We start from the raw sequence: 57,671 nt of genomic DNA, 5'->3' as shown, positions 1-57,671 counted from the left end.
TTACAGTCCTTTCCGTTACAACAGCTTATTTACATCATTTTGAACCTTTTATTAGAGAAACATTTTTGGTTACAATTTTTGGTGGTGCAATTATTGGTTTAGGTGTTGGATTAGTAATTAGGTACGGCGGATCATTAGATGGTTCTGAAATCAGTGCCATTCTTATTAGTAGTAAAGCGCCATTTTCATTTGGAGAAATTGTTATGCTAATCAATTTTTTCATATTCGCTGCAGCAGGATTTGTTTTTAATTGGGAATCAGCGATGTTTTCAGTAGTAGCTTATTTTATTGCCTCTAAAATGATAGACGTTACTGTACAAGGTTTTGACGAATCAAAAGCCGTATGGATCATCAGTGATACATATCGAGACATAGGAGAAGCTATAAACGACCGTTTAGGCAGAGGCGTTACATATTTAAACGGTGAAGGAGCTTATACAGGAGAAGATAAAAAAGTATTATTCTGTGTAATAACGAGATTAGAAGAATCTAAGCTAAAAGATATCGTAACAGAAATAGATAATACAGCCTTCTTATCAATCGGGGATGTAAGTGAAGTAAAAGGTGGACGCTTTAAAAAACGTGAAATACACTAATTAATAATGAAAGACAATCCGATATTGATTGTCGTTATTAGAAAAAGAAGCCATACAGCAGGTGTTGTATGGCTCCTTTTTTTAAGGGTTCTCAGTTTTAGGTTGTAACGGGCAAGTTATTGTCTTTTCTTACTAAACGTGTCAATAACGGTAGCCTTATTGTCTTTTCTCGCCAAACGTGTCAATAACGGTAGCCTTATTGCCTTTTCTCGATAGTCTTGTCAATAAGGAAGCAATATGTTGCACGTGGACCTCGTCTTGCAACATTCACTCTCTTATTTACTCAAACAAAAACGCTGAGACAATTAATTTGTCTCAGCGTTTTCGATTTAAAAATTTATTAGTCCCATAAGTTTTCTAATAGGTTTGTTTGGTTTCTATCTGGTCCTACTGAGAAGATAGAGATTTTAACGTTACATAATTCAGAAATACGCTCTAAATAACGACGAGCATTTTTTGGTAATTCTTCTAATGAACGACATCCTGTAATATCTTCTTCCCAACCTGGTAGTTCTTCAAAGATTGGTTTACAACGTTCTAATTCATTTAAGTTTGCTGGGTATTCTGTGATTTCTACACCATCAATTTCGTATGCTGTACAGATCTTAACTGTTTTAAGGCCTGTTAATACGTCGATTGAGTTGATTGATAAATCTGTAATACCACTTACACGACGTGAATGACGTAATACAACTGAGTCAAACCAACCAACACGACGTGGACGTCCTGTAGTTGTTCCGTATTCACGACCTACTTCACGGATATGATGACCATCTTCATCAAATAATTCTGTTGGGAATGGGCCATCTCCTACACGTGATGTGTATGCTTTACATACACCGATTACTTTAGATACGTAAGTTGGTCCAACACCGCCACCAACTGTAACGTTACCTGCAATCGGGTTGCTTGATGTAACAAATGGGTATGTGCCGTGGTCAATGTCTAACATTACACCTTGAGCACCTTCGAATAATACTTTTTCATCATTAACGAAAGCATCGTCTAATAATTTAGCTGTGTCTGTAACATATTGTTTCAAGCGTTGACCTGCTTGGTAATATGTTTCAAAGATTTCATCAAACGTGAAACCTTCAGCGTTAAACATTTTTTCAAATAATTCATTTTTATATTCAAGATTTTGTTTTAAAAGTTTTTCAAATGTTTCTTTATCTAATAAATCAGCCATACGGATACCGATACGTTGTGCTTTATCTACATACGCTGGACCAATACCTTTTTTCGTTGTACCAATTTTATTATCTCCACGTTTTTCTTCTTCTAATTCATCTTGTTTCAAATGATACGGTAAGATAACTTGAGCACGGTTAGAAATTCTTAAATTGTTTGTTGCTACGCCGCGTTCATTTAATGCGTCTAATTCTTTCAATAAAGCTACTGGATCTACTACTACACCGTTACCAATAACACTTGATTTTTCTTCATAAAAAATACCTGATGGTACTAAGTGTAATTTATAAGTTTCTCCGTCAAATTTAATTGTGTGACCTGCATTATTACCACCTGAAAAACGCGCAATAACATTTGCATCTTCAGCTAAGAAATCTGTAATTTTACCTTTACCTTCGTCTCCCCATTGCGTCCCAACTACTACGATTGATGACATGTGAGCACCTCCGCTTTTTCTCATTAACCATTAAGTATTCTATCAGTCCTATACTTAAAATGCAAACTAAAAACGAACATTAATTTATGGTGTTAATTTACATTTTGATATTCTAAAAATTTGCATTAAGAAAGCTTTAACCATGGTAGTTACAAGGTTTTATCCCGAAAATTATATGCTTCAAAACACAAACGAAACAATAATTAACTGTCATTTCACGAAACAAAAGACGTACATTTATTATGACTTTGTAATAAATGTACGTCTTTTGGGTTAAAAACTTTTTTTATCCGAATTCCATACCGGCATGTTGATAATCTATATCTGTAAATTTGTTATATTGTTTCATGAAGTGCAATTTAACGGTTCCTGTCGGGCCGTTACGTTGTTTTGCGATAATAATTTCTATTTCACCGTTTTCATCTTGTGCGCCTGCATCTACCGCTTCGCCATCTTCATCTTCTCCACCACGAGAATAATAGTCATCACGGTATAAGAAAGCCACAATATCCGCATCTTGCTCGATAGAACCTGATTCACGAATGTCACTCATCATCGGTCTTTTATCTTGTCGTTGTTCAACACCACGAGATAACTGACTCAATGCGATAACAGGACATTCTAATTCTCTCGCAATAGCTTTAAGCATACGTGAAATCTCTGATACTTCTTGTTGTCTATTATCAGAACTACGTGAACCACTACCTTGAATCAACTGTAAATAGTCGATTACAATCATGTCTAATCCATGTTCTTGTTTTAATCTTCTACACTTAGCTCTTATGTCAGTGATACGGATACCTGGTGTATCATCGATGAATATTTTAGTACGTGATAATTTACCAACAGCTACTGTAAACCTACTCCAGTCTTCTTCAGTCATAGAACCAGTACGTAATCTATTAGAATCTACGTTACCTGTACTACAAATCATACGTGTCGCTAGCTGGTCTGCACCCATCTCTAATGAGAATATACCGACTGAGAATAAGTTCTCGTGAGTAGCAACTTGTTGGGCAATATTTAATGCGAAGGCAGTCTTACCTACAGAAGGTCTCGCAGCAATAATAATTAAATCGTTGCGGTTAAAACCTGCTGTCATCTGATCTAAATCACGATATCCAGTTGGTATCCCCGGGGTTTGACCACTATTTTGATCTAACTGTTCAGCATTATCGAACACAATACCTAAAACATCTTTAATATCTTTGAAACCTTCTGTCCCTCTAGTAGCAGATATCTCTAAAATTCTCTTCTCTGCATCACCTAATAGTGACTCTAAATCAAGCTCTGGATTATACCCATCTTCAGCAATACTATCTGCTACACGAATTAACTGACGCTTAACAGCATGTTTAAACACAATATCTATATAGAAATGAACGTTTCTAGTTGTTGGTACATTGTTTGCTAATTCAGCTAAATAAGCTGGTCCACCAGCTTCTTCTAGCAAAGACTCAGCTGCTAATTCATCCATCAGGGTAACTGAATCAATTTCCTTATTCTGTTCATTTAACATCAACATAGCTCTAAATATATGTTGATGATTAGCTCGATAGAAAGCTTCAGGTATTAATGTTTCACCTGTTGAGTTAATCAGTTCAGGATCAATTAAGATTGCACCGATAACAGATTGTTCAGCCTCTATATTATGAGGCATTTGTCGTGGATTCATCATATTATCCATACCATCCATACTGATTACTCCTTTCCATTTTTAATATTATTTATTATAACGCATTAAAATAGGTCGGTAAATCAAATACCGACCTATTTTATATAATCTATTATTCTTCTACAACGTGTACCTTTAATGTACCTGAAACTTTATTATGAAGTTTAATTGGTACGTTTGTGTAACCTAAACTGTGAATACCGTTCGGTAAATCCATTTTACGTTTATCAACTTTAATGTCGTGTTGTTTTTGTAAAGCTTGTGTGATTTGTTTTGTACTAACAGAACCGAACAACTTACCGCCTTCACCAGTTTTAGCAGAAATTTCAACTTCTAATGATTTTAACTTATCTGCTAATGCTTTAGCATCATCGATTTCTTGTTGTTTGATTTCTTCTTGTCGTTTGTTTTGTTGTTCTAATTGTTTCATATTTCCTGCTGTCGCTTCTACAGCATAATTATGTTTAATTAAAAAGTTTTGAGCGTAACCTACTGGCACGTCTTTAACTTCTCCTTTTTTACCTTTTCCTTTAACATCTTGTGTGAAAATAACTTTCATTATTCTTCCACTCCTTCTTCATCTGTTTCAACAACCTCAATAAGTTTTTCGATTGCTTCTTCTACTGTTGAATCTTTAATTTGTGTAGCAGCGTTTGATAAATGGCCGCCTCCACCTAGAGCTTCCATTGTTAGTTGTACATTTACTTCTCCTAAAGAACGAGCTGAAATACCAACTGTGTCTTCTGAGCGTTTAGCTACAACATATGAAGCTTCTACACCTTCTAATCCTAATAGTTCATCTGCAGCTTGTGCAACTGTAACAGGATGATAAATTTGTTCTTCATCACCATGTGCAATTGCTACGCCACCTCGGAATAGTTTAACTGTCTTAATTAAATCTGAACGCTTAATATAAGTATCTATATCATCTTTCAAGAAGTGCTGGCAAAGAATTGTATCTGCACCATGACTTCTTAAGAAACTCGCAGCATCGAATGTTCTTGAACCGGTTCTTAACGTAAAGTTACGTGTATCTACAATGATACCTGCCAACATAATTGTCGATTCAATTCTTGTTAAACGATGTTCTGTCGGTTGATATTCTAGCAACTCTGTTACAAGTTCTGCTGTAGAACTTGCATAAGGTTCCATATAGACAAGCAGTGGACTTGAAATAATACTTTCCCCACGTCTATGGTGATCTATGACTACTTTTCTATTTGCTTTATTTAATAAGTTCTCATCTATTACAAGTTCTGGTTTGTGCGTATCAACGACAACCAATGTCGTACGAGATGTCATCTCATGCCATGCTTCTTCTGATGTGATAAACCTTTCTTTCAAGTCTGGTTTCTCATCAATTTCTCTCATAACACGTTGTAATGTATCATCAATATCTGAATCATTTAATACGATATAAGACTCTAAATTATTCATTTTAGCAATACGAGAAACACCAATAGCTGCACCTATCGCATCCATATCTGGTGATTTATGACCCATGATAATGACTTTGTCACCTTCGATTAAGATATCTCTTAACGCATGAGAAATAACACGAGCACGTACTCTTGTGCGTTTTTCCATTGGGTCAGTCTTACCACCATAGAATCTTACGTTACCGTTAAAGTTCTTGATGGCAACTTGGTCTCCACCTCGACCAAGAGCTAAATCTAAACTTGATTGAGATAGTTCACCAAGTTCTATTAGGTTCTCACTGCCTTCACCAATACCTATACTTAAAGTAAGCGGATGCCCAATTTCTCTTGTCTTATCTCTCAAATCATCTAACAGATTGAATTTAGATGCTTCAATATCTTCTAAAATACTATTGTTTAACAATCCAATAAATTGATCCGAACTATAACGTTTAACATACAATTCATAACGAGTTGACCAATCATTAATTACATTAGTAATAAGACTATTCACTTCTGAACGTTGTGAGTCATTCATGTTTTGTGTAATTTCATCATAGTTATCTAAAAATATCGTAGCGATGATAGGTTTTTCATTTTCATATAATTCATATACACGTGAAGTTTCTGTTATATCAAATAAATAAATTGATTTTTCATTTTCAGTGTAAGTGACTTTATATTTGTATGATCCTTCTTCAATTTCTACTTCTTGTGTATTTTCTAATCTTTTTAATATATTTGGAAATATTTCATTTATTGGTTCGTTTAATACATCTCTTTCTAAACGTCTACTAATAAAATTATTAATCCATTCAATATTATAGTTTTTATCGAGTAATATTACGCCAATTGGCAAATCACTCACAGCACTCGTTTTACTTTTGGTAATACGACCCGCTAGACTCCCGATGTATAAATCTAATTTTGCAAAGCTGGTTCTAATAAAGTAAACACTCGCTGCAAATAGGACTACAGTAATAACCGTCGCAATAATCGCCCAAAATATTGAATTTAAAAAACTTAAAACGAGCAGTGCTAAAGCCAAGACCATCATAATAATATAAGGAAATATTAGGGCTTTTTTAACTGATTGACGGTTCATAAACTCACCTCAATTTACTTTTTTATGCGTTGTTTTAAATTAAACCATATGTCCATTAAGCCAAATAAGTATGCAATTGGTTTAAATATAAAAGCAAGAACGAAAATAATTACAGCTACAATTACAGGTAATTTTTTTACTTTTATAAATAAATGGAATAGGGATAATGCTTGGATAAATATAACCCATTCTAACACAAACTGTAAGTTAGTGACTATGCCATACATCACAACATTGTCTTTCGTTACGAATAAACTAACGAGTACTGTGATTACAAAAATGAAAGCGACACTACTTTTAATTTGCCACATAAATAATGGTCTGAATACCGGTGTTGCGATTTTGTACTTTCTCAATATAGGGAAAGTCACGAGTAAATTAACAAGTACTAATAAAAATACCCATAATATAATATACCCAGGAATACTAGCTTGTAATATATCAATTGAAGCTTGAAGAGATTCTTGAATTTCTGTACTGAAATTACCACTCATTTCAAAATAAGACACGATTACATCATAATATTCATTAAAAACATTACTTGTTAGTGGTAGTTTTCCCGTTAATTGCATGATTAACACACCAGCAATTGTTAATACACTCATAAATGCTGTTACTAAATATAATATACGTTCTTTAGATGTACGTTCTATTAATAATTGTCCAATAAATACACTCATAAAAATCATCAGTGTCATGACAGTTAATAAATATACGTTACTAAGTAATACGGTTGCGCATAATGCCACTACAACTGTCACAAAAAACGACGGTTTTGATCGATACCAAAGTATTGTTCCAGGTATTGTAATGAACGGTAGTATTACAAATGCTAAAGGTGGTAAAAAGTTAATAATAACCATACTTAACATTAGTAAAACTATTGAAATAATTGTCGCTTTTATATCGACTTTAAAAGACAAAATTTTCACTTCCCAATCTATTTTAAACATCTTTCTCTATTTTACAGATTTTTATACTTTAAAACAATGTAGGTGACTTTTTTTAACGACTTAACGTGCTTTAAATTTATGTAATTTTAAGAAATGATAAACATATGGTGCCCAATCTCCAAAGTTTAATAAAAATCCGTCATGGCCAACATTATCTGGTACGAAGAAATGTCTATGATACTTGAAGAATCGACCGAGTGATTTTACTTGGTCATCTGGATATAATAAGTCATCAGTGAACCCTAGTGTTAATACTTTTGTATCTATTTGTTTTAAGCGTTCTTCAACATCATTTCGTCCTCTAAATATATCGTGGCTATCTAATACATCTAATAAAGTGAGATAACAATCTTTATTGAAGCTATTTTTAAACTTATTACCTTGATATTTTTGATAACTGACAACATCATCTGCTGAGAATCTTGCTTCATAATCTTTACTTGAACGATAAGTTAAAAAGCCTAATTGTCTTGCAATACTTAATCCGTCTTGACCATTCATTTGAATAACTTGTCTTGCAATTTCATTGAAAGCTCTGCTATAAGATGATGTCTTTTCAGTTGCCGCTAAAATAACAGCTTTCTTAACTTCAATTGACCCGTCATATAAAATTTCGAGAGACTGCATGCCACCTAATGAACCACCAATTAGAACATCAATTTTTTCATAACCAAAATGTTTCAAAGCCAATATATTAGCTTTAGTTACATCTCTCATAGTTAATGTATCTGGAAAATGGGGTGTATTTAATTTTGAACTCGACCCAAATGGGCTACCTATAACGTTAAAAGTTATAAATTGATAATCATTTATAGACAGATAACCACCATCGATAATTTCTCTCCACCAACCTGGATGCTCATCATCTCCATACGTTAAATGGTTACCTGTTAATGCATGACAGATAACAACAAGCGGTTGCCCCTTATAACCGACATGCTCATATTGAAGCTTTAAGTTGTCAATCACTTCTCCTGATTCTGTTTCAAATCGACCTAATTCTACTGAACCTGTTTCACGAGAAATCATCTTATCTAACCCCCTCTTATATAATAGAAAAACTTCTTACTCGTTAAAGAAGTAAGAAGTTCTCATCATTCTTATTATGCGAGTAGACTCGTTGGTCGTAGCACCGTATCTAAGGTGACCGGTTGCTGAAGTTTCATCGGGCCAAATCCCTCAACTTCTCTGAATAAGCTTTACTATGTAATTAATATTAAGAATACTAGAAAAGCAATGCTCTTTCAATAACTTATACTTTGTTATTAAAAGACAAATCTTACAATAGCCATAATCAACATCCCTGCTAAAACAGATATTGTTAAACTACGCGTGACAAATGCAATAACGACAGTTGGTACTGCAACAAAAACACTTTCTAAGTTAAGTTGATATCCTGTTGATCCTTCTTGATTTAACATGCCTTCTACAATAAGTGCTGTAAATAAACAAACCGGCACAAATTGTAACCATTTAATGATTCCAGCCGGTAATTCAAATCTTGATAATAAAACAAACGGCGCTACTCTTATAACCCATGTCATAATGAAACACCCAGCTGTAATGAGTAGTAAATACATTGATATCGTCATTTATCAAACACCACCCCTGCAATTGAAGCGACTAATGTTGCTAATATAATAGAAAGAAACGTTGGCATAAATAACGTAAATAGCAACATACAAAAAATTGTTAAACATATGAGCCACAAATGATAAATTATTTTATTTTTTTGTATCGTTTCGAATTGAGCAACTAATAGAAAAATAAACATTGCTGACAATGCATAGTCTAATCCGAACGTTTCTGGGTTTGGAATTAGATTACCTATTAAACCACCTAATATCGAAGTTGTAACCCATAATATATATGCTGAAATGTTAAGCCCGTGCATCCATGTAGCATTTAAAGATTTTTCTTTTGCATACTTTGTAATAGCTACACCAAATGATTCATCAGTTACAAGAGTTCCAATTCCAATATTTGACCACAAACTATTGTTTTTGAAGGGTGGTACTAAAGCTAAACTTTGTAAGAATAAACGAGAATTCACAAAGAATATTGTTAAGAAAATAGCAGATATAGGAGATTGGATAGCTACAAGCGCACAAATGATAAATTGAGCAGCACCTGCATAAACAAAAATGGATAACAATGCAATTTCTAAAATGGATAAACCTGATGACACTCCAACTACTCCGAAAGCTATCGCAACACTAAAATAACCGAGCATTGTTGGTATACAATCTTTAACACCTTGTAAAAACAAGGATTTATGTATGCTTGCAGATTCCTGCACTTATAATACCTCCATTCTCAAGGAGATAGTTCCAAAGGTTAGTCTAACGTTTGTCTAACCTCAGTGTGACTTACCTCTTTTTTTGTTTTTAATATGTATTAGTTTTATCATATCAAATTAAGTTTAGCAATATAATTTGACGAAATATTAAGACAATTAATAATCCTTATATAAATAAAAAAAATGGTAGCTCAAAGAGCTACCATTCTTTATTTATATTATTCTCCTAAGCTAAATTCAGCACTTGCTTCGAATTTAACATCTTTACCTATCATTACGCCACCAGTTTCTAATGCTTGGTTAAATGATACGCCATATTTTTCACGATCGATTTTACCATCCACTACAAATCCTGTAACTGTTTCTCCGTTTAATGGGTTTTTACTTACTCCATTAAATTCTAAATCGAATGTTTCTTCATGTGTTGTACCAGCAATTGTTAAATCGCCAGTTACTGAATCTTCACTTATAGATTTAGATTCGAAAGTAATATTTGGATTTTCTTCTGCACTAAAGAAATCAGCTGATTTTAAGTGTGCGTCACGATCAGGGTTATTAGTATTAATTGAATGTGCTTTAATTGTTACTTTAGCTTTTAATGATGATAAATCATTTACGTCACCAGTAACTTCTACATCATAATCATCAAAAGTACCTTTAACTCGAGATACCATTAAGTGTTTTACTGTAAATTCTAAACTACTGTGTACTTTGTCGAAATTGAAATTAGTCATGTGTCATAACTCCCTTTATTTATTTTGTATACTAAGTATACCAGATATAAAAATTATATTCAAGTTAAATCTAAAAAAAGAGTAACCATTAATATGATTACCCTTTTTATACTATTTCACACATTTATAATTCTATTACAGTTTGACCACCCATAAATGGTACTAATACTTCAGGAACAGTAATTGTACCATCTTCATTTTGATAGTTCTCAACAATAGCAGCAAATGTACGTCCTACTGCTAACCCACTACCATTTAAAGTGTGTACAAATTCTGGTTTAGAATCTTTATCACGTTTAAATCTAATATTTGATCTTCTTGCTTGGAAATCTGTCATATTTGAACATGAACTAATTTCTTTATAATCATTGTAGCTTGGTAACCAAACTTCAATATCATATGTTTTTGCACTTCCAAAGCCGATATCTCCAGTACATAGGTTAACTGTACGATAAGGAAGTTCTAGAGCTTGAAGTACTTTTTCAGCATGGTTAGTTAATTCTTCTAATGCATTGTATGAATCTTCAGGACGCTCGTATCTCACCATTTCTACTTTATTAAATTGGTGTAGACGAATGAGACCTCTTGTATCGCGACCTGCAGAACCCGCTTCACTTCTAAAACAAGCTGATTGTCCTGTGAATTTGATAGGGAACTGTTCATTTTGAAGCACTTCATCACGATAGAAATTCGTTAAAGGAACTTCTGCTGTTGGAATTGTATAAAGTCCTTCTTTTTCAACTTTAAATAAGTCTTCTTCGAATTTAGGCAGTTGACCTGTTCCAAACATTGAATCAGCATTTACTAATTGAGGAACCATCATTTCTGTATAACCATGTTGTGTCGTATGCATTGTAACCATAAAGTTCATTAATGCTCTTTCAAGTTGTGCTCCTTTACCAGTTAAGAAGACAAAACGTGCACCTGATACTTTAGCTGCTCTATCAAAATCAGCCATTTTTAAATTTTCTACTAAGTCCCAATGCGCTTTAGATTCAAAATCAAATGTTCTTGGTTCGCCCCATTTACGTACTTCAACATTATCATCTTCGTCTTTACCGACAGGTGTTTCATCACTAATTAAATTAGGAATTCTTACTAATTTGTAAGTTACATCATCATTTAATTTGTTTAATGATTGATCAATTTCTTTAATTTGATCTCCAACTTGACGCATTTCTAATATAACGTCGTCAGCATTTTCTTTATTGCGTTTCTTTTGAGCAATTTCTCCACTTACTTTATTACGTCGTGATTTAAGTTCTTCTGTTTTTACAATAAGTTCACGGCGTTCTTTATCTAATTCTAATATTTCATCTACTACTGATGGATCGTCGCCTCTTTTAGCGATTTTTTCTTTTACATATTCAGGTTCAGTTCTAATCATTTTAATATCTAACATAACGTTTCCTCCCTATTTTCTATATTGTTTAAGAAAAAAAGCACCACGTTCCTTGTTATTACACAAGGGACGTGGTGCTTACGCGTTGCCACCCTATTTAACAGTCTGTAATAGACTGCACTCTAAGTCATTATAACGGTTTAAACCGATTGTTTTTCTTAAAAAGGATAGATTCATTTAAGTTTCATGTCTTGTTTGCACCAACCACAAGCTCTCTATACATACCCGCTTAAATTACTTATTCCTAAACAATATAGTTATTAAATTAACCTAAATATACCAAATGGCTATGACCTTTTCAAGGAATAATTAAGATTCAGTAATAAGTCCAGTGTTTTCATAGACTTTTTTACCATCAATAATAACTGTTTGAGCATGGTTTACGCCATAATGATATGGTAAGTATTCATGATTTGGAATATCCCATACAACTATATCAGCTTGATCACCAGCTTCAATTGTACCCGCTTCAGCATCAATTGCTTTTGCAGCATTGACTGTAACAGCATTCCAAATTTCGTTTGGTGTTAATTTTAATTTTAGTGCTGCGATGCTCATTACAAGTTGTAAATTATCGGTTACACAACTACCTGGGTTGAAATCAGTAGCAATAGCAATTGCACCATTATTATCTAGCATACCCCTTGCATCTGCGTATTGGTCTTTTCCTAAGTAGAATGTTGTGCCAGGTAGCAACACAGCGATTGTTTGGCTATTATTTAATGATTGTTTATCTTCTTCACTTGAAGCAACTAAATGATCTGCAGAAATCGCACCTTCATCAATTGCTAAGCCTAGTCCGCCTAATGGGTCAATTTCATCAGCGTGGATTTTAACTTTTAATCCTTTATCTTTAGCTGCTTGCATATAACGTCTTGACTCTTCTACTGTAAATACACCTGTTTCACAGAATATATCAGCAAAATCAGCTTTGTCTTTCACATCATCTAATAAATCAATCATTTCTTGTAAGAAAGTAGCATTATCTTTTGCATCTTTAGGTACTGCATGAGGTCCTAAGAAAGTATGTTTCATTCTAATTGGTGTATTTTCTTCTAAACGATGTGCAACATCAAGTTGCTTTAATTCAGTCTCTTTATCTAAACCGTAACCACTTTTAGCTTCAACTGTTGTAGTTCCAAATTGAATCATCCTAACAATTTCTTTTTTTGATTTATTATATAATTCTTCTTCTGAAGCGTTTCTTGTAGACTCAACTGTACTTAAGATTCCTCCACCTTGTTTAAGTATATCTAAGTAACTTACGCCTTGTTGTTTTAGTGCCATTTCATGTTCTCTAGAGCCACCAAATACTAGATGTGTATGTGCGTCTACTAATCCAGGAGACACGACTTGGTTTGTCGCGTCTATTACTTCTTTCGCTTCATACTCTTCTGTATGTTCTCCTACATATACGACTTTGCCATCTTTAACGACAACTGTTCCATTGTTAACAATTTTCAAATCATTCAATTCTTTGCCTTTTAGTGGGCCTTCTGTCTTCTTAGGTAAAATTAATTCACCTATGTTTTGAATTAAAATATCATTCATTGTTCTCTGTCTCCTTTAACATTGGAATATCTACGTTTTTATTTTTAGCTGTGTCTATCGCAGTTTCATAACCTGCGTCTGCATGTCTTACTACACCCATACCCGGATCTGTCGTAAGTACTCGTCCTAAACGTCTATCAGCACGTTCACTACCATCTGCTACAACAACCATACCGGCATGTAATGAATAACCCATACCTACGCCTCCACCGTGATGAACTGAAATCCATGAGCCACCTGCAGCTGTATTAACAAGAGCATTTAATATTGCCCAGTCACCTACTGCATCAGAACCATCTTTCATTGATTCAGTTTCTCTATTTGGTGAAGCTACAGAACCTGAGTCTAAATGATCTCGTCCGATTACGATTGGTGCAGATATTTCACCATTTCTAACCAACTCGTTTAATGCTAATCCCATTTTTGCACGTTCACCGTAACCTAACCACGCAATTCTTGAAGGTAATCCTTGGAATGCAATTTTTTCACTTGCCATATCTAACCAACGCATTAACTTTTTATCTTCAGGGAACAACTCTCTCATTAATTGATCTGCTCTTTCGATATCTTTAGGGTCCCCACTGAGCGCCGCAAATCTAAATGGTCCTTTACCTTCACAGAATAATGGTCGAATGTAAGCTGGCACGAAGCCTGGGAAGTTGAAGGCATTCTCTAAACCTTCATCGAAAGCAACTTGTCTAATATTATTTCCATAATCAAATGCTATTGCACCTTTTTCTTGAAAAGCTAACATAGCTTCAACATGTTTTTTCATAGATGCAGAAGACAATTTAACATATTCTTTAGGATCATTTTCACGTAATTTATCAGCTTCTTCTAAAGAATAACCTTCTGGTACATAACCATTTAGTGGATCATGTGCTGATGTTTGGTCAGTTACGATATCAATTTTAAATCCTCTATTTAATATTTCGTGATGAATTTCTGCAGCGTTACCTACTAAACCAATAGCTAATGGTTTCCCTGCATTTTTAGCTTCTTCTGCTTTTTCTAATGCTTCGTCTAAAGAATCTGTAATCATATCACAATAGCGCGTTTCAATACGTTTCTCAATTCTTGAAGGGTCTACATCTACACCAATTACAACACCTTCGTTCATTGTTACAGCAAGTGGTTGAGCGCCACCCATTCCACCTAATCCAGCAGTTAAAGTAATCGTGCCTTTTAACGTACCTCCAAAGTGTTGGTTAGCCAGCTCTGCAAAGGTTTCAAATGTACCTTGAACAATACCTTGTGAACCAATATATATCCAACTACCTGCAGTCATTTGACCATACATCATGAGACCTTTTTTATCTAATTCATGGAAATGTTCCCAATTTGCCCATTTAGGTACAAGTACTGAGTTAGATAAAAGCACACGAGGCGCTTCTTCATGCGTTTTAAATACTGCAACTGGTTTACCAGATTGAACGAGCATTGTTTCATCGCTTTCTAATCTTCTTAGCGTTTCTACAATTCCATCAAAGCTTTCCCAGTTACGTGCTGCTTTACCAATACCACCATATACAACCAATTTTTCAGGATGTTCTGCTACTTCTGGATCGAGATTATTATAAAGCATTCTCAAAACTGCTTCTTGCTCCCAACCTTTACATTCTATTTCTAAACCTTTTTTCGCTTTAATATTTCTAGACATAATTCATTTCCCCTTTATTAAAAGATTAGTAAACTTAATGGAATTGCTATTAATAATGTAAGTGCGACACGAATAAACCAAATCACCACAAGTTTCCAAATTGGAATTTTAATATCTGTAGCTAAAATACAAGGTATTAAAGCTGAGAAGAATATAATTGCTGAAATACTTGTAATAGCTACTACAAATTTCACTTCTATTGCTGCTTTCACCACTAACAATGATGGTAAGAACATCTCTATGATTGATATCATGGATGCTTTTGCTAATAAAGGCTTATCATCAATAGGAAAAATATAAATAAATGGATAGAAAATATAGCTTAACCAATCAATAATAGGTGTGAAATTAGCTAATATTAATCCTAAAAATCCAATCGATAATATAGATGGTAAGATAGCCATCGTCATCTCTACGCCATCTTTAAGATTAAGGCCTATATTTTTAAATAATGTTAATGATTGATATGATTGTTTCTTTGCTTCATCATAAGCAGCTTTCATATAATTCCCTTTAACTTTAGATTCTTTTTGTCCTTCTTGATTATTGTAATATGCCTCTGATTCTCTAGAGATCGGTGGCAAATGAGCAGAAATTGCTGTTACAACAAATGTGATTATTAATGTACTCCAGAAGAATAAATTCCAGTGACCCATTAAGTCTAACGTTCTCGCTACAATAACCATAAATGTAGCAGAAACTGTTGAGAATCCTGTTGCGATTATGACCGCTTCTTTCTTGTTATACATGCCATCTTTATATACTCTGTTTGTGATAAGTAATCCTAAAGAGTAGCTACCTACAAATGATGCCACAGCATCAACAGCAGACTTACCTGGTGTCTTAAATATGGGTCTCATAATCGGTTGCATCAATACCCCAATAAATTCTAGTAATCCATAACCTACTAAAAAGGAAAGTGCAATCGCTCCTACTGGAATTAAAACACTTAGTGGTAACATCAACTTATCAAATAAGAACGGTCCATAATCCTTATCAAATAATAATTTAGGTCCTATCTTAAATACGTACATAATGCCTATCACTGCACCAAGTAGCTTAAAAATAACAAGAACACAATCTGTAAAAGATTTTTTAAAATCCATTCTGATAACAGGTAAAATAGCGCCTATTATAATGATAATTAATGCATAATAAGCAGTTAAATCTCCTAACAATGACCGAATACCTAAGTGAATGTGGTCAACAAGTATCGTATTATCTTTACCTATTTGTATAGGAATAAAGAATAAAATAATACCTATAATGCTAAATACATAGAATTTCCACATATCTTTACCTTTGTCTTGAAACTGTTGATTAATCATCACAACACCCCTTTGTTTCAAAATTCACTATCTTAAATATTCACATACCCTTTCTATATCGTGATGAAAGACTCTATCTTCAGTTATCGAAGGTACAACTTCTCTTAACTCCATATATTTTTCTTTTGTTCTAGGTGAAAGCTTTTCTACCCCTTTAATTTCTACCGCTTGTAGAGCGATGATACATTCTATCGATAATACTCTTCTTACATTTTGGATAATTTGATAAGCATGTCTTGCTCCAATCGTACCCATCGAAACATGATCTTCTTGGTTAGCTGAAGAAGGTATTGAATCGACGCTAGCAGGATGTGCTAAAGTCTTATTTTCTGATACAAGCGAAGCGGCAGCATATTGCATAATCATTGCTCCACTTTGTAAACCTGGTTCAGGACTTAAAAATGCTGGTAATCCACCATTTAATTGTGGATTAACTAACCTTTCTAATCGACGTTCAGAAACATTCGCTAATTCTGCAACTCCGATTTTCAAGAAATCCACAGCAAATGCTATTGGTTGTCCATGGAAGTTTCCACCTGATATAACGAGTGTTTCATCATCTTTATCAAATATTAATGGATTATCGTTTGCAGCATTCATTTCTAATTCTAATTTTTCTTTCACATAATTTAGCACTTGAAAACTTGCTCCATGAATTTGTGGGATACATCTTAATGTATATGCATCTTGCACACGTACTTCCCCTTGACGTGTTGTAAGTTTTGAACCGTCTAACCAATTACGCATTCTTTCAGCCACTTCAATTTGTTCATTAAAGTTTCTTACGATATGCACATGCTCATCATATGCATCCACAATTCCATTTAAAGCTTGATGTGTTAATGAAGCAATCCACTCTGAATTATAAGCAATATTTTCCGCTTCTATATACGCAATAACGCCTTGAGCTGTCATTGCTTGAGTTCCATTTATTAATGCTAAACCTTCTTTAGCTTGTAATGAATGAGGCTCTAATTCCAGTTTGTGCAAGACTGCTTTAGCGTTTAGTGTTTCACCTTTATAATGCACATCGCCTTCCCCAATTAAAGCTAATGCTAGGTGTGATAATGGAGCTAAATCACCTGAAGCTCCTAAAGATCCTTGCTCTGGTATAACCGGTATAATTCTTCTGTTAATAAATTCGACTAACAAGTTTACTAAGTCTTCTGTTACACCTGAGTGGCCTTTTAACATTGTATTTAATCTTAAAATCATCATGACTAATGAAACATTGTCTGGAAAGGCTTTTCCTACGCCACAAGAATGTGAACGAATTAAATTAATTTGTAAGTCATTGTATTTTTCTTGCTCAATCAATACATCACTGAACAATCCAAATCCAGTTGTTATACCGTATACAGTTTCTTTATTATTTATGATTCGTTCAACTGTTTCTCTACTTTTTCTAACATTAATTAAAGCTTCCTCTGAAATAGATATTTGCCTATCTTCTTCTAAAAATGTTTTAATATCTTGAATCGTTAAATCTTTACCTTTTAATATTAAAGTCACAAATAACACTCCTTTGGACACAAAAAAATACAACAAAAATTTATTTGTTGCACCTTTCTCTTATCTAATGTCTAATAGGTGTTCTTATGTCTATATATGATTGATACCTAAACCGATTGTTTCATGTTCTTTTCCTTTAATAGGAGCTCCTATTGTGCCGTATAGACTAACGGCTATCCATTCTCCTTCTTGTTTATCAGAATATGGATATCCTCTCACAACAGAAAATTTTAAACCAACAGTTCTCATAATTTCACCTATAGATAATTCACCTCTCGTAATACCATTTACTGCTTCTAATATTGCATGATACAAAGCGTGTGTTTCTCTATACTGCGTTTCAGATATAAGGTTCTGTCTTCTAGCTGCTGTCTCTATTGAAGAGATAATCTTATTAAGCGACATCGTTCCAATCTTACCAACTATAAATTGCATTTGATCGCAGTCTGGATTCAATTGTTTCGCAGTTTGCTCATCAGTAAGAGTTAATAATGTAGCATACTTACCAATTGATATTTGTTCAGTCATGTGAAAACTCCTATCTTATCTAATAACTAATATCTATATTCACATTATATTTTTAGTATACGCTTTCATAATTTTTATAACAATACTTTTTAAGATATCCGTAACACAGTGATTGATTAATACATTAGCTTATTAAAGTTTTTTATTTAGTTCAATTAGTAGGATAAGTTGAAGTACTAAAAAAATGTTTTTTCACTTTAAAATCAATATGATTATCTTCTATAATTTCTTTAAAAATGTATTAACATTTTAATGTCTTGATTTTATCAATACAATTATTTAAATAACTTCACAAAAAATTTAGTATTAGTTAAGGACATTTTTATATCCATAACTAATATGTCTAAATTAAATTGATTACAAACGCTTATTTAAATGTTTTTAATCAAAAAATATAGTACTAGTTATGGACATTTTTGGGTCCATAGCTAATACTATATAAGTTAAATTGCTAAAAAAGTGTTTTTTAACTTTAAGATCAACATGATTATCTTCTATAATTTCTTTAAAAATGTATTAACATTTTAATGCTCTGATTTTTATCAATACAATTATTTAAATAACTTCATAAAAAATTTAGTAATACATCTGAACCTTTTTCGGTTCGTTCATAAATCTTACTATATAAGTTAAATTGCTAAAAAGTATTTTTTCATTTTAAGATCAATATGATTATCTTCTATAATTTCTTTAAAAATGTATTAATATTTTAATTCCCTGATTTTTATCAATACAATTATTTAAATAACTTCAAATAAACTTAGTAATACTTACTCATTTTTCAAAATATATTGATTAAATAATTTTATATAATATTAAGAAATACTAGACTGCTTGTTTATCTCTATTAAATATAAGATATTAATAGCCTAGAAATAGAGTTTTTATTAAATTACCATTAAAAATATTTAATGTATTGTAATATTATATTTTCATAATTACTCTACCTTAGAAGCATCTATAGTAATATTTTTATAAGAAAATACTTTTTGAGCCATAGTTAGTACATTTAACACACGTGGAAAAACAGTATATGGTAGGTATTAACTGAGTAATTGTTTCTATAATTTCTTCTACTGTAACTCCAGAAGTTAATGCTGTATTTATATGTAATTCTAATTGTGGCCCTGCACCTTGTCTAATAAGAGAAGATATTGATACTAAGACACGTTCTTAGTTCGTTAATCCCTTATTTGAATAAATATCACCATATGCAAATTCTATTATATATTTTGATACATCTGGTGTGATGTCTTTCATATCTTCAGTTATTTTTAAATGCATTGATCCAGTTGTTGTTGTAAATTCCATTAATTTACTTATACCTTGTTGACATCTATTACTTTCCATTATTTAAGCCTCCACATATTATTTTTCATTTACAATATTTATTTCTGAACAATAAATACTATACTATCATTTAATTTATTAGTTAAATATATATTATAAGGTCTATAATTAAGATTTATAAGTAATTACTAGCCGTTTTATAAAATGTAGTCAATAAATGCTTGAGTTGCATAAAAACGATGCTTTCTTTTTTAACTATAATAACTATTTCCCACAATATAGGAAGCACATTAATTCCATTCCTAATTCTATTTCAAATGACATAATTGTTTTACTTAATGCAGATTGTGAAATACGTAATTCTTCTGAATCTTGTGTAAAACTTCCTAATTTAGTAACTGTCATAAAATAATTAAATTGACGAATTTCCAAATTAGTTCACCTCTATATCATTACTCAATATTATAGATATTAGTATACCAATTCATTTTATTTATTAAATATTAGTATAAACTAATTATGTCGAAAGAATAAGTGCAGAATTAAAACTATAAAAATACACTTACAAACATCTCACATTCTATTATAAATATTGATTTGAAAGAGCGAAAAATTAAATTATCAAGGGGAGAAGTAGTATCTCCTCATATTAATAAAAAATACTATGTTATATTATAAAATCATACACAGATTCATGTTTTAAAAAATATATTGAAGCACACTTGTTTATTGATGTCTAAAATAGCTATAATTCTAAATAAATTCCCATTTATATAGAGGTCAATTCCAAAAAATCAATTGTCGATATTCAAAAATTATTTGATTATTCTCTACTTAATTGTTAATGATAAATCTACAAATATTTTAGATCAAATTATTATCAATTACGTTGCTTATATCGCTTTTTTTATAGAAATTTAGTTTGTTTCTTTTGGTTATACTAGTATCATAATGTTAAATTTAATAGAATATACTGTTAAATTCATAATTAAAGTGGCATAATAAATCGTACAATTAATTGAAGGTGGGTTAATTATGAAAACAATTTCGTCTGTTACAATTCCAAAAAGAGAGCAGGAATCTCACAAAGGCGATTATGGTAGGATTTTATTAATTGGTGGAAATGCTAATTTAGGTGGCGCTATTATGTTAGCTGCAAGAGCTTGTGTATTTAGTGGAAGTGGTTTAATTACAGTTTCTACACATTCATCAAACTTTGCTGCTTTACATTCACGTTGTCCTGAAGCAATGGTTTCAGATATAACTGACTTGAAAAAACTCTCTAAATTAATAGAACAATCAGATTGTATTTTGATTGGACCTGGACTCGGCTTAGATTTTAAAGGCAATAATACTTTAACGTTTTTATTCCAAAATATTCAGCCTCATCAAACGTTAATTATTGATGGTGATGCTATTACGATATTGAGTAAATTAAATCATACTTTACCAGAATGTGAAATTATCTTTACGCCCCATCAAAAAGAATGGGAAAGACTCAGTAATATACCAATCGAAGAACAAACTTATGAGAGAAATAAAGAAGCAGTCAAAGCATTAAATGCTACTGTCGTCTTGAAACAACATGGTACGGAATTATACTTTAAAGATCATGAATATAAATTATCTATAGGTACACCTGCTATGGCAACTGGTGGTATGGGTGATACTTTAGCAGGGATGATAACAAGTTTTGTAGGACAGTTTGATTTAGAAGAAGCGGTTATCAATGCTACTTATATGCATAGCTATATAGGTGAAAAACTTTCTAAAGATATGTACATTGTCCCACCATCTAAACTTATAGATGAAATTCCTTATGCTATGAAATCATTCGAAACAGAATAAAACATATAAAAATACTCCCTCCTAAAACTTCACTATAATAACAGTGACTATTAAGAGGGAGTATTTTATTTATTATTCTTCGTCGTCTTCATCGTCTTGTTTTTCAATATCTTTGTTTACACGATCCATGAAGTCTTCTCTTAGTTCTTCTTTTTCATTTGTATTCTCTGTTGCTGGTGTATCTAAAGTTTCTTCTAGTACACCTTCAATTGGAGATTCTGCTATTTCATTTTCATCTGGTTCAACTTTTGCAACTGTTGCAACTTGTTGGTTTTCACCTAGACGAATTAATCTAACACCTTGAGCGCTACGACCATTTTGAGAAATATCAGCGACATGTAACCTAATAATGACACCTGAATTTGTGACAATCATTAAGTCTTCGTCACCTGTTACAGTCGTAATACATACTAGACTACCATTTTTCTCTGTTAAAGTGGCAGTCTTAATACCTTTACCACCTCTGTTAGAAATTCGATATTGGTCAGCAGCAGTACGTTTACCATAACCATTTTCAGTGACGATTAAAATCTCATCTTGTTCTTCTTCGTCGGTAACGTCTAATCCAATTACTTCATCATTTTCTCTTAATGAAATACCTCTAACGCCTGCAGCAGTTCTACCTAATGGACGTAGTTTCGTTTCATCAAATCGAATTAATGAAGCATGTTTCGTTCCGATAATAATCTCTTTCGTACCATCAGTTAGTCTAACCGCAATCAACTCGTCGTCTTCTTTAAAGTTAATCGCAATCTTACCGTTTTTGTTAATACGAGAGAAATTCGATAGTTTAGAACGTTTTACAGTACCTTTTTTCGTAGCAAATACTAGGAAGTCTTCTTCACTAGATAGATCTTTAACTGCTATCATTGTACTAATTTTTTCATCTTTATCAATTTCTAAAGCATTGACGATTGGTAAGCCTTTAGACTGTCTAGACATTTCAGGAATTTCATAGCCTTTTAGCTTGTAGACACGACCTTTATTCGTAAAGAATAATACATTATCATGTGTACTTAAAGTTACCAACTGGCTAACGAAATCATCTTCGATTGTATTCATTCCTTGTACACCACGTCCACCTCTATTTTGAGAGCGATAAGTGGATACAGGTAATCGTTTAATATAGTTGTTATGACTTAATGAAATAACGATTTGTTCTTCAGGTATTAAGTCTTCATCTTCAATTTGATCAAGTCCTGCAGCAGTTATTTCAGTACGTCTTTCATCACCATATTTTTCTTTAATCTCAATGATTTCTTCTCTAATAATTTCTAGTAATTTTTCTTCGTCATTTAAGATTTCTTTAAGTTCTTCGATAAGTTTTAGTAAATCTTGATATTCACTTTCAATCTTACCGCGCTCTAATCCTGTTAATCGACGTAGACGCATATCTAGAATGGCTTGTGCTTGTCGTTCAGATAATTTGAATCGGTTTTGCAAGCCTTCCATTGCTTCTGCATCGCTTTGAGATTCACGAATCAATTTAATAATTTCATCAATATGATCTAATGCAATACGTAAACCTTCGAGAATATGCGCTCTATCTTGAGCTTTTTTCAAGTTATATTTCGTACGTCTAGTTACAACTTCTTTTTGGTGTTCTAAATAATGATATATTACAGAACGTAAGCCTAATAGTTTAGGTTTACCGTTAACAAGTGCAATCATGTTTACACCGAATGAAGTTTGTAATGGTGTTTGTTTATATAAGTTATTTAATATAACATTCGCATTAGCATCTTTTCTAACTTCAATAACAATACGAAGACCAACTTTTAAGCTTGTTTCATCTCTTAATTCTGTAATGCCTTCGATTTTTTTATCGCGTGCTAATTCTGCAATTTTTTCAATCAATCTTGCTTTATTTACTTGGTAAGGAACTTCTGTAACAATAATGCGTTCTTTACCGTTTTTCATTACATCAATTTCAGCACGAGCTCTCATTAAAACTGAGCCACGTCCTGTTTCGTAAGCACGTCTTATTCCGCTTCTACCCATAATTAAACCAGCAGTTGGGAAGTCAGGACCTTGAACGATGTCCATTAATTCATTTGTTGTAATTTCTGGATTATGACTTAGCGCAAGAACGCCGTCTATTACTTCGTTCAAGTTATGCGGTGGAATATTTGTAGCCATACCAACTGCAATACCTGATGTACCATTCACTAACAAGTTAGGGAATCTAGCTGGTAAGACTACCGGCTCTCTCTCATTACCATCATAGTTATCTTGGAAATCAATTGTATCTTTATTAATATCTCTTAATAATTCACTTGTTATTTTAGCCATACGTGCTTCTGTATAACGCATTGCAGCAGCACCGTCGCCGTCCATTGAACCAAAGTTACCTTGACCATCTACTAATGGATAACGATAACTGAAGTCTTGTGCCATACGTACCATCGCTTCATAAATAGATGAGTCACCGTGTGGGTGATATTTACCCATTACGTCACCAACGATACGTGCAGATTTTTTATATGGTTTGTCTGAGGTCATACCTTGATCGTTCATACCATACAATATACGTCTATGAACAGGTTTTAAGCCATCTCTAACATCAGGTAGTGCACGAGATACAATAACACTCATTGCATAATCTAAAAATGACTCTTTCATTTCTCTACTGATGTTACGTTCACTCACTCTTGATTGAGGTGTTTCAGCCATTAATTATATCCTCCTTAAATCGTAAATTGTGCTTTAAATATCTAACGTTGCGTATTCAGCATTTTCTTCAATAAATTGACGACGAAACTCAACAATATCTCCCATAAGCATTTCAAACGTTTCGTCAGCTTCTATCGCATCTGTTAGTGTTACTTGAAGCATTGAACGATTTTCAGGATTCATTGTTGTTTCCCACAATTGATCTGCATTCATTTCTCCAAGACCTTTATAACGTGCTATAGACAGTTTAGGTGTTGAGCTTAACTCTTCTTTTAATTTATCTAATTCTCTATCGTTAAATACGTAATATTTCTTTTTACCTTGTTCTACTTTATATAAAGGTGGTTGTGCAATATAAACATATCCCGCTTCAATTAACGGTCTCATAAATCTATAGAAGAACGTTAATAACAATGTTCTAATATGCGCACCATCTACATCAGCATCAGTCATGATAACTAATTTATGATATCTAGCTTTACTAATATCAAATTCTCCACCAATACCAGTACCTAGTCCAGTAATCATAGAGCGTATTTCATTATTTCCAAGTATTTTATCAAGACGTGCTTTTTCAACGTTCAAGATTTTACCACGTAAAGGTAAAATAGCTTGTGTTCTAGAGTCACGACCTAATTTAGCAGACCCACCAGCAGAGTCACCCTCAACGATGTATAATTCACATTCATCTGGTTTTTTACTTGAACAGTCTGCAAGTTTACCTGGTAGACTTGAAACTTCTAATGCTGATTTACGTCTTGTTACTTCTCTTGCTTTTTTCGCTGCTAGACGAGCTCTTGACGCCATAATACCTTTATCTACAATGATTCTAGCTACATTTGGGTTCTCAAGTAAAAATCTTTCAAATAGCTCTGAGAATAGTTTATCAACAATTTGACGCACTTCAGAGTTACCTAGTTTTGTTTTTGTTTGACCTTCGAATTGTGGGTCACTATGCTTGATAGAAACAACAGCAGTAAGACCTTCTCGTACGTCTTCACCCGAGAGTTTTTCTTCGCCATCTTTAAGAAGTTTATTCTTAGTACCATAACTATTAATCACTCTTGTTAATGCTCGTTTAAATCCATCTTCATGCGTACCACCTTCATAAGTGTGGATGTTGTTAGCATAAGTCAGTAAGTTAGTCGCAAAACCGCTATTATATTGAATTGAGATTTCAACTTCTACATCCTCTTTAGTATCATGAATGTAAATTGGATCATCAAATAAAACTTCTTTTGATTTATTTAATAATTCAACGTAAGACTTAATACCGCCTTCGTAGTAATAAGAATCTTCGAGTATATTTTCATCGTCTCTTTCGTCTCTAAGCGAAATTTGTATACCTTTATTTAAAAAGGCTAACTCACGAATACGTTTTTGTAGAATGTCGTATTCGTATTCAGTTGTTTCTGTAAAAATTTCTTCATCTGCTTTAAAGCGAATTGCCGTACCAGTATAATCTGTTTCACCAATAACTTTTAAGTCGAATTGAGGAATACCTCTTTTATATGCTTGATGATATATTTTGTTATTAAGGTGTACGTAAACTTCTAGTTGAGAAGATAGTGCGTTTACGACAGATGAACCCACGCCGTGTAGTCCACCAGATACTTTGTATCCGCCACCGCCAAATTTACCACCAGCATGCAATACTGTTAATATAACTTCAACAGCAGGACGTCCCATTTTCTCTTGAATATCTACTGGAATACCCCTACCGTTATCTGTTACTTTAACCCAGTTATCCTTTTCTATTATAAGTTCTATATGATCAGCATAACCTGCTAAAGCTTCGTCGATACTGTTATCAACGATTTCCCATACAAGATGATGTAAACCTCTTGATGCTGTAGAACCAATATACATACCAGGGCGTTTACGGACTGCCTCTAAGCCTTCTAATACTTGTATCTGATCTGCACCATAACTTACTTCGTTATTTTGTTCTGACACGTATTTCCACCTTCACTTTCATCTACTCAATAATATTGCCTTTAGATACATTAAATACCTTGGCATCTTTCATGATTTCATGTTCTATACCATCTACGGACGTAGTCGTTACAAAAGTTTGGACCTTTTCTTGAATCGTACTTAATAAATGCGTTTGTCGTTTATCATCAAGTTCACTCAATACATCGTCTAATAATAAAATTGGATATTCACCAACTACTTGATTAATCAATTCTATTTCAGCTAGCTTGATAGATAATGCTGTCGTACGTTGTTGCCCTTGTGAGCCATAAGTTTGAACATTCATATCGTTAACATGAAAACTGATATCATCTCGATGTGGACCATATCTAGCACTTCCACGCTCTATTTCTTTATCCATAGATTCATTTAATAATTTACAAAAAGCATCTTTCAAATCTTGTTGATTATGATGCGTTTCAGCAAGTTTAATATTAGGTTCATATTGAACCTGTAGTTCTTCGTTTTGACTTGTAATTCCTTTGTGAATTACTGCAGCAATCTTCTCTAACTCACTTATAAAATGCGCCCGCTTCAATGTGACGTTTGCAGCTTCTTCTGAAAATTGTTCGTTAAATACTTCTAGCATTGTACGCTCTTTCATTTTGCCAATTTGCAACTGTTTAAGGTAATGGTTTTTCTGTTTAAGTAATCTTTGATAATTTGATAAATGACTTAAATAAACCGCAGACATCTGACCGAGTTCCATATCTATAAAACGCCGTCTAATTTGCGGGCTACCTTTAACTATATTCAAATCTTCTGGTGCAAACAGTACCACATTTAAGTGACCAATATATTGCGTTAATCTACTTTGTTCTAGATGATTGACTTTCGCCTTTTTGCCTTTCTTTGTGATGATTAAAGAAATTGGCATTTTTCCATGACGATAACTAAGTTCACCTTCTATTTTACCATACTCTTCCCCAAACTGTATGAGTTCTTTATCATTCGATGTTCTATGGCTTTTTGCTAACGCTAAAGTATAGATTGATTCTAATAAATTTGTCTTACCTTGGGCATTTTCGCCAATCAAAATATTAACATTTGGATTAAATTGAAGTGTACACTTGTTATAATTTCTATAATGGGTTAAATTAAGTTCTCTTAATATCATATCTATTCACTTAGATGATTGATGCGAAATTGACCTTCAGAAGGAATTTCAATTAAGTCACCATCATGTAATTTCTTTCCACGACGTGTCTCACGTTCGCCATTAATCAGTACTTCTTCATCTTGGAGGAACCATTTAGCTTGACCACCCGTTCCAATGACGCCTTCATTTTTTAGGAATTGCCCTAAAGTAATTTCGTCTTCAACTGAGATATCTTGTACCATTATCTTCACTCCAATCTTAATTAGTCATCTCTATATTATACCTTTTTTTCACTAAAAAATCATGTTTTTAGGTACAATTCATTAAATCAAAAATAAATCTATAAAAAATTAAAATATAAAAGAAAAAACAATACGCTAATATTTAAAATAAAAAGGCTATCCACAAAGTCAAAAGACAATGGGACAGCCTTAGTATTATATTGTTTTATCTTTTTTAGTAAAAATTAATATCAAACTAACCAATAAAAATGCAAGACCTGCTAAAAATGGAATTGTAATAAATCCAAAGACATTTATATATTCAGATGAGCAAGGTACACCTTGGGTACATGGTTTGATTTCTGCAAAGCCAGGTACTTTTTGTTCTAAATAATGCCATGTCGAAATACATAGTCCAATTAAAGAAATTGATAATGCAATTTTTTTAACAGAATAATCATTTTGAAATGAGCCAATACCTGTAATTAACACCAATGGGTACATGCATATACGTTGATACCAGCATAGCGTACAAGGTATAAAACCACGTATTTCACTGAAATATAAGCTACCTAAAGTTGCAACTAAAGCTATTACCCAGGAAATAAAAAGTCCGTATTGTTGTTTCAAATTGACCACCTAATTTGATTTATTTTTCTTTTCGATAGCTTTATCTATAGCTTCAGAAATTTTGTCATAATCCATTGGATCTGATAATACTTTACCATCAACAACAACTGTCGGTGTTATGTCGACATCATATTTTTTCGTTAAATCTGCATCACTATTCATTTGTTTGTATGATTCTGAATTACGATCTTTAACTAATTTCATAATTTGTTCTTTTTTATCTTTATCAATATCTAATCCATTGACGGCTTTTTTCACTACAGATTGTGTTAACCATTCATCATCACCTTGCATATCGTGATCGTCAGGTTGCGCTTCAAATAAAGCTCTGTGGTAGTTCCAGTATGCATCAGGTGCAACTTTATTCACAGCATGTGCTGAAGCTGCGCCAAGTTCAGAACCTTCACCATGGAACGGTGCATTAACAAATCTATATTCTACTTCGCCTTTATCAATATAATCTTTTTCAATTTTATCCATAAAATTTGTTTCAAATGCTTTACATGCTGGACATTTGTAATCTCCAAACTCTACAATTTGCACTTTGGCATCACCCTTTTTATGGGTTGGATTATTTTTTGTGTCTTTAGATAAATCTTTAGCTTTAACTGTTCTTTCGAAGAGACTATCTTTTTCTTTGTCATCTCCGCTTCCACCGAACACGACAAGCATAACAATACCCGCAACTATAATTAGAATTGCAATCATAAGAAATATAATATTGCTATTACTATTTTTGTTTGCCATTTTAATCCCTCAATCTCTTTTAGTGATAATATAAATTTTATACTATCGCTTACATAAATTCTACACGCTTCTGTAAAAAAACATTAAGGTTTTGTGACAAATGTATAGCACTTTTTATAATGAATTAATTTTTAGTCATGTTTAATGCATTTTTAAAGTTTTTAATAAGTCCTTTATCATAAGTTAACACACTGCCTCGATAAGTTTTTGCAGCGAATATTAATAAAAGGATACAAGTTACAATTGAAATAAGAATACCTAATAATATATGCCACTCTGGCGTAGTGTCAGAAATTGTTCTAAGCAACATAACCATTGGCGATAACAGTGGTACGAAGCTTGTTATCTTAACAAGCATAGTATCTGGAGTTCCAATACTAAACATAGCAATATAGAAACCAGCTAAAGAAATAAATGTTACTGGCATCATCGATTGTGCTAAATCTTCTATACGGCTCGTTAAAGCCCCTAGAATAGCCGCTAAAGTAATATAGGTAATTACCCCTATAATTAAGAAAACAAGCCCATATACGATGATTCTTGTAGTCTCAGGACCAAATTCCACACCGACTGCATCAAATAAGCCTTTTAAATCAAAAGCAAATATGCTAATTACAATGGCTAAAATAATAAAGAATATTTGTGTAAAAGCTACTGCTATCACAGATAATATTTTAGCTGCGACATGAATAGATGGTTTAACGCTCGTCACAATCATCTCGATAACTCTAGTAGTCTTCTCAGTAGCAATTTCTGTACCGATTTGATTCGCATAATTCAACGTAATGAAAAATGATAAGAATAGGATGATGTAAACGATAGCTATATTTAAAGCTTGTACTTTCGGTTTAACATCACTTGATTGTTTTTCGTCATCTTTTGACTTAATTTCTTTAGTTTGTACATCACTTGGCGTATTAAGTGCCTGTAAGTCTTTCTCTGATAAATCTAATTTTTGAGCAGTTAACGATGATTGCATTTGACTTAATGTTGTTTGTAAAGTCATTTTCTCATTTTCATCAACTGAACCTTTTTCATAAATTGTGCCATTTAATTTTTCATTTTTTATTTCAACTTGAATAAGGCGGTCGTATTTATCATCTTCCACACCTTTTTTTCCTTTTTCCAGTGATACTTTTTCAACTTTTTCTACATCATCATCTTGTTTATATTGTTTTTCTAACCCTTTATAAATCATTTCGTTATCTGTTTGAATTGCAACTGTTTTGGAACTATTATCAAAGAAATCGACAATTTTATCCACATTACTTAATGCAAAGATTAATAGCATAAATAATGCAGTCATAATAATAAATGATTTACTTTTTACTTTTTGTAAGTACGTTAAATTAAATGTAGGCCAAAACTTATTCATGTTGATCACCAACCTTAGCTATAAAGATATCATTCAGAGATGGCTCAGCAACTTGGAATCGTTTAAGATAACCAAGTTTAATTGCTTGATTATATATTTCTTCAGCATATCTTTCATCAGTAATTCTGATTTTAACGCCTTTTTTCGTATTCTCAAATGCTTCAATTCCCTCGAAATCTTTTAAGAATGAAAAATCATGATTCCCCTCAATGTATATATCTTTTTTGCCAAAGTCATCTTTCACTTTATCAAGAGAACCAGAAACAACTGCTTTTCCTTTACTCATAATACATATATAATCACAAAGTTCTTCAACATGTTCCATTCTGTGTGAGCTGAATATAATCGTTGTGCCGCGTTCTTTTAATTCTTTAACAGCTGATTTTAATAATTCAACGTTTACTGGGTCTAAACCACTAAATGGTTCGTCTAATATAAGCAACTCAGGTTTATGTATGATAGCTGCTATAAGTTGTACTTTTTGTTGATTACCTTTAGATAGAGCGTCTATTTTTTTATCTTTATTTTCAAATGCATCAAATCTTTTTAGCCAATAATCAAGTTCTTGATCAATGTCTTTTTTATTCATGCCTTTTAATTCTGCTAAATATCTAATTTCTTCAAATACTTTTAATTTTGGATGCAAGCCTCTTTCTTCTGGTAAATAGCCGATTTTATTAGTCATTTTGTAATCAATCGGTTTATCATTAAATTTCACAACCCCAGTTGTTTTAGGTAGTAAGCCTAAAATCATGCGGAAAGTAGTTGTTTTACCAGCACCATTCCCACCTAAAAAGCCATACATTGTTCCTTTCGGTACTTCTAAACTGACATCTTGCACTGCATTAAAGTCATTAAACTTCTTAGATACATTTTCGATAATTAATGTCATAAGTTTACTCCTTTTTACTAGATTGAATATCCACTTGTGAGATATTCTCGTCATCTTCAAAGATGAATAATTCATCAATCGTTACGTTAAACACTTGTGAAAGTTTATGTGCCAACACTAAAGTTGGATTGAATTTATAACGTTCAATTGAATTAATTGTTTGTCTCGACACATTGACTAATCGAGATAATTCACTTTGAGTCATTTTTCTTTCAGATCTAAATTCATAAACCCTGTTTTTCAATTAATCACTTCCTGTCAAGTTAACTTTACAATAAATCAATTTTTTTAGTGTGTCAAGTGAACTTGACATCTATTATAAAAAAATGAGGAACCCCCTATTAATAAAGGATTCCTCAAGCTATAACTAAATATAATTAATATGTTCTGATTGGTAAAATCAATTGAATAACTGACTCGTCATCTTTTGGTTTAAGTATGAATGGTCTCATTGTTCCAAAGAATTCTACGTGTACATCATCGTTATCAATTGCTTTTAATGCATCCATCATATATTTAGAGTTAAAGGAAATTTTTAAAGATTCCCCTTCAACTTCTTCAGTAGTAACTTCTTCTTTTACAGTACCAATTTCTGGAGATGTAGAAGATAATTCTAATTTGTTAACGTCTGTAGATAGTTTAATAACATTGTTTCCACCTTCACGTGCTAATAGTGATGCACGATCAATTGCATGATAGAATTCGCTATTATTCACACCTAATTTTGTTTCATAATTTTCAGGGAATAATCTTGTTGTATCAGGATAGTTACCTTCTAGTAATCTTGAAATAAAGTTAATGTGTCCAACTTTAAATAACACTTGGTTACTAGCAAAGAATATGTTGATATCTTCTTCTGAATCCGAAACAATCTTGTTCAATTCAGATAATGCTTTACCTGGAATGATAACATTTTTATCTTCTATGTCTTCATCTTCTAGTTTAAGCTTTCTTAATGCAAGTCTGTGTGAATCTGTTGCAGTACAGATAAGTTCTTTGTCTTGTATCAACCAGTTTACACCTGTTAACACTGGACGTGTTTCTGACGTGGACACAGCAAAGTTTGTTTGAGCAATAATATTTTTTAGTACTTTAATTGGTAATTTAATGGCATCATCTTCTGATACTTGTGGTAATAACGGGTATTGATCTGGGTCTAATCCACTAACATTAAATTCAGAATGACCTGAAGTGATTAATGTTTTGAATTGATCATTTGTTGATAGATTTACTGTTTTACCTGGTAATTTCTTAACGATATCAACAAAGAAACGTCCTGGAAGTACTACAGAACCTTTTTCTTCTATGTCTACTATTTTTTCACCATCAATATTTTCTTGAATTGTAATTTCAATTGATATTTCAGAATCTGATCCTGTTAATATAATACCTTTATCTGTTGCATCAATTTTAATTCCTGTAAGTATTGGTAATGTTGTTCTTGGTGAAATGGCTTTTAATGTATCATTCAATTGATTAAGAAAGTAATCTCGTTGAATTGTAAATTTCATAACTTATAAACTCCTTCCAGTCGTTATATATTAATTATATATCTTTTAAATTCGTAGTAATAGTAATAGGGGCTGTGGATTGGTGGATAACCTGCTTTAAAATGCGATATAAAAGTTATTCACATGTTGATAAACTGTGTATGGATGTGAACAACTTATCCACATTATCCACGTATTTGTTTTTCTAGTTGTTCTAAATCAGTCTTTAGTTCTGGATTATTTTCTATATCATTTCTAATTTTTTCATGAGCATGAATCACTGTAGTGTGATCTCTTCCTCCGAATTCTTCACCAATTTTAGGTAATGAGAAATCAGTAAGCTCTCTTGAAAGATACATTGCAATTTGTCTAGGATATGCGATAGATTTAGTACGTTTTTTGGCTGAAAAGTCTTCGATACGCACGTTATACATTTTTCCGACAACTTGTTGAATATCTTGAATCGTAATCTTAGTCGATCTAGGTGTCGAGATGATGTCTTTTAGTGCTTCAGCAACTAAATCAGTATTAATCGGTTTGTTTCTTAATTTAGAATAAGCCAAGACTCTTGTTAAAGCACCTTCTAATTCACGAATGTTCGATTGAATAGAATTCGCTATATAAGTAAGAGCTTCAACTGGTAAATCAAGGTTTTCTTCTTCAATTTTCTTCTGTAAAATTGCCATTCTCGTTTCAAAGTCAGGCGGTGTGATATCTACAATTAAACCCCATTCAAATCGAGTTCTTAAGCGATCTTCTAATGTTGGAATTTCTTTTGGTGGTCTATCACTAGAAATAACAATTTGCTTTTTGTTTTGATGTAAATCATTAAAAGTATGGAAAAATTCTTCTTGTGTTTGTTCTTTCTTTTGAATGAATTGAATATCGTCTATTAATAGTACATCGATATTACGATATTTATCTCTGAAGCTTTCTGTATCATTTTTTCTGATAGATTTGATAAATTCATTTGTGAATTTTTCACTAGATGTATAAAGAACATTAGCGTTTGGATTTTGTTCTAATACATAGTGACCAATAGCGTGCATTAAATGTGTTTTGCCTAGGCCAACACCACCATATATAAATAGAGGGTTATAGGCGTTTGCAGGTTCCTCAGCTACAGCTAATGAAGCGGCGTGTGGAAATTGATTTCCTGGACCGATAACAAATGTATCAAAAGTGTTATTACTATTTAATTGGCTATTTGTTACTTCTTCATTTTCTTCAATTGTCTTACTTTTTGCAGGTTGTTCAGTAAAATCTTCACTTTCAAGATCGTCTTCTGATATAAATTTAACTTGAACTCTGTCGCCTATGACATTATAGATAAAATCTATGACATGTTCATGATATTTATTGGTTAACCACTCAGCTACAAAAGGACTTTGTGCTACAACTATTGCACGATTACTATCAATTTGATGTAGGTAAGTTCCTTTAAACCAAGTATTATAACCAGCAGAAGCGATTTGATCTTCGGCAATTGCTAATACCTGTTCCCAAATTTCTTCTTTTGAATTCATAAAAGTCCTCTTTCTAAAATTTTTATTGAGTTATACACATAAAATTGAATTGTTAATAAAGAAATACACAAGTTGTGAATAATTATCCACAACTTACTCACAAACGGTGGATAACTATTTATTCCAATTCCCTTGTCCACAATCTTTACATGCAAGAATCAAACTAAGAATGATAGTAATATCAACGGTTTGTATAACTTATCCACACAATTATACTTTTAAACAAAAGGAGTTGTCAAATGCCTGTGAATATGTGAGGAATTGTTAGATTATGTTGTGAATAAAAAATAAATTTTAATAATTATCCACAAAATGATTAATATTCACTGTGGATAAGTGGATAACTATTATTTTTCACATTTTAAAATTCTGCTTGATTTTTAAAAATCATTTTGTTATAGTTTAGTAGTTATTGAAATTGTGACATTTCACGTGTATGGTATAAATAATTTTGAAATTAATCTTCTGATATATATAAATGAATATCATACAAGCAATTAACTACTATTTAATTAGATGTTAAGAATAAATAATGGAGGTGTTCTTAAATGGTAAAACGTACGTATCAACCAAATAAACGTAAACACAGTAAAGTTCATGGCTTCCGCGCTCGCATGAGCTCAAAAAACGGCCGTAAAGTATTAGCTCGCCGTCGTCGTAAAGGTAGAAAAGTATTATCAGCTTAAGATCACTGAAGAGCAGTGGTCTTTTTTTTGTTTTAATTGATGAAATTGTTTTGTATAATAAACAATAATTAAGTGATGTATTGTGGAGTGGATGTTTGTGGAAAAGGCTTATCGTATAAAGAAAAATAGTGATTTTCAAAGAATATATAAAAAAGGTAAGTCAGTTGCTAATCGTCAGTTTGTTATTTATACTTCAGAAAATGATTGTGAACACTTTAGACTTGGCATCAGCGTCTCAAAAAAATTAGGTAATGCTGTTACTAGAAATAGAATAAAAAGGTCAATTAGAGAGTGTTTTAAAGTTCATAAAGAAAATATCATTCCGAAAGACATCATTGTTATTGCTCGTAACCAGGCAGTAGACTTGGAAGTACTCGAAACAAAGAAGAGTTTAGAGCACGTGTTGAAGATTGCTAAAGTTTTTAATAAACGTATTCCCTAAGTATTTTAATAATTACTAGGAGGTTGCAGTATGCTTAAATCAAACTATGGAGGACAATCAGTAGAACAAGCACTACAACAAGGTTTAAAAGATTTAAATGTTCAAGAGCAACAAGTAAGAATCGATGTAATAAATGAAGGTAAAAAAGGCATTTTTGGTTTTATGAAGCAAGATGCTCGTATTGAATTAACGATTATTGATCCAGAATTAAAAGAGTTTAATTCAATAGAAGATTTAAGAAATCGAAATCAACAAAATGAACAACAAACGCAAGATCTAGATGAAGATACAGAAAGCAACAATATAACAGAAGATAATGAAAATACCGTATCAGAAGATAATTCCAATCATTCTCAGAATGAGAAGAAAAACGCGTTAAATGACATCGCAGACCAAACATTAGAGTATATATTGAATATCATTAAAGAAATGAATATTAATGTAGAAGGGTCTTATAAAATTAAATCTAATACATTGTATATCGATATGTCGTCTGATCAAGCTTCCTATATAATAGGTAAAAGAGGGCAAGTGTTAAATGCCTTACAAACTGTCGGACAAAATTATATGCATCAATATATTAAAGGATATTACACGTTAATATTAGATATTGAATCTTATCGAGCGAAACGTAAAGAAACATTAGAGCAGCTAGCTATAAATATGGCTAAAAAAGCTAAACAAACGAAAAGACCAGTTAAGTTAGAACCAATGTATAACTTCGAAAGAAAGATAATGCATCAGGCATTAAGTAAAGTTGAAGATATCGAAACATACTCTGAAGGAAGAGAACCTCATCGATATTTAGTCATCAAGAATAAATGATAATGGTCGGAGTGAGTTATCTCGCTCCGCATTTTTTCGAACAATATATTCGAAAATTGTTACAAAACCATTTACAATCAAAAGAATGAATAGCATGAATGGTGGAGGAGAAAAATAATGGAACTAGATACAATTACAAGTATCTCTACGCCTATGGGTGAAGGCGCAATCGCAATTGTACGTTTAAGTGGTCCGGATGCGATAAGTATCGCTGATAGTATATATAAAGGGAAAAAACAATTATCAGAAGTCGATTCACATACGATTAATTACGGACATATTTTGGATCCTGACAGTGGCGAAATTGTTGAAGAAGTAATGGCGGCTGTTATGAGAGCGCCTAAGACTTTTACAAGAGAAGATATCGTAGAAATTAATTGTCACGGTGGTCTAGTAACTGTTAATCGTGTACTTGAATTAACGTTATCAAATGGAGCAAGAATGGCGGATCCGGGTGAATTTACAAAGAGAGCTTTCTTACATGGTCGTATTGACTTATCACAAGCAGAAGCAGTGATGGATTTCATACGTTCTAAGACGGAACGCGCATCCAAGGTAGCCTTAGGGCAGATGGAAGGGCGTCTAAGTGAACTTATAAAAGGGCTAAGGCAATCTATACTAGAAATACTAGCACAAGTTGAAGTTAATATAGACTACCCTGAGTATGATGACGTAGAAGAAGCAACATCTCAATTTCTATTAAAAGAAGCTGCTAACATAGAGCAAGAAATCGATAAATTATTGAAGACAGGTCAACAAGGGAAAATTATGAGAGAAGGCTTGTCTACAGTAATAGTAGGTAAACCAAACGTTGGTAAGAGCTCAATGCTTAATAATTTAATTCAAGATAATAAAGCAATCGTTACAGAAGTAGCAGGGACGACTAGAGACGTATTAGAAGAATATGTTAATGTTCGTGGTGTGCCTTTACGATTAGTGGATACAGCAGGTATTAGAGAAACAGAAGATATCGTAGAAAAAATTGGCGTTGAAAGATCAAGGAAAGCTTTGTCAGAAGCAGATTTAATATTGTTCGTATTAAATTATAATGAATCACTGACAGAAAGTGATTACCAATTGTTTGAAGCTATTAAAAATGAAGACTTCATAGTTATTATAAATAAAACAGATTTAGAACAGCACCTTGATATGGATGAGCTGAAAGAGATGATAGGTGACCATCCTATCGTACAGACATCGATGGTAGAACAACAAGGTATTGAAGAGTTAGAACAAAAGATATCAGAATTATTCTTTGGTGGACAAGTTCAGTCACAAGACATGACTTATGTATCTAATTCAAGACATATTGCACTGTTAAAAGACGCGAAGTCTTCAATTAATGACGCAATTCATTCAGCTGAAGAAGGCATTCCAATAGATATAGTACAAATTGATTTAATCAAAACTTGGGAATTGCTAGGTGAAGTTATAGGTGAAGAAGCAAGTGAATCACTTATTGACCAATTGTTTAGCCAATTCTGTTTAGGAAAATAAAAGGAGGAAAAATTTTGACACAAAAATATGATGTTATTGTTGTCGGAGCAGGGCACGCTGGTGTAGAAGCAGGATTAGCTTCAGCGAGACGTGGCGCAAAAACTTTAATGCTTACAATTAACTTAGATAGTGTAGCGTTTATGCCATGTAACCCATCAGTTGGTGGTCCAGCAAAAGGTATAGTTGTAAGAGAAATTGATGCACTTGGTGGACAAATGGCTAAGACAATTGATAAAACACACATCCAAATGCGTATGTTAAACACTGGTAAAGGTCCAGCAGTACGCGCATTACGTGCTCAAGCAGATAAAGTATTATACCAAGAAGAAATGAAACGTGTATTAGAAGATGAGCCTAACCTTGATATTATGCAAGGTATGGTAGAACGTTTAATTATAGAAGATGATGTAGTAAAAGGCGTGGAAATGGTTATCGGCACTCAATATCTAGCTGATTCTGTTGTATTAACAACTGGTACATTTTTACGTGGTGAAATTATTTTAGGTAACTTAAAATATTCAAGTGGTCCAAACCATCAAATGCCTTCAATCACATTAGCAGACCATTTAAGAGATTTAGGTTTCGACATAGTTCGTTTCAAAACTGGAACACCACCTCGTGTTAATGGTGGCACAATTGATTACAGTAAGACTGAAATTCAACCAGGTGATGATGTAGGTAGAGCATTTAGTTATGAAACGACAGAATATATTTTAGACCAATTACCATGTTGGTTAACTTATACGAATGAACAAACACATAAAGTGATTGATGACAATTTACATCTATCAGCAATGTATTCAGGCATGATAAAAGGTACTGGCCCAAGATACTGTCCTTCAATTGAAGATAAATTCGTAAGATTTAACGATAAACCAAGACACCAATTGTTCTTAGAGCCTGAAGGTCGTAAAACTCAAGAAGTTTATGTACAAGGTTTATCTACAAGCTTACCTGAAGAAGTACAACGTAAAATGTTAGAAACAATACCGGGACTTGAAAAAGCAGATATGATGAGAGCCGGTTATGCTATTGAATATGATGCAATTGTACCTACACAATTATGGCCGACATTAGAAACTAAATTAGTTAAAAACTTATTTACTGCAGGTCAAATTAACGGAACTTCTGGTTATGAAGAAGCGGCTGGTCAAGGTTTAATGGCTGGTATTAATGCGGCAGGAAAAGTATTAGGTAAAGAAGATGTTGTATTACGTCGTTCTGATGCTTATATCGGTGTATTGATTGATGACTTAATAACAAAAGGCACAAATGAACCATATCGTCTATTAACATCACGTGCTGAACACCGTTTATTGTTGAGACATGATAATGCCGATTTAAGATTAACAGATATCGGTTACGAAATTGGTATGATTTCAGAAGAACGTTATGCTAAATTCAATCAAAAACGTGAAAGTATCAAAGCTGAACAAGAGAGATTACAATCTATTCGTATTAAGCCGAATGAACATACACAAAGTGTTATTGAAAGCCGTGGAGGTTCAGCACTTAAAGATGGTATATTAGCTTTAGATTTATTACGTAGACCAGAAATGGATTACAATGCTATCATGGAAATCTTACAAGAAACTTCTCCAGTTAATGAAGACATCCAAGAACAAGTTGAAATTCAAACGAAATATGAAGGTTACATTCAAAAATCATTAGCTCAAGTTGAGAAAGTTAAACGTATGGAAGACAAAAAAATACCTCTGAATATTGACTATGATGCAATCAATAGTTTAGCTTCTGAAGCAAGAGAAAAACTTAAAGAAGTTAACCCGTTAGATATTGCACAAGCATCTCGTATTTCAGGTGTTAACCCAGCAGATATATCTATCTTACTTGTTTATATTGAACAAGGTAAAATCCAGAAGGTGGACTAAAATGAACGAACAAACTTTTATCAACTCATTAAAAGATTCAGGTATTACACTTACTGATCAACAATTAAAACAATTTGAGACATATTTTGAAATGTTAGTTGAGTGGAATGAAAAAATTAACTTAACAGCAGTAACAGAAAAAGAAGAAGTGTATTTAAAGCACTTCTTTGATTCTGTGACACCTGCTTTTTATGTAGATTTTAATGAAATCGAATCTATTTGTGATGTAGGAGCTGGAGCCGGTTTTCCAAGTATTCCACTTAAAATTATATATCCACACTTACAAATAACGATTGTAGATAGCTTAAATAAACGTATTAAGTTTTTAAATGAATTAGCTAATAAACTTGAAATAGATAAAGTGAATTTTGTACATGATAGAGCAGAAAAGTTTGGCAAAGGACAATACCGTGAAAGCTTTGATTTAGTAACGGCACGCGCTGTAGCAAGATTATCTGTATTGAGTGAGTTGTGTTTACCACTAGTTAAAAAAGGCGGGCAGTTTGTTGCATTAAAAGGTTCTCAAGGCGATGAAGAATTAGACGATGCACAGTTTGCAATTTCAGTGTTAGGTGGAAAATTAAATAAAGTTTATGAATTTAAACTTCCATTAGAAGAAAGCACAAGGCAAATAATTGCGATTGATAAATTTAAACAAACACCTAAGAAATATCCAAGAAAACCAGGAACACCTAATAAAGAACCTTTAACAAAATAATTTCCTGGGAAATACGTAAGAATGAAAGTGGGTAGATTGAAATGAAAAAACCTTTTTCTAAATTATTTGGACTTAAAGACAAAGAATTAGAACACATAGAAGAAGCAAGAAATGAAGGCAACGTCGCGATAATTTCAACAGAAAAAATTGTGCCTAACCGTTATCAACCGAGAAAAGTTTTTGATGAGTCAAAGATAAAGGAATTAGCGCAGTCTATTAAAGAACATGGATTGTTACAACCAATTGTAGTTCGTCCAATAGAAGAAGGTATGTATGAAATTATTGCAGGTGAACGCAGATTTCGCGCAATTAAACATAACGATCTACCTGAAACTGAAGCCATCATAAAGCCCTTAAATGATAAAGAAACTGCAGCTGTCGCACTTATAGAGAATATTCAACGTGAAAATCTTTCAGCTATAGAAGAAGCAGAGGCTTATAGAAAATTACTTGATTTAGAAGGAATAACACAACAAGACTTAGCTGTAAGCATGGGGAAAAGCCAATCATTCATAGCGAACAAATTAAGATTGTTAAAACTATCAGAGCCCATCGTCATATCATTACAAAAAGGTGAAATTACTGAAAGACATGCAAGAGCTTTGTTGGGATTAGAAGATGAAGAACAACAAGATGTCTTAACGGCTATTCAGTCACAAAATTTAAATGTTAAGCAAACTGAAGATCGTGTGAAAAAAATACGAGGATCTGAAAAAGTAAAAGCTAAACAATTTCAATTTGAACAAGATATAACTGAAGCAATTGATGCACTTGGACAAAGTATTAAAAATGTTGAAAAAGAAGGCATCAAAGTAAAACGTATAGATGAAGAACATAAAGACTTTTATGAAATTACGATTAAAGTTTATAAAAGGAATTCTTAAATATAATATATGAATTATGACTACCACCAAATTATTTATTATTTTGGTGGTAGTTTTTTATTATTACTTATCCAATCGTATAAGTAGTGATTAATTATTTTTAAGTATTGTTTTTTACTAATATATAATTTATACTTTGATTTGAAAGCGTTTGCAAACAAAAGGGGGATTTTGCATGATAACATTTTTAGTATCAATTGCTTTGTTAGTTATAGGGTATTTTACATATGGTAAATATATTGAAAAAATGTTTGGTGTTAAAGAGGAGCGTCCGACTCCTGCTCATGACCAACGTGATAATATTGATTATGTTCCTATGTCGACGAATAAGAACTCATTAATACAATTGTTGAATATAGCAGGTGTTGGACCGATATTTGGACCTATTATGGGTGCTTTATATGGTCCAGTTGCGTTTTTATGGATTGTTCTTGGATCAATTTTTGCAGGAGCAGTGCATGATTATTTAACAGGTATGATTTCTATACGTAATAAAGGGGCTCATTTACCTGAATTGGCGGGTAAATTTTTAGGTAATGTTATGAAACACCTTGTAAACGTGTTTACATTGTTATTGTTATTACTTACAGGGACAGTTTTTGTTACGAGCCCGGCGTTACTTTTACATTCGTTAATGGACGGTAGAATAGCTTTAGGTATTATTATATTTGTGATTTTCTTATATTATTTCTTATCAACAGTTTTACCGATTGATAAAATTATTGGTAAAGTTTATCCGATATTTGGTTTTATTCTAATGATTTCAGCTGTTGGTATTTTCATTAGATTGTTGATGACTGGTGCAGAAATTCCTGAATTAACGTTGAAGAATATGCATCCTGATTCAGCGCCTATCTTCCCACTATTATTCTTTACGATTACTTGTGGGGCTTTATCAGGTTTCCATGCTACTCAATCTCCAATCATTTCTAGAACGACAAATCGTGAGAAAAATGGTCGTATGATATTCTATGGCATGATGATTGCAGAAGGAATTATTGCTATGATTTGGGCTGCTGCTGCTATGAGTTTATTCGGTGGTTATGGTGGACTTCAAGAAGTACTAGCAAAAGGGGAAGCGGCTCTTGTAGTGAGTGAAGCATCTACTATGTTACTAGGCTCAGTATTTGGCACGCTTGCAATATTAGGGGTTATTGTATTGCCAATTACTAGTGGTGATACGTCGTTTAGAAGTGCGAGAATGATTCTTGCTGATTATTTCAACTTCAGTCAAAAGCAAGTTTGGAAACGATTCGCAATAGCAATTCCAATGTTTGTGATTAGTTTTATTCTAACTACAGTAGATTTCACAATATTATGGAGATACTTCTCGTGGGCTAACCAAACAACTGCAACTGTGGCGTTATGGATTGGTACGATGTATCTATTGTTATCTAATAAGAACTTCTATGTAGCTTTAATACCGGCACTCTTTATGACGTGGAATATATTCACATATATTTTAAGTCAGCCAATTGGTTTAGGTATAGATTTATCGCTTAGTTATTGGTTATCAGCTGGCTTAACGATACTATGGACGATGTATTTCTATTATATATATCGTAAAAATAGTGAAACAGAATTTGAAATTGATCATCAAATTTTATCACCAACAGCACCTAAATATTAATATAAAAGCAGAACCTTTCGATCTCCACCGAAAGGTTCTGCTTTTTTGTTACGTATTTATTTAATATAGGTAAGGGGCTGCCATATAATACTCGCTCAAAAATACTATATGGCAGTGTGCTATTAACTTGGGCTAATAGCAAATGCTCGGACAGGGAATCCGGGGGCATTTTTAGGTTTTGGACTAATGGCTAAAATGACTGAACCACGTGTTGGTAGTTCATCTAATCCGGTTAACAGTTCTATCTGAAATGTATCTAAACCGAGCACATAACGTTCACCTACGATGTCGTTATGTTTACGGATATCAATAGAGGCATCTGTATCGAACGTTTCATGTCCTATTGATTTTATTTTTCTTTCTTCGAATAAATATTTCAAGGCATCTAATGACCAACCTGGTAGATGCTCGTTTCCATCTGCATCTCTATTTTCAAATTGTTCTTTATCTGGCCAACGTTTAGACCAATCACTTCTAAAAGCGACAAATGTATCTTGTTCAATTTGACCATTCTCAGCTTCCCATTTAAGGATATGTTCTTTTGTTAATCTAAAGTCTGCATCTTGTTCAACTTCTTTTGAGAAGTCTAGTACTATTAAAGGTAAGACCGTTTCTTGTAAACCTAATTCATGTAGATAACGTTTATGTTCTACAAAATGAATAGGGGCATCTATATGTGTGCCATATTGTGTTGCAAATTGCCAAGATTGAGCAAAGAATCCATCATCTTTCACTTGATATAAAGTTTTCGTTTCAGCATTTTCAAATGATGAAAAATGTGGAGATTCAGAATCAAAAGTATGCGTTAAATCGACCCATTTATATTTCTTTAGTTGGCTCAGTGATTCCCACAATGGATATGACATAACATCACCTCTTATTTTGATTAATTTGGTTGTTTGACTGTGTTATCTTGACGTAGCTTTTCAACTGAACGAACAAGCACATTTAAAGCTTCTTTAACTTCGTCTTCTTTTCTTGTTTTTAGACCACAATCTGGGTTAACCCAGAATAATGAACGATCAATTTCTTTAAGTGCTCTATTGATAGCAACTGTAATTTCTTCTTCTGTTGGAATACGCGGGCTATGAATATCATAAACGCCTAAACCAATACCTAAATCATATGTGATGTCTTCGAAATCTTGAATTAAATCACCGTGACTTCTAGAAGTTTCTATGGAAATAACATCCGCATCTAGTGATTTAATAGCATGAATGATTTGTCCGAACTGAGAATAGCACATATGCGTATGAATTTGCGTTGAGTCTTGAACAGATGATGTTGATAATTTAAATGAATGTACTGCTTTATCTAAATAATCTTCATGATATTCTGAACGAAGCGGTAAGCCTTCTCGTAATGCTGGTTCATCAACTTGTATAATTTTAATACCTGCGTCTTCAAGTGCTAGCACTTCCTCGTTAATAGCAAGCGCGATTTGGTCTTGTACTTCACGTCTTGGAATATCAACACGCTCAAATGACCAGTTTAAAATTGTAACAGGTCCAGTAAGCATACCTTTAACTGGTTTATCCGTTAAACTTTGTGCATATAATGTTTCATCAACTGTTAATGGAGCTGTCCATTTAACATCACCGTATATGATTGGTGGTTTTACAGCACGTGATCCATAAGATTGAACCCATCCAAACTTAGTTACTAAGAAGCCATTTAACTTTTCACCAAAGAATTCAACCATATCATTACGTTCGAATTCACCATGAACAAGTACGTCTAAGCCAATGTCTTCTTGAATTTCAATCCAACGTTTAATTTCATTTTCAAGGAACTCTTGATACTGTGCATCAGTAATTCTATTGTTCTTCCAGTCAGCACGATATTTTCTTACTTCCCTAGATTGTGGGAAAGAACCAATCGTAGTTGTAGGTAGGTCAGGTAATTTTAATAATTGATCTTGTAATACTTTTCTCTCTTTAAATGGTGTTGCACGCTCTGATTTAACAGCTTCATAATCATATTCTAATTGTTTGAATGATTGACCTTCAAAACGTTCAAATTGTTCTTTTAATTGGTTATATAAAGTATCATCTTGTTCATTAAATAATTGTTTTAATGCGTATAATTCATCTAATTTTTCTGTAGCGAAACTTAAACCATCGCGTATTGAATCATCTAAAGTTTCTTCTTCTAATGTAACTGGTACGTGTAATAAAGAAGATGAAGGTTGAATAACAAGTTCGTCAGTATAAGATTGTAAAGTTTCAATCAATGATTTCTTTTCTTCAATATTAGCTGACCAAACGTTTCGACCGTCTACAATTCCAGCAAATAAAGCTTTTTCTTTAGGGAATAGTCCGTCTTGGATTTGTTTTAAGTTATAACCATTATCATGAACGAAGTCTAACCCAAATCCGTATACAGGTAATTTACCAACGAAATTCAAATCAACGCGTTCAAAGTATGTTTGTAATACGATATTAGTTGAAGCAGCTTCTTTATTAAAGAAGGCATATGCTTCTTCTGTGATCTCTTGTAATTCATTAGCTTTATCTGTAACAAGAATAGGTTCATCTACTTGTATATATTCAGCACCAGCTTCTGTTAACGTTTGGAATAATTCTTTATATAAAGGTAGTAATGTTCTGACTTTCTCATCAAAAGTTTGGTTTCCGCCTTTTGAAAGTGCAACGTAAGTGATAGGTCCTAAAATAACTGGATGAGTATTTACACCTAATTCTTTTGAAAAATTAAATTTATCTAGTAATACATTACGATTTAATTGAGGTGTTACATTATCCCATTCAGGAACGATGTAGTGATAGTTAGTATTAAACCATTTAATTAAAGCACTAGCTACATGCTCTTTGTTACCTCTAGCAATATCAAATAGTAAATCATCATCTACTTCGCGACCTTGAAAACGTTCTGGAATGATATTAAATAATAATGATGTATCTAAAACATGGTCGTAAAGTGAAAAGTCACCAACAGGTATTTGATCAACATGATGATTTTGTTGGATTGTTAAAATTTCTTTGTGTAAATCTTGTAATGTTTGATCAAGTTCAGTTTTGTCTATTTTATTTGACCAATAACTTTCAATTGCCTTTTTCCATTCTCTTTTCTTACCTAGTCTTGGGAATCCTAAATTTGCTGTTTTAATTGTCATAATATTGCCTCCTTAGATTGTGTACCAGTTCTGGATTTTGAATACTGTGCAAGTTCAACTGTAATATCATATTTTAAAAATGGTGTGACTAAATACAGACCATTAAAATATTGGTGAATCGTGTCGATTAATTCTTTACTTAAACTTATGCTAAGTGCTCTAGTTGCCTCTCTATCATGTTTGACTTTTTCAAAGGCATTAAGAACACCTTCAGATAATTTGATACCGGGTACTTCGTTGTGTAAAAACAGTGCGTTATTATAGTTGGTTATTGGCATCACTCCTATAAATATTGGTGCATCTAGATGTTTAGTTGCTTCGTATATTTCTTTTATTTTTTCAGGTTCATAAACAGGTTGAGTAATAAAATATTCAATGCCTGAATCTAGTTTTTTCTCTAGTCGTTTCACTGCTGGTTCTAATCTTCGAACGTTTGGATTAAATGCTCCAGCTACTGAGAAATTTGAATTCCTTCTTAGCGATGCTCCGTCTGCGTTAATACCTTGATTAAACTGTTGTATAATTTCTGCTAAACCATTTGAATTAACATCGAATACGCTTGTTGCACCTGGGAAATTCCCTACTTTAGAAGGGTCTCCTGTGATTGCTAAAATATCATTAATTCCTAAAAGCGATAGCCCCATTAAATGAGATTGTAGACCGATTAAGTTTCTATCTCGACAAGCTAAGTGTACGAGGGGTCTAATTTTATAGTTTTGTTTAATAATACTTGCTGCAGCAATGTTAGAAATTCTAACGCTAGCTAAAGAATTATCAGCAAGTGTTATCGCTTCTACTTCAGCATCTTCTAAAGCTTTAACACCTTTGAAAAACTTGTCTGTATCTAGATGCTTTGGTGTATCTAATTCAACGATAACGGTAGGTTTTTGGCTAACGAGTTCGGTAATGCTAGGTTCTTGTTTATCTTGTTTTTGATATTTCTTTGTTTCTATCGGTATTACATTTTTATGATGTACAGGCTTTAAATCTTTTACGACTTCTTTGATTTTCTTAATGTGTTCTGGCGTAGTACCACAGCAACCACCGATAAGGCGGACACCTTGATTTACAAGTTCTTTAGCAGATTTTGAAAAGTATTCAGCGTTATTGCTATACTTAAGTTCATTTTCTTCTAAATCAAGTAAGCTTGCGTTTGGATAACATGAAAGATATGCATCTTTAGGAATATCAATATGTTTATAAGTTTGAATCATATGATAAGGTCCATGGTGACAATTCAGTCCAACAATATCTGCTCCTGCATCGAGTAAAGACTGCAAAGCATCTGGTATAGGTGTACTATTTCTTAAGAAATTCGTGTTGCTTGCTGTTAATTGAGCTATAATCGGTAAGTCATATTTTGCTCTAGTATCTTTTAATACAGCGAGTAATTCTTCTAAGTCGTAATATGTTTCAAAAAGTATGCCATCCACACCTTCATTTACTAAAGTCTCAATTTGTATTTCTGTATGGTATTGAATGGACTCAATGGATAAGTCACTTTTTCTTATGTTTCGAAAACCACCAACAGTTCCTAGTATGAATGTGTCTTCATTGCTTGCTCTTTTAGCGATGCGTACTGCTTCTTTGTGTATATCTTTGACGCGGTGCTCTAAATTATATATTTGCAATTTTTCAAAGTTAGCACCGTATGTGTTGGTTTGAATAACATCAGCTCCTGCTTCTATATAGGAGCGATGTATTTTTTCTATCTTTTTTGGATGTGTTAAGTTATAGCTTTCTGGACAAGTATCTAATCCTTCTGAATAAAGGATTGTACCCATTGCTCCGTCAGCTATTAAGATACGGTTCTTCAACGCCTCTTTCATCTTCATATATAGCCTCCTTTAATGCCCAATCGATATCTGTAATCAATTCTTTGACATCTTCTAATCCGACTGAGAGTCTGAACAAACCGTTAGTAATACCACGCTCTGCTCTAATTTCTTCTGGTATTGCAGCGTGACTCATTGTAGCAGGATGAGAAAGTATCGTTTCGACACCACCTAAACTAACTGAAACAAGTGGAATATTGAGATGATCTACAAATGACTGTGCTTTTGACTCGTCTTTAAGTCTAAATCCAATAACAGCACCACCATTTTTAGCTTGTCTTAGGTGTGTGTCATTAGTAATTGGATAATAAACAGTTTCAATCGCTTCATTTGTTATTAAATATCTATATATTTGTTCAGCATTATGAACACTTTGTTTAAATCGAATTGGTAATGTTTTTAAATGCTTCGCAAGTGTCCATGAATCGTACACACTTAGACCTGATCCTGTTCCATTTTGAATGAGATAAATATCTTCTTTTAATTTAGGATCATTCACGACAACTGCTCCTGCAATCAAATCACTATGGCCGCCTAAAAACTTAGTAGCAGAGTGAACAACGATGTCAGCGCCTAATTTAAGAGGTGACTGTCCAAGTGGTGTCATAAATGTGTTATCAACTGCCAATAGTGCATCGTTACGTCGTGCTATCTGTCCAACTCCATCAATATCTGTCACTTTAAATAGTGGATTGGAAGGTGTTTCAACGTAGATGAGCTTTGTATTAGGTTGAACTGCGTTTTCAACTTGGTTTAAATCAGTCTGGTCAACTGTTGTAAATTCGATTTTAAATTTTTTAAGAATTTGTTCGGTTAGTCTAAAAGTACCGCCGTATACATCATCCGGCAAAATAACATGGTCGCCAGGTTCTAATGTGAGAAACACTGCAGTGATAGCTGCAATTCCTGAACTAAAAGCAAATCCATACTGACCGTCTTCTAATTTAGCTAATTTTTCTTCTAGCAACTTTCTATTTGGATTTCCACTTCTTGCATAATCAAATTCTTGATTTTCACCTAGTGTATGTTGGTGAAATGTTGATGAATAATATAATGGTTGGTTACTTGATAAATGTTCATGTCCGCGAGTTGAGTCTAAAATTAATGAAGTTTCTTTTGAATAGCTCATAATGACACTCCTTCTTTTTTTGATTTTTTCAGAGCTTGAAGTATGTCTTGGTAGATGTCTTCGTAATCTTCAATTCCTATTGATAGACGAAGTAAGTATTCATCAATGCCACGTTTGTCTTTTTCTTCATCAGCCATATCAACATGCGTTTGCGTATACGGGAAAGTGATGAACGTTTCTGTACCACCTAGGCTTTCAGCAAAAATACATAAATCTATATTTTGTAAAAATCGATCTACGCTATAGTCTTGTTTCAATCTGATGCTTAACATGCCTGTTCTTCCTGAATAAAGAACTTCTTCTATGCTGTTTACTGATTGAAGTGACTCAGCTAATTTTCGAGCGTTTTCTGTAGCACGGTCTAATCTTAGATGTAAGGTTTTCAAACCACGTACTAGTAAATAACTATCGAACGGTGAAAGTGTAGCGCCGATCATATTGTGAAATTGTCCGAGTAATTCACCTAAGTTATCATCTGCTACTGTTACAACACCTGCTAATACATCATTGTGTCCGCTTATATATTTAGTAGCAGAATGTAAAACGATATCTGCACCATCTTTTAATGGAGTTGATAGATACGGTGTTAAAAATGTATTATCAATGATTGTTAAAATGTTATGTTCTTGGGCTATTGCATACAATGGATCTAAATCAACCGAGAACATTAACGGGTTTGATATTGGTTCGATAAAGAATGCTCTAGTATTTTCAGTTAAAGAAGCATTTACTTCATCAATATTTGAAAAATCGATGTATTTAAATTTAATATTGTATTGTTTCTCATAAAATTCAAAAAGTCTAAATGTGCCACCATATAAATCAAAAGAAACAAGTATTTCATCATTTGGTTTAAATAAGTTACAAATCAATTGAATGCTAGCCATACCACTTGAAGTTGCAAATGAGTATTTTCCACCTTCAAGTTTTGCAAAAGCTTCTTCAAATTGTGAGCGAGTTGGGTTTTTAGTTCTTGTATAATCAAATCCAGTAGAACAACCTAATTTTTCGTGTTGATAAGCTGTAGAAAGATAAATTGGATTTGTTGTTGCTCCCGTTCGATCTTTTGTTAATGAAATTTGAGCGAGTTGAGTAGATTTCATAATTGCCTTCCTCCCTAATTAAATATAAAAATAAAAAAAGCTTCCGTCCTTTAAACCCGAAATGATTCGGATGTAAAGGACGAAAGCTTAGCTCGCGGTACCACCTTTGTTTGTAATGACATTGCTGACATCACCTCTATAAGTACGCCATCTCTTAATAAAATATACAGTGGCAGAAAAGGAATAGTACAAAAAATTTCCAGTACGCCATCAATATAAGAGATTTTAATACTGTATCGCTATAACGGGCGATCCCGTTGACACCTCAATATCGATGCCACCACTCCAAGGCCATTTTCAATCTTTCTTTCAATATTCCCTTTCAGCAAATAGGAACTCTCTGTTAATTGCAGTGCTAAGATTTACTTTCCTTTTTATCGTGCTTTTAATTATTATTTCGTTGTTGATATATTACACTTTACTATGCGCTTATTTTTTTGTCAACAACTTTTCTGAATATTTTAATTTATCCGTTAATTTTTCTTTTGTGCATAAGGTGTTTAAAATTGTTATAATTTAGTGTGCATGTTTTACGTGAAACAAATTAAAGGATAGACGCGGTGATGAAATGAAAGAAAGAAATTATGAATTAACTCAAAAAATTTCTTATAACCATAGTAGTGATCAAATTATTGAAATTCCATTAGATAAATTAAGAAGAAATCCTTATCAACCACGACAGTTTTTTGATGAAGTAGCATTACAAGATTTAACCCAATCCATTTCACAGCATGGTGTGTTACAACCTATCGTCGTCAGAGAAACGATTAAAGGGTACGATATTGTTGTAGGTGAAAGGCGTTTTCGGGCTAGTCAATTAGCCGGTAAGCAGACTGTCCCAGCAATTATTAAAGACTTAACAGATGAAGAAATGCTAGAATTAGCCATTATCGAAAATCTGCAACGAGAAAATTTAAAACCTTTAGAAGAAGCGAAAAGTTATGCGACGATGATGAAAGAATTAAACTTGAGACAACAGCAAGTTGCTGATAGATTAGGTAAGTCACGATCATACATCGCAAATGTCTTAAGGCTACTTAATCTGCCACCAAGTGTTAAAAATATGATTAATGAAGATCAGTTATCTAGTGCACATGGAAGAACGCTACTAGGTTTAGAAAAAGAACATAACATTGTTGAAGTGGCCAAAAAAGTCATCAAAGAACATATGAGTGTTAGGGCGTTGGAAGAGCATGTGAAGCTCTTAAATGAAAAAGGAAAACCAAAAAGTAAAGCTCATCAAAATAAGCCGCAATTTATTATGAAACATGAGTATCAATTAAAAGAAAAATTTGGAACTAATATTGATATTCATAAAACGAAAAAGTCTGGCAAGATATCACTTGAATTCAATTCAGAATCTGAGTATAAAAGAATAATAGAATTATTGTTAGAACAGTAAAGAGGTGCAAAATTGAAAAAAATAAACAACATCATCCATAAATTAATTGATCCATTTATGAACCCTGACAATTGGCAGAAATGGATAGAACAGATATTTATTGGCTTATTTTATATTATACTCGCGTTTATAATCATTAAAATATTGCATAAATTAATAGAAAAATTCTTCACTACTAAATATGGAACGAAGCGGGTAGGGAAGTCTAACAAACGTGCAAAAACAATGGTAAACTTATTACAGAATGTAGTTTCATACGTAGTTTGGTTTATTGTTGCTACAACTATCTTAAGTAATTTAGGGATTAGAGTAGAAAGTATCATTGCCGGAGCTGGAGTAGTCGGTTTAGCAATCGGTTTTGGTGCACAAGCATTAGTAAAAGATGTCATAACAGGATTCTTTATTATATTTGAAAATCAATTTGACGTCGGAGATTATGTAAAAATTAATACGACTGGGACAACAGTAGCAGAAGGTACTGTACAATCTATTGGTATGCGATCAACAAGAATCTTATCCTTTGAAGGAGATTTAACAATCTTACCAAATGGAACTATGAACGAAATAGTAAACTTCTCAATTCACAATGGTATGGCTATTGTAGAAATACCTGTTTCTATTAAAGAAGATCTAGATAAAGTAGAACAAAAATTAGAAGTGTTTTTACCAACTATAAAAGAAAAATATGCAATTTTTGTTAATGAACCTGAAATATTAGGAGTAGAAACTGTAACAGCAGGTGAAGCTACTATAAAAATTGCAGGAGAAACAGAACCAAACGCACATGGTACAGGTGCACGTATTTTAAGAAGAGAAATAAAATCATTCTTCGATAAAGAAGGCATACAATCACCAATACCAACTATGGTTTCATATAATCCAAATAATATTCAATAAATATCTAAAATGGAGGCTGTTTCATGATAAAATCATATGACTTAAATGATATTGTAGAAATGAAAAAACAACATGCATGTGGCGTCAATAGATTTAAAATCATAAGATTGGGAGCAGACGTTAGAATTAAATGTGAAGGTTGTTCACGTAGTATAATGTTACCAAGGCAAGAATTTGATAAAAAAATCAAAAAAATATTAGAAAAAGGACAAGGTGAATAAAATGGCATTAACAGCTGGTATCGTAGGTTTACCAAACGTTGGGAAATCTACATTATTTAACGCAATAACAAAGGCGGGAGCATTAGCGGCAAACTATCCTTTCGCTACAATTGATCCAAACGTTGGTATCGTAGAGGTGCCGGATCATCGTTTACAAGAATTAACTAAATTAGTTAAACCAAAGAAAACAGTACCAACTGCTTTTGAATTTACAGATATAGCAGGTATCGTTAAAGGTGCTTCTAAAGGTGAAGGATTAGGGAATAAATTCTTATCACACATCCGTGAAGTAGATGCTGTATGTCAAGTTGTACGTGCATTTGAAGATGAAAATGTTACGCACGTTTCAGGTAAAGTAGACCCAATCGATGACATAGAAGTTATTAATATGGAATTAGTGTTAGCTGACTTAGAGTCAGTAGAAAAACGCTATGAAAGAGTCGCGAAAATGGCGAAACAAAAAGATAAAGAAGCTGTTGCCGAAGAAAAAATATTAGCAAAAATTAAAGAAACATTAGAAAATAATGAACCAGTAAGAAGCATAGAGTTTACAGCCGAAGAAAAAACTATTTTAAAACACTTAAGCTTATTAACAGCAAAACCTATGTTATATGTAGCAAACGTAGCTGAAGATGAAGTAGCAAATCCTGAAGACAATGAATATGTGAAACAAATCAAAGAATACGCAGATAATGAAGGGTCAGAAGTTATTGTTATTTCAGCGAAAATAGAAGAAGAACTTGCAACATTAGATGATGAAGACCGTGAAATGTTCTTAGAAGATTTAGGTGTAGAAGAAGCAGGTCTAGATAAATTAATACGAGCTTCATATAACCTATTAGGATTAGCAACATACTTTACAGCAGGTGAACAAGAAGTAAGAGCATGGACATTTATAGAAGGTATGACAGCCCCACAATGTGCTGGAATTATTCATACAGACTTCGAAAGAGGATTTATTAGGGCAGAAACAGTAAGTTATGATGACTTATTAAGTAATAATGGCATGGTTGGAGCTAAAGAAGCGGGCAAAGTTAGACTTGAAGGTAAAGACTATTTAATGAAAGACGGAGACGTCGTTCACTTCAGATTTAACGTGTAAAAAATGATTGTAAAAAGTAATGCTGTGTGCTATAATTCTTGATTGTGAGTAATGAAAATTATTCCTTGCTTAATACAAAAGATATTAAGCCGCATAGACCACAAGGAGGTGTAAATTGATGAGAACATATGAAGTAATGTACGTAGTACGTCCAAATATCGAAGACGAAGCTAGAAAAGCTTTAGTTGAGCGTTTCAAAGGCGTTTTATCTTCAAACGGTTCAGAAATCATCGAAGAAAAGGATTGGGGTAAACGTCGTTTAGCTTATGAAATCCAAGACTTCGCAGAAGGTTTCTACAATATCGTTAGAATTAAGGCTGAAAATGATGAAGCAATCAATGAATTTGATCGTTTATCAAAAATCACTGGCGATATCATTCGTCACATTGTCGTACGCGAAGATGAAAAATAATTTTAATTTTTAAGATATGGGGGAGATTAAATGATTAATCGTGTTGTATTAGTCGGTCGGTTAACTAAAGATCCGGAATACAGAGTAACACCCTCAGGCGTTCAAGTTGCTACTTTTACTTTAGCTATTAATCGTACTTTTACGAATCAGCAAGGTGAAAGAGAAGCTGACTTTATCAACTGTGTCGTTTTTAGACGTCCCGCAGAGAATGTAAACAATTACTTATCTAAAGGTAGTCTTGCAGGTGTTGAAGGTCGTTTACAATCTCGTAGCTACGAGAACCAAGAAGGTCGTCGTGTTTATGTAACTGAAGTTGTTTGTGATAGCGTTCAATTCCTTGAACCTAAAGGCGCAAACCAACGTCAATCAGGTAATGATAACCAATCATACAACCAGAAAAATAATAACGAATTCCAAAACTATGGACAAGACTTTGGCGGTAACCAACAAGGCCAAAAAGCACCTTCAAATCAACAACAGTCAAATAATAATCAACAATCAAGTAACCCATTTGCAAATGCTAATGGACCAATTGATATCAGTGATGATGATTTGCCGTTCTAAACAGTTGATTTAAACGTTTATATATAAACTTAACGAGAAGGGAGGAACACAATCATGGCAGGTGGACCAAGAAGAGGTGGTCGTCGTCGTAAAAAAGTTTGCTATTTCACAGCAAATGGTATTACACATATCGACTACAAAGATACAGATTTACTTAAGAAATTTATCTCAGAAAGAGGTAAAATCTTACCACGTCGTGTAACAGGTACTTCAGCGAAATACCAACGTAAGCTTACAATAGCTATTAAACGTTCACGTCACATGGCTTTATTACCATACGTTAAAGAAGAACAATAATATTTAATGTATACAAAACCCTCTAGCAATCAGGCTAGAGGGTTTTTTTGTGTTCGGATTTATGAAAAGTATAACACTATATTTCTAATTCACTAATAATAGTCGAATTTAGAATATAATTGGTTTGGTATTTTTCGCTTAAAAATTTTATAAAATGAAGTAATTCTTTTGGTTCTATATTGCCGTTAAGAAATTGATCTTTTAATAATAAATACGTTGTTTTTTCTTCTTTATCTGAGATTTTCTTGAAGTATCCCCACATATGGTCATACGTATTTATTATAGAACCTTTAGTTGGCGTAATCTGTTTAGCATTATTTATTTCACTTTTTATTTCGTCTAAAGTGACAGGTGATTTCAACATTTCTCGAATACTTAAATAGTATTTTTGACTGTGCCACATGACTTCATATTTATGCTTAGCCCATAATAATTCACTGTTTTTATTATTTTTCATAATGATTAACCACACCTCTTTTACCTGTAATTAAATCATTCATAATAATCCTCCTAAACATTAATCAAACAGTTGCATCTTGCCGGTATCTTGTCATTTTGCCATTTATAATATAATAATTTAATATATTCTTCGTAAGCTGTGTCTCCGTATATTTTATCATTACCGTAGACGTAAATAGGAGGTAAGTTTTCATCAGAAAAATGACTACGATTTTTATCAATGATTAGTGCTAAATTTGATAAATCTTGTTTAAATGACTCTGATCTTTTTCCACCTCTACGAATATGTTCTTTATTCATCTCTTTTAACAATTGGAAAGTATCTATAATATAAGGATTACCATCATTATAAACATGTTGAACAATTGGATGGTGTATATACTTTGTGTTTCCTTCAATTAGTTCCATATGAGCTAGGCATACTCTAATAATTTGATATAGCTCCAGTATCTGTTTAGATAAGCGTCTATTGTCTAGGTATTTTGCACTGACTCCATGATTCGGACTTACTCTAAATATTTGCATATTAATCACCTAATCTATAAATACCATTTTGAGACTTTTATTTCGTGGTATTTTTAAACTAATACCACAAAATTATAACTATTCGATACCCTATAATAATGGGAAAGAAACTTAATAGTAATTTCCATAGCTATTACACAAAAATATATAAGACGGAAGGACCTCTTGTGAAAGTTGGTAAATAGGTATTTAAATAGATATCAAACCCCTCTAGTTTGGATACTAGAGGGGTTTGATATCTAAAATTTATTAAATCTCAAGTTTTCAATTACATGATTTTCACTCTTATACAATACGAGATCTGATCTGTTTTTAGTTGGTAAAATATTTTTTATTAAGTTCACTTCGTTTATATCTTCCCAAATTTCTGTAGCAATTTTGATTGCTTCTTCTTTAGGTAAATCACGGTATCTGTAGAAATGAGAATCTGGTTTTTGGAAGGCTTCTTCTTGTAGTAATAAGAAGCGATTGAGATACCATTTTTTCATGTTATCTATTGTTGAGTCTAAATAGATTTTATAGTCGATATAGTCGCTTACAAGTTCTTCTTCGTGTGGGTTCACTTGGAAAATGTTTACCCCTTCGATTATAAGGATATCGGGACAATCAACGTAATGATATTGTTCTTTAAGTCTGTCATATGTGATATGTGAATATGTGTATGTTGGTATATTTGGTTCATTTTCTTTTATTTGTTTTAAGTGATCAATAAGTATTTTTGTATCATAACTTTCAGGGAATCCTTTTTTAGAAAGTAAGTCTTTATCAATCAGTTCTTGTTTGGGCATAATATACCCATCTGTTGTGATAAGGTCGACTTTCCAATCAGGATTATATTCTTGGAGTAGGTGTAAGAGTAGTCTTGAAACGGTACTTTTACCTACTGATACGCCACCTGAGACACCAATTATAAATGGTGGTGTATTATTTTTGTTGAGTAATTTTGTATTGATGTTCTGTGAGTAGTCTTTGTGAAATTTAACTTTGTTTGTCAAAAAGTTAATTAACGGCAAATATACTTCGTCTATTTCTGTAGTAGTTAAATTATCATTTAAGCTGATGATTTCATCTAAGTTTAAATGACTGACATCCATGTTTAATTTGAAATCTGTGTTACGCCATTCTTCTTTTGTGAATTTCATAATTTTTTCCTCTACTTTAAGAATTTATCGATTTTTTTTACAGTACTCGTATAGGTTAACATAAAATTTACAAAAATTAACCTATTTATTTTTTAAATCTGCATATATAAAAAATTGAGCAATCTTCATTGCGTGTATATGCTTTTGTAATTGTTTGTATGTCGAGCTTTCTTTATTGTGTTTGATTTGTGCTTTAGATGATTTGTTGATAATAGATTCTATCGGCGGTAAAGCTTCTTCTAGCTTGATTTTATCGTAATACTCAGTTGATGTTATGACACCTTTAGAAGTTTTCAAAGCTTGTATTCTGTTAATTAAAAGCGAGTGTTGAGATGTATTTTCATCAAATTTACCGAGCATCTTTTCACAATTTGTAATAGTAGCGTTTATTGTATTTAAGGCTTCAGAGATTTCGGAAGTTGAGTAAGCCATCATAGATATCCTCGCTTTCCTTTATAGTAATTATATTTAGGAAAAACGACATAGAATAAAAATCAAGTTAAAAAGACATAAAAACAGGCTAGGACATAAATAAATGTCCCAGCCTGATTCTTTATATTGGCAGTAGCTAATTAGAATACAAATGCGCTTATATTAAGCTTTTTCATCTCTAGTCTTACGTCATTTGATTTCCTTCAATTATTCGATTTACAAGCGCTATTGTTCCGGCTCGTTGAAGGGGAGCGTGACCTGATTTTAAATTGTTGTAGAGGATAAATTTTA

53 protein-coding genes, 2 pseudogenes, 1 riboswitch and 2 other annotated features (2 of these 58 cut by a window edge) are annotated in these 57,671 nt (G+C 32.8%); of the genes and pseudogenes, 17 read left to right on the top strand and 38 right to left on the bottom strand.

The features are described 5' to 3' along the window. A pseudogene (locus tag LQ688_RS08875) lies at nt 1–596 on the top strand (YitT family protein) (it extends 290 nt beyond the left edge of the window). A gap of 340 nt (nt 597–936) precedes the next feature. Here LQ688_RS08875 and LQ688_RS08870 read toward each other — a convergent pair. The 17 genes and pseudogenes from LQ688_RS08870 to LQ688_RS08790 form a co-directional block, all read right to left on the bottom strand. Next, complete coding sequence (locus LQ688_RS08870) at nt 937–2,223, bottom strand: adenylosuccinate synthase (protein WP_064204311.1); 1,287 nt, start codon at nt 2,221–2,223, stop codon at nt 937–939. 286 nt (nt 2,224–2,509) lie between these two features. Beyond that, a complete protein-coding gene (dnaB, locus tag LQ688_RS08865) occupies nt 2,510–3,910 on the bottom strand; it encodes a replicative DNA helicase (protein WP_026023617.1) in 1,401 nt (466 codons plus the stop codon). Nucleotides 3,911–4,010: 100 nt separating this feature from the next. After that, a complete protein-coding gene (gene rplI, locus LQ688_RS08860; protein WP_064204310.1) occupies nt 4,011–4,457 on the bottom strand; it encodes a 50S ribosomal protein L9 in 447 nt (148 codons plus the stop codon). Beyond that, entirely contained in the window at nt 4,457–6,421 is a 1,965-nt protein-coding gene (locus LQ688_RS08855; protein ID WP_064204309.1) for a DHH family phosphoesterase, read from the bottom strand. Before LQ688_RS08855 ends, rplI begins: the two co-directional genes overlap by 1 nt. Nucleotides 6,422–6,435: 14 nt before the next feature. Beyond that, entirely contained in the window at nt 6,436–7,353 is a 918-nt protein-coding gene (locus LQ688_RS08850) for a DUF2232 domain-containing protein (RefSeq protein ID WP_239705289.1), read from the bottom strand. Between the two features lie 81 nt (nt 7,354–7,434). Further along, a complete protein-coding gene (gene metX, locus LQ688_RS08845; RefSeq protein WP_016999164.1) occupies nt 7,435–8,403 on the bottom strand; it encodes a homoserine O-acetyltransferase MetX in 969 nt (322 codons plus the stop codon). Nucleotides 8,404–8,471: 68 nt separating this feature from the next. Continuing rightward, nucleotides 8,472–8,573, bottom strand: a riboswitch (SAM riboswitch). A 66-nt stretch (nt 8,574–8,639) separates the two neighbouring features. Further along, entirely contained in the window at nt 8,640–8,966 is a 327-nt protein-coding gene (locus LQ688_RS08840; RefSeq protein WP_016999165.1) for an AzlD domain-containing protein, read from the bottom strand. Beyond that, a complete protein-coding gene (locus LQ688_RS08835) occupies nt 8,963–9,607 on the bottom strand; it encodes an AzlC family ABC transporter permease (protein WP_050988893.1) in 645 nt (214 codons plus the stop codon). Before LQ688_RS08835 ends, LQ688_RS08840 begins: the two co-directional genes overlap by 4 nt. 284 nt (nt 9,608–9,891) lie before the next feature. Then, on the bottom strand, nt 9,892–10,407 hold the full coding sequence (locus tag LQ688_RS08830; protein ID WP_016999167.1) for a YceI family protein: 516 nt from the start codon (nt 10,405–10,407) through the stop codon (nt 9,892–9,894). A gap of 124 nt (nt 10,408–10,531) precedes the next feature. Next, nucleotides 10,532–11,809, bottom strand: coding sequence for a serine--tRNA ligase (gene serS, locus LQ688_RS08825; RefSeq protein WP_016999168.1), 1,278 nt, complete (start codon nt 11,807–11,809; stop codon nt 10,532–10,534). Between the two features lie 62 nt (nt 11,810–11,871). Further along, nucleotides 11,872–12,070: a binding site (T-box leader), on the bottom strand. Between the two features lie 48 nt (nt 12,071–12,118). Continuing rightward, nucleotides 12,119–13,360 (bottom strand): imidazolonepropionase, encoded by a 1,242-nt coding sequence (hutI, locus tag LQ688_RS08820; RefSeq protein ID WP_239705256.1) that lies wholly within the window; start codon nt 13,358–13,360, stop codon nt 12,119–12,121. Further along, nucleotides 13,353–15,020 carry a urocanate hydratase gene (gene hutU / locus LQ688_RS08815; RefSeq protein WP_239705253.1) on the bottom strand — a complete coding sequence of 556 codons (1,668 nt, stop codon included), beginning with the start codon at nt 15,018–15,020 and terminating at the stop codon, nt 13,353–13,355. Before hutU ends, hutI begins: the two co-directional genes overlap by 8 nt. Before the next feature lie 17 nt (nt 15,021–15,037). Then, complete coding sequence (locus LQ688_RS08810) at nt 15,038–16,348, bottom strand: YjiH family protein (protein ID WP_016999171.1); 1,311 nt, start codon at nt 16,346–16,348, stop codon at nt 15,038–15,040. A 27-nt stretch (nt 16,349–16,375) separates the two neighbouring features. Beyond that, on the bottom strand, nt 16,376–17,860 hold the full coding sequence (hutH, locus tag LQ688_RS08805; protein WP_064204304.1) for a histidine ammonia-lyase: 1,485 nt from the start codon (nt 17,858–17,860) through the stop codon (nt 16,376–16,378). A 90-nt stretch (nt 17,861–17,950) separates the two neighbouring features. Then, nucleotides 17,951–18,388 (bottom strand): hut operon transcriptional regulator HutP, encoded by a 438-nt coding sequence (gene hutP / locus LQ688_RS08800; protein ID WP_016999173.1) that lies wholly within the window; start codon nt 18,386–18,388, stop codon nt 17,951–17,953. 938 nt (nt 18,389–19,326) lie between these two features. Next, a pseudogene (locus tag LQ688_RS08795) lies at nt 19,327–19,738 on the bottom strand (carboxymuconolactone decarboxylase family protein). 204 nt (nt 19,739–19,942) lie between these two features. After that, a complete protein-coding gene (locus tag LQ688_RS08790; protein ID WP_082892484.1) occupies nt 19,943–20,110 on the bottom strand; it encodes a LysR family transcriptional regulator in 168 nt (55 codons plus the stop codon). Between the two features lie 603 nt (nt 20,111–20,713). Between LQ688_RS08790 and LQ688_RS08785 the strand changes: the two genes are divergently transcribed. Further along, nucleotides 20,714–21,526 (top strand): NAD(P)H-hydrate dehydratase, encoded by an 813-nt coding sequence (locus tag LQ688_RS08785; RefSeq protein ID WP_064204303.1) that lies wholly within the window; start codon nt 20,714–20,716, stop codon nt 21,524–21,526. Nucleotides 21,527–21,598: 72 nt separating this feature from the next. Here LQ688_RS08785 and gyrA read toward each other — a convergent pair whose 3' ends face one another. From gyrA to dnaA, 11 genes are all read right to left on the bottom strand, one after another. Beyond that, nucleotides 21,599–24,199 (bottom strand): DNA gyrase subunit A, encoded by a 2,601-nt coding sequence (gene gyrA / locus LQ688_RS08780; RefSeq protein ID WP_064204302.1) that lies wholly within the window; start codon nt 24,197–24,199, stop codon nt 21,599–21,601. A gap of 33 nt (nt 24,200–24,232) precedes the next feature. Then, a complete protein-coding gene (gyrB, locus tag LQ688_RS08775) occupies nt 24,233–26,155 on the bottom strand; it encodes a DNA topoisomerase (ATP-hydrolyzing) subunit B (RefSeq protein ID WP_064204301.1) in 1,923 nt (640 codons plus the stop codon). A 22-nt stretch (nt 26,156–26,177) separates the two neighbouring features. Then, a complete protein-coding gene (gene recF / locus LQ688_RS08770) occupies nt 26,178–27,293 on the bottom strand; it encodes a DNA replication/repair protein RecF (RefSeq protein ID WP_064204300.1) in 1,116 nt (371 codons plus the stop codon). A 2-nt stretch (nt 27,294–27,295) separates the two neighbouring features. Beyond that, entirely contained in the window at nt 27,296–27,517 is a 222-nt protein-coding gene (yaaA, locus tag LQ688_RS08765) for a S4 domain-containing protein YaaA (protein WP_016999178.1), read from the bottom strand. A 195-nt stretch (nt 27,518–27,712) separates the two neighbouring features. Continuing rightward, nucleotides 27,713–28,126 carry a disulfide oxidoreductase gene (locus LQ688_RS08760; RefSeq protein ID WP_064204299.1) on the bottom strand — a complete coding sequence of 138 codons (414 nt, stop codon included), beginning with the start codon at nt 28,124–28,126 and terminating at the stop codon, nt 27,713–27,715. Nucleotides 28,127–28,135: 9 nt separating this feature from the next. Continuing rightward, nucleotides 28,136–28,873, bottom strand: coding sequence for a DsbA family protein (locus tag LQ688_RS08755; RefSeq protein ID WP_064204298.1), 738 nt, complete (start codon nt 28,871–28,873; stop codon nt 28,136–28,138). A 124-nt stretch (nt 28,874–28,997) separates the two neighbouring features. After that, the gene (locus tag LQ688_RS08750) at nt 28,998–30,248 is read right to left on the bottom strand and encodes an ABC transporter permease (protein WP_016999181.1); all 1,251 of its coding nucleotides are present in this window, start codon (nt 30,246–30,248) and stop codon (nt 28,998–29,000) included. After that, nucleotides 30,241–31,140: an ABC transporter ATP-binding protein gene (locus LQ688_RS08745; protein ID WP_016999182.1), complete on the bottom strand. Its 900-nt coding sequence runs from the start codon at nt 31,138–31,140 to the stop codon at nt 30,241–30,243. The genes LQ688_RS08750 and LQ688_RS08745 overlap by 8 nt, the downstream gene beginning before the upstream one ends. 4 nt (nt 31,141–31,144) lie before the next feature. After that, nucleotides 31,145–31,384 (bottom strand): helix-turn-helix transcriptional regulator, encoded by a 240-nt coding sequence (locus LQ688_RS08740; protein WP_239752707.1) that lies wholly within the window; start codon nt 31,382–31,384, stop codon nt 31,145–31,147. Nucleotides 31,385–31,517: 133 nt separating this feature from the next. Continuing rightward, complete coding sequence (gene dnaN, locus LQ688_RS08735; RefSeq protein WP_103268571.1) at nt 31,518–32,651, bottom strand: DNA polymerase III subunit beta; 1,134 nt, start codon at nt 32,649–32,651, stop codon at nt 31,518–31,520. 164 nt (nt 32,652–32,815) lie between these two features. Then, entirely contained in the window at nt 32,816–34,156 is a 1,341-nt protein-coding gene (gene dnaA, locus LQ688_RS08730) for a chromosomal replication initiator protein DnaA (RefSeq protein WP_016999185.1), read from the bottom strand. A 548-nt stretch (nt 34,157–34,704) separates the two neighbouring features. Between dnaA and rpmH the strand changes: the two genes are divergently transcribed. From rpmH to LQ688_RS08690, 8 genes are all read left to right on the top strand, one after another. Continuing rightward, the gene (gene rpmH / locus LQ688_RS08725) at nt 34,705–34,842 is read left to right on the top strand and encodes a 50S ribosomal protein L34 (protein ID WP_016999186.1); all 138 of its coding nucleotides are present in this window, start codon (nt 34,705–34,707) and stop codon (nt 34,840–34,842) included. Between the two features lie 97 nt (nt 34,843–34,939). Next, nucleotides 34,940–35,284: a ribonuclease P protein component gene (gene rnpA, locus LQ688_RS08720; RefSeq protein WP_016999187.1), complete on the top strand. Its 345-nt coding sequence runs from the start codon at nt 34,940–34,942 to the stop codon at nt 35,282–35,284. Nucleotides 35,285–35,314: 30 nt separating this feature from the next. After that, nucleotides 35,315–36,109: an RNA-binding cell elongation regulator Jag/EloR gene (gene jag, locus LQ688_RS08715; RefSeq protein WP_239705252.1), complete on the top strand. Its 795-nt coding sequence runs from the start codon at nt 35,315–35,317 to the stop codon at nt 36,107–36,109. Nucleotides 36,110–36,226: 117 nt separating this feature from the next. Further along, nucleotides 36,227–37,606 (top strand): tRNA uridine-5-carboxymethylaminomethyl(34) synthesis GTPase MnmE, encoded by a 1,380-nt coding sequence (gene mnmE / locus LQ688_RS08710; RefSeq protein WP_103268569.1) that lies wholly within the window; start codon nt 36,227–36,229, stop codon nt 37,604–37,606. Between the two features lie 14 nt (nt 37,607–37,620). Continuing rightward, nucleotides 37,621–39,495, top strand: a complete 1,875-nt coding sequence (gene mnmG / locus LQ688_RS08705) for a tRNA uridine-5-carboxymethylaminomethyl(34) synthesis enzyme MnmG (protein ID WP_070044814.1) — start codon at nt 37,621–37,623, stop codon at nt 39,493–39,495. Nucleotide 39,496: 1 nt separating this feature from the next. Next, the gene (rsmG, locus tag LQ688_RS08700; RefSeq protein WP_239732575.1) at nt 39,497–40,213 is read left to right on the top strand and encodes a 16S rRNA (guanine(527)-N(7))-methyltransferase RsmG; all 717 of its coding nucleotides are present in this window, start codon (nt 39,497–39,499) and stop codon (nt 40,211–40,213) included. A gap of 41 nt (nt 40,214–40,254) precedes the next feature. After that, nucleotides 40,255–41,097 (top strand): nucleoid occlusion protein, encoded by an 843-nt coding sequence (noc, locus tag LQ688_RS08695; RefSeq protein ID WP_064204293.1) that lies wholly within the window; start codon nt 40,255–40,257, stop codon nt 41,095–41,097. A 175-nt stretch (nt 41,098–41,272) separates the two neighbouring features. Continuing rightward, entirely contained in the window at nt 41,273–42,727 is a 1,455-nt protein-coding gene (locus LQ688_RS08690) for a carbon starvation CstA family protein (protein WP_239705251.1), read from the top strand. Nucleotides 42,728–42,849: 122 nt separating this feature from the next. Here LQ688_RS08690 and LQ688_RS08685 read toward each other — a convergent pair whose 3' ends face one another. The 5 genes from LQ688_RS08685 to LQ688_RS08665 are packed head-to-tail and all read right to left on the bottom strand — an operon-like array spanning nt 42,850 to nt 49,927. After that, complete coding sequence (locus LQ688_RS08685; RefSeq protein WP_103268566.1) at nt 42,850–43,593, bottom strand: cyclase family protein; 744 nt, start codon at nt 43,591–43,593, stop codon at nt 42,850–42,852. Between the two features lie 20 nt (nt 43,594–43,613). After that, nucleotides 43,614–45,863 (bottom strand): 5-methyltetrahydropteroyltriglutamate--homocysteine S-methyltransferase, encoded by a 2,250-nt coding sequence (gene metE, locus LQ688_RS08680; protein ID WP_239705288.1) that lies wholly within the window; start codon nt 45,861–45,863, stop codon nt 43,614–43,616. Further along, nucleotides 45,857–47,695, bottom strand: coding sequence for a bifunctional homocysteine S-methyltransferase/methylenetetrahydrofolate reductase (locus LQ688_RS08675; RefSeq protein WP_239705250.1), 1,839 nt, complete (start codon nt 47,693–47,695; stop codon nt 45,857–45,859). Before LQ688_RS08675 ends, metE begins: the two co-directional genes overlap by 7 nt. Then, on the bottom strand, nt 47,652–48,824 hold the full coding sequence (metC, locus tag LQ688_RS08670; protein WP_064211269.1) for a cystathionine beta-lyase MetC: 1,173 nt from the start codon (nt 48,822–48,824) through the stop codon (nt 47,652–47,654). The genes LQ688_RS08675 and metC overlap by 44 nt, the downstream gene beginning before the upstream one ends. Beyond that, nucleotides 48,821–49,927 carry a PLP-dependent transferase gene (locus LQ688_RS08665; protein ID WP_064211270.1) on the bottom strand — a complete coding sequence of 369 codons (1,107 nt, stop codon included), beginning with the start codon at nt 49,925–49,927 and terminating at the stop codon, nt 48,821–48,823. The genes metC and LQ688_RS08665 overlap by 4 nt, the downstream gene beginning before the upstream one ends. Before the next feature lie 72 nt (nt 49,928–49,999). Further along, nucleotides 50,000–50,314: a binding site (T-box leader), on the bottom strand. 181 nt (nt 50,315–50,495) lie between these two features. On the opposite strand from LQ688_RS08665, the gene LQ688_RS08660 reads away from it, so the two are divergent. From LQ688_RS08660 to rpsR, 7 genes are all read left to right on the top strand, one after another. Continuing rightward, the gene (locus LQ688_RS08660) at nt 50,496–51,329 is read left to right on the top strand and encodes a ParB/RepB/Spo0J family partition protein (protein ID WP_218729209.1); all 834 of its coding nucleotides are present in this window, start codon (nt 50,496–50,498) and stop codon (nt 51,327–51,329) included. 12 nt (nt 51,330–51,341) lie between these two features. Further along, nucleotides 51,342–52,226: a mechanosensitive ion channel family protein gene (locus tag LQ688_RS08655; RefSeq protein WP_016999200.1), complete on the top strand. Its 885-nt coding sequence runs from the start codon at nt 51,342–51,344 to the stop codon at nt 52,224–52,226. 23 nt (nt 52,227–52,249) lie between these two features. Continuing rightward, the gene (locus LQ688_RS08650) at nt 52,250–52,447 is read left to right on the top strand and encodes a DUF951 domain-containing protein (RefSeq protein WP_016999201.1); all 198 of its coding nucleotides are present in this window, start codon (nt 52,250–52,252) and stop codon (nt 52,445–52,447) included. Nucleotide 52,448: 1 nt separating this feature from the next. Beyond that, complete coding sequence (gene ychF / locus LQ688_RS08645; RefSeq protein WP_016999202.1) at nt 52,449–53,549, top strand: redox-regulated ATPase YchF; 1,101 nt, start codon at nt 52,449–52,451, stop codon at nt 53,547–53,549. Nucleotides 53,550–53,667: 118 nt separating this feature from the next. Further along, the gene (rpsF, locus tag LQ688_RS08640; RefSeq protein WP_016999203.1) at nt 53,668–53,961 is read left to right on the top strand and encodes a 30S ribosomal protein S6; all 294 of its coding nucleotides are present in this window, start codon (nt 53,668–53,670) and stop codon (nt 53,959–53,961) included. A gap of 30 nt (nt 53,962–53,991) precedes the next feature. Next, nucleotides 53,992–54,525: a single-stranded DNA-binding protein gene (gene ssb, locus LQ688_RS08635; RefSeq protein WP_016999204.1), complete on the top strand. Its 534-nt coding sequence runs from the start codon at nt 53,992–53,994 to the stop codon at nt 54,523–54,525. Between the two features lie 54 nt (nt 54,526–54,579). Continuing rightward, a complete protein-coding gene (gene rpsR, locus LQ688_RS08630) occupies nt 54,580–54,822 on the top strand; it encodes a 30S ribosomal protein S18 (RefSeq protein WP_239705249.1) in 243 nt (80 codons plus the stop codon). Between the two features lie 76 nt (nt 54,823–54,898). Here rpsR and LQ688_RS08625 read toward each other — a convergent pair whose 3' ends face one another. The 5 genes from LQ688_RS08625 to LQ688_RS08605 all read right to left on the bottom strand — a co-directional run. Continuing rightward, nucleotides 54,899–55,279 carry a DUF1722 domain-containing protein gene (locus LQ688_RS08625; protein WP_239705248.1) on the bottom strand — a complete coding sequence of 127 codons (381 nt, stop codon included), beginning with the start codon at nt 55,277–55,279 and terminating at the stop codon, nt 54,899–54,901. A gap of 53 nt (nt 55,280–55,332) precedes the next feature. Beyond that, nucleotides 55,333–55,806: a pyrimidine dimer DNA glycosylase/endonuclease V gene (locus LQ688_RS08620; RefSeq protein ID WP_218729226.1), complete on the bottom strand. Its 474-nt coding sequence runs from the start codon at nt 55,804–55,806 to the stop codon at nt 55,333–55,335. 239 nt (nt 55,807–56,045) lie between these two features. Next, a complete protein-coding gene (gene coaA / locus LQ688_RS08615; protein ID WP_016999210.1) occupies nt 56,046–56,948 on the bottom strand; it encodes a type I pantothenate kinase in 903 nt (300 codons plus the stop codon). 81 nt (nt 56,949–57,029) lie between these two features. Continuing rightward, nucleotides 57,030–57,380 (bottom strand): hypothetical protein, encoded by a 351-nt coding sequence (locus LQ688_RS08610; protein WP_218729227.1) that lies wholly within the window; start codon nt 57,378–57,380, stop codon nt 57,030–57,032. Nucleotides 57,381–57,564: 184 nt separating this feature from the next. Beyond that, nucleotides 57,565–57,671 carry the 3' end of an alpha/beta hydrolase gene (locus LQ688_RS08605; RefSeq protein WP_239705247.1) on the bottom strand. Its footprint extends 706 nt past the window's final position, so only the last 107 of its 813 coding nucleotides appear in the window; its start codon lies off the right edge, out of view; it ends in the stop codon at nt 57,565–57,567.

Origin of the sequence: Mammaliicoccus sp. J-M40 (assembly GCF_022386395.1) — a bacterium.
GTDB classification, from domain to species: Bacteria; Bacillota; Bacilli; order Staphylococcales; family Staphylococcaceae; genus Mammaliicoccus; species Mammaliicoccus lentus.
The sequence above is the reverse complement of the archived record's forward strand: the minus strand, read 5'-3'. Positions and strand labels throughout refer to the sequence as shown.

Excerpts from the sequence above, each read along its gene's own strand:
- LQ688_RS08625 (WP_239705248.1), bottom strand. The coding sequence starts at position 55,279 with ATGAAAAATAATAAAAACAGTGAATTATTATGGGCTAAGCATAAATAT.
- coaA (WP_016999210.1), bottom strand. The coding sequence starts at position 56,948 with ATGAAATTCACAAAAGAAGAATGGCGTAACACAGATTTCAAATTAAAC.
- LQ688_RS08665 (WP_064211270.1), bottom strand. The coding sequence starts at position 49,927 with ATGAAATCTACTCAACTCGCTCAAATTTCATTAACAAAAGATCGAACG.
- rplI (WP_064204310.1), bottom strand. The coding sequence starts at position 4,457 with ATGAAAGTTATTTTCACACAAGATGTTAAAGGAAAAGGTAAAAAAGGA.
- mnmE (WP_103268569.1), top strand. The coding sequence starts at position 36,227 with ATGGAACTAGATACAATTACAAGTATCTCTACGCCTATGGGTGAAGGC.
- yaaA (WP_016999178.1), bottom strand. The coding sequence starts at position 27,517 with ATGGTACAAGATATCTCAGTTGAAGACGAAATTACTTTAGGGCAATTC.
- LQ688_RS08750 (WP_016999181.1), bottom strand. The coding sequence starts at position 30,248 with ATGAATAAGTTTTGGCCTACATTTAATTTAACGTACTTACAAAAAGTA.
- hutI (WP_239705256.1), bottom strand. The coding sequence starts at position 13,360 with ATGAATGATATTTTAATTCAAAACATAGGTGAATTAATTTTACCTAAG.
- rpmH (WP_016999186.1), top strand. The coding sequence starts at position 34,705 with ATGGTAAAACGTACGTATCAACCAAATAAACGTAAACACAGTAAAGTT.
- LQ688_RS08675 (WP_239705250.1), bottom strand. The coding sequence starts at position 47,695 with ATGAAGATGAAAGAGGCGTTGAAGAACCGTATCTTAATAGCTGACGGA.
- LQ688_RS08830 (WP_016999167.1), bottom strand. The coding sequence starts at position 10,407 with ATGACTAATTTCAATTTCGACAAAGTACACAGTAGTTTAGAATTTACA.
- LQ688_RS08745 (WP_016999182.1), bottom strand. The coding sequence starts at position 31,140 with ATGACATTAATTATCGAAAATGTATCTAAGAAGTTTAATGACTTTAAT.
- rpsR (WP_239705249.1), top strand. The coding sequence starts at position 54,580 with ATGGCAGGTGGACCAAGAAGAGGTGGTCGTCGTCGTAAAAAAGTTTGC.
- LQ688_RS08855 (WP_064204309.1), bottom strand. The coding sequence starts at position 6,421 with ATGAACCGTCAATCAGTTAAAAAAGCCCTAATATTTCCTTATATTATT.
- LQ688_RS08870 (WP_064204311.1), bottom strand. The coding sequence starts at position 2,223 with ATGTCATCAATCGTAGTAGTTGGGACGCAATGGGGAGACGAAGGTAAA.
- LQ688_RS08620 (WP_218729226.1), bottom strand. The coding sequence starts at position 55,806 with ATGCAAATATTTAGAGTAAGTCCGAATCATGGAGTCAGTGCAAAATAC.
- hutP (WP_016999173.1), bottom strand. The coding sequence starts at position 18,388 with ATGACTGAACAAATATCAATTGGTAAGTATGCTACATTATTAACTCTT.
- ychF (WP_016999202.1), top strand. The coding sequence starts at position 52,449 with ATGGCATTAACAGCTGGTATCGTAGGTTTACCAAACGTTGGGAAATCT.
- hutU (WP_239705253.1), bottom strand. The coding sequence starts at position 15,020 with ATGTCTAGAAATATTAAAGCGAAAAAAGGTTTAGAAATAGAATGTAAA.
- rpsF (WP_016999203.1), top strand. The coding sequence starts at position 53,668 with ATGAGAACATATGAAGTAATGTACGTAGTACGTCCAAATATCGAAGAC.
- LQ688_RS08685 (WP_103268566.1), bottom strand. The coding sequence starts at position 43,593 with ATGTCATATCCATTGTGGGAATCACTGAGCCAACTAAAGAAATATAAA.
- LQ688_RS08835 (WP_050988893.1), bottom strand. The coding sequence starts at position 9,607 with ATGCTCGGTTATTTTAGTGTTGCGATAGCTTTCGGAGTAGTTGGAGTG.
- LQ688_RS08650 (WP_016999201.1), top strand. The coding sequence starts at position 52,250 with ATGATAAAATCATATGACTTAAATGATATTGTAGAAATGAAAAAACAA.
- rsmG (WP_239732575.1), top strand. The coding sequence starts at position 39,497 with ATGAACGAACAAACTTTTATCAACTCATTAAAAGATTCAGGTATTACA.
- metX (WP_016999164.1), bottom strand. The coding sequence starts at position 8,403 with ATGATTTCTCGTGAAACAGGTTCAGTAGAATTAGGTCGATTTGAAACA.
- LQ688_RS08610 (WP_218729227.1), bottom strand. The coding sequence starts at position 57,380 with ATGGCTTACTCAACTTCCGAAATCTCTGAAGCCTTAAATACAATAAAC.
- jag (WP_239705252.1), top strand. The coding sequence starts at position 35,315 with ATGCTTAAATCAAACTATGGAGGACAATCAGTAGAACAAGCACTACAA.
- LQ688_RS08810 (WP_016999171.1), bottom strand. The coding sequence starts at position 16,348 with ATGATTAATCAACAGTTTCAAGACAAAGGTAAAGATATGTGGAAATTC.
- recF (WP_064204300.1), bottom strand. The coding sequence starts at position 27,293 with ATGATATTAAGAGAACTTAATTTAACCCATTATAGAAATTATAACAAG.
- noc (WP_064204293.1), top strand. The coding sequence starts at position 40,255 with ATGAAAAAACCTTTTTCTAAATTATTTGGACTTAAAGACAAAGAATTA.
- LQ688_RS08660 (WP_218729209.1), top strand. The coding sequence starts at position 50,496 with ATGAAAGAAAGAAATTATGAATTAACTCAAAAAATTTCTTATAACCAT.
- dnaB (WP_026023617.1), bottom strand. The coding sequence starts at position 3,910 with ATGGATAATATGATGAATCCACGACAAATGCCTCATAATATAGAGGCT.
- dnaA (WP_016999185.1), bottom strand. The coding sequence starts at position 34,156 with ATGAATTCAAAAGAAGAAATTTGGGAACAGGTATTAGCAATTGCCGAA.
- gyrA (WP_064204302.1), bottom strand. The coding sequence starts at position 24,199 with ATGGCTGAAACACCTCAATCAAGAGTGAGTGAACGTAACATCAGTAGA.
- metC (WP_064211269.1), bottom strand. The coding sequence starts at position 48,824 with ATGAGCTATTCAAAAGAAACTTCATTAATTTTAGACTCAACTCGCGGA.
- ssb (WP_016999204.1), top strand. The coding sequence starts at position 53,992 with ATGATTAATCGTGTTGTATTAGTCGGTCGGTTAACTAAAGATCCGGAA.
- LQ688_RS08690 (WP_239705251.1), top strand. The coding sequence starts at position 41,273 with ATGATAACATTTTTAGTATCAATTGCTTTGTTAGTTATAGGGTATTTT.
- dnaN (WP_103268571.1), bottom strand. The coding sequence starts at position 32,651 with ATGAAATTTACAATTCAACGAGATTACTTTCTTAATCAATTGAATGAT.
- serS (WP_016999168.1), bottom strand. The coding sequence starts at position 11,809 with ATGTTAGATATTAAAATGATTAGAACTGAACCTGAATATGTAAAAGAA.
- LQ688_RS08785 (WP_064204303.1), top strand. The coding sequence starts at position 20,714 with ATGAAAACAATTTCGTCTGTTACAATTCCAAAAAGAGAGCAGGAATCT.
- LQ688_RS08840 (WP_016999165.1), bottom strand. The coding sequence starts at position 8,966 with ATGACGATATCAATGTATTTACTACTCATTACAGCTGGGTGTTTCATT.
- LQ688_RS08755 (WP_064204298.1), bottom strand. The coding sequence starts at position 28,873 with ATGGCAAACAAAAATAGTAATAGCAATATTATATTTCTTATGATTGCA.